Here is a 57671-nt window from a genome sequence, read left to right as displayed (position 1 = left end):
TTTTTTATTATTTATATTTCGCTTATTATTTTGGTTTTTTTGCTGTTCATCATCATTTGCTAGGACTTGTTGCAATATGTTAGTTAAGTTTGTGTCAATGCTATTATTTATACGTGCTTCCTTGAGAATTTTTATTTCTAAATATTTGTAAACACAAGCAAGATTTAATTGATCATAAGGACTTAAGAATGGATGGTAGCATAAAATATCTTTTAAATCATTTAAGGTTTGATATGTAGTTGGCAATTGTGCTTTCAAAAGAGTATTTAATTTTTCATTTTTAAGAAAGCTATCAAAATTTTGTGGATTTTTTATTATTAATTGGTTATTTTTAAAAATTTGAATTAAATCAGAAGTGTAAACAGAAACTGTTATTTCATCGTTCAATTTATTTTTTAATAATTCACAAATTTGATTAATTCCAATAAGAAAATTATTTGTTTCAAAGCAACAATACAGCATTATTTTTTCATCATCGGGATTAATAGATGCTTGCATTTGTGACAAAAAATTAGGATTATAATATTCTGCGACATTAAAATTAATATAATTAATAAAAATATTTGTTCAATCTTCAAAAAATTTTAAATGTTTATGATTAATTGTTTTCATAAAATCATCAGCATGGTTAATTAATTGACCTTGATATGTTTTAAATAAATCTATTTTATTAATAACGTCTTTATTTATATATGCGCTTTGAAACTGATTATTAAAATTAAAAGAACTTAATGTTTTTTCATAACGCTTTCAGAAAATAGTGTTAATAAACTTAAATACTATATATTCGGAAGAGGACGAATTATTTATATTTTTAAAATAATTTTCAAATTGAAGTTGAATACTAATAAGGAAATTATTTTTTACTTCTAACGGAGCGGAACTAGAAATAATTCTTGTCATTATTTCGTCAAGTTTCAAACTAAATTCATAAAATTTATCAAAAATAACAAAAAGATTCTGATAGTTATGAAAGATTTCTTCTTGTAATTCAGCCAATTTATTTGTTTGAAAGATGGGAGTTTGTTTTTTATTTTTTTGTATCTGATATTGTTTCAAGCTACTTTCAATAACCTTAATAGTTTTTTTCAATTTATCTCAAGTTTCTTGCTCAGTTGCTTTAATATCTTTTTCCATAGTTGTTGTTAAGCAAATCTGAAATTTTTTCATAATTTGTAAATAATGGTAGATTAATTGTTTAGGATTAATGTTAGAATCTTCTTTGATTAATCCGTGGACTTTATTAATTAAATTATATGTATAGGCGATAATAATATTAGCAAATTGATTAAAAAGTCAGAGTCAGAGTTCTTTATTATGTTCTTTATTTGGTGAGTTAAGAATTTCTTTTATTGTGTTAATTTTTTGATTAAAAAAAGCATTAATTTTTGATAAATTCATAAAAATCACGTTCCTTTATCATTATAGTTTTTCTAAATAAAAACCTGATTATTGTATTTTTAACAAATTAGTTAAAAATAAAATCAGGTATTATATATACTCTTAAATATCTAAATGGATCTTGAATAATTTCTTATCCACTTTAATTATAATAAGAATTCTTTATTAAAAATTAGAAAAGTAAACTTCTTTTAATACAAATAATTAGTTTATAATTACTAAAATTTTATTTTTTTTAAAAAAATATTTTCTTTTGCTCCAATTTTAATTTACAATTAATAATATAAGAGGAGTAAACCATGGAAACAAATAATAATATGGAACTAACCAAAGAAATGTTAGGTTTTAAAATGCTAGCATTAATTAATGAAATAATCTTATCCGGAGCGATTGTTAAAATGCGAGAAGATCCCCGCATTAAAGACGAGATTGTTAATTTTTATGAAAAATTAACTTTTGGTAGTTATAATGATAAATTATTTAAAACAACAATGACTATTATTTTATTATATTTACAAGAAAACAAAAAACATTTTTTAGCTGAACATAGTTCCGAGCAAAATCTATTATTAGATATTTCGTTCTTTCAAAATTTATTAATGAATAAAGAATATGAAACATTAACAATTCCCGAAGCTCAGAAGGTTATTAACTTATTAACAATAGCCAATACTTTCCAATAAAATTATTAGGGTTAATAAATTTAATTATTTAAACATCTTTCCTATTTGAGAATGTTAATGTCATTTGCAGATAACTATTTGGAAACTTGGTATAATATTATTGTCTAGCATATGATAAATATGTTAGGCAAAAATTAGAATGTATATAGAGTATTTAAAATACCATTAAATAAATAATTATTTGATGGTATTTTTTGCTTTTTTTATCTAGAAAGGAGCCAGTACAATGGGAAATGATGTCAATAAAGATTCCCTAGAGGATAACATTCTTGATGATGAAGATAATAGTCAATCATTTAAATGACTTTTTGGTGATTTAGATGATGATTTGGATGAAAATGAACCAGTTAGTTTTAATGAGTCATCACTAGCAGCTGCTATTCCACCTACTGAATTAGGAATTAATTTACCAACATTATATACTTTATCAAAAGATGAAACTGAAAAAGTTGTGTCCATAAAATTTGATAGTAAAAATTTGACCGCGTTTTTACAAAAATGTGATCCCGTTAATTTAAAGCCGTTAGATTCCAAAACAAAGGAATTAAAAACCAAATATGTCAAAGAATTAGATGATTATTTTAAAGATAATAATGAAAATATGGTCTTATCGTTGTATATTAAACTTCAACCTGAACAAGAATTAAAAAAAATTGGTGAAATTAATTTAGCGGAAAAAGAGAAATATGAAACAATTGGGGATTTTATTTTACGGAAAACAGCTAAATTATTTCAGGCTTATAAAAATAGCATTGATAAAATTATGGATAAAAAAATCCAAAATGAAGCTCGCTTAACACAGAATCTTGCGCAACAACAGAAAATTAAGGCTTTACAAGAAAAACAATATCACCAAGAATTAGAAAACTCAGCAGGCCGTGGGCACTAATATAACCTAATAAATAAAAATAAATTATATAATCTATTTTGTTATTTTCGATAATTGAAAATAATTTAACTAATCAAAAGAACTAGGATAACCTAGTTCTTTTTTAGGATTAATAATTCTAACATTTTTAATTTATTTAATATCTCGTTTTTTAAAAACTAAATAACTGCCTAGTGTAAAGCTAACTCCAATCAAAATTCAAACAATATTGGAAAGGGCAAAGTTAATTAACGGTTTTGTTTTGTTTCAAGAGATTTGATAAACACCATTGCTATTTTTTTGATAAGTAAATTTATATAATAAACTTGGGAAACCTTGGATTTGGTTTAAATTATCTGTGATGCCACTAAATTCATGGTATCACAATGATCATTGTTTAAACGGATTTAAGTAACTGTTTAAAGTTAACACTAAGTTATACTGATTCATTGCTGTATTTAGTTGCTCATCACTTAAAATATTTTGATTTAACGGACTTTGCAAGAACATTACCTGTTGGTAGTTATTTAATAAGTTAATAATACTTGCTAACAAGCTAGCACTATTGTTTTTTTGGTTAGTATTTTTAATTTTGTAAGTAAATGAATTACCATAAGCAAAACTTAGTTTTACAAAATCTAGTTGGGCAGGGGAATTTTTTAAGGAATTATACAGCGGGGTTAAATCACTTTGACATCCAACTAATGAATTATCAAAATCAATTTCATTGTTAGGAGTGTAAACTATTGTTCCACAAACTCCTAGTAATTTTGGTAATTCAGTTTGATAGTAGTTGTCAAAATTACCTTGTTGTTCACCTTGTTCAATAATATTCATAATATAGGCGTTATTTTTATAATACTTTTCATACATTGCATAATTAAACTGTAAGTTCATATTTTGGTTAGCAACCACCTGGGTCGCAACCGCTGTACTTGATTGTAAAATCATGTCCATCATTGATAACGGGATGAATAGGGCAACTAAAATACCAACGATTGCTAAGATTGATTTTGCTGATCAAAAAAAGCTGATAAAAGTAAAGATGGCAATTAGGATAAAAGCAATAATTATCGTAGTTAAAACCATTGCTAACCATTTTAAAAAAGCAAATTTACTAGCTGGTAAATTATAAAGTTGATAATTAATAAAACCAAAAATTAACGGTAAGATTGTCATGATGATAATAAAATAAAATGTTATTAAATATAATGCTAACATTTTTTCCCTAAAAATTCGTCAACGCGAATATGGTTTTGAAACTAAGATTAGCATTGTCCCATCATCAATTTCATCCCGAAAGGTTTGGACGGTTTTAATAGCAGTAAATAATAGAATTAACCCGGTGCTGACTATAAATCAAATTCCATAGAAGTTACTAAAACCCAGGGTATTTACTCCGTTTGTTAATTTTGGCATTAGCATCATACTACAACTAATTGCAATACTGGCCGCTGCTCCTAAACTATAATAAACAATTGTTGAAATTGATTTGATTAATTTGTTATAGGTATAAAAGAAAAATGGAATTCGACATTTTTTCTCATTTATTTTTTGCTTATGAGGCTGATAGTATTTAATTTCCATAGATACCTCCGACAACTGAATGATTTTGGTGATTACTAGTATTCTTTAACACATTTTCAGTATAAATCTTATTAAGATCGTGCCCATTTGTAGGTCCCGAAAAAACAATTTTACTAAAGTTTAGAATCGTTACTTCCTCAACTAAGTGCTGAATTTCCGAGAGGATATGGGTACAAATAACAATTGTTTTTCCCAACTGTTGTAGTTTTTTTAAATCAGCATAGACTTCTAAGCGCGCCGTTGGGTCTAAATTAGCAGTTGGTTCATCAAGAATTAATATTTGGGGATCATTTAGCAATGCTTGTGCTAATAAAACTTTTTTCTGCATACCCGATGAAAACTGCAAGGGTGATTTTTTTTGAAATTTTTGTAAATCTAATGCTGTTAAGATTTTTGTAATTAATTTTTTAGTGGCAATTTTACTATTGCCATTTAAATATGACATTGAAGTTAAATAAGTAGCTAATGATACCCCCTTGGGAAATCGTGCTGATTCAGGGATATATCCAATTAATTTTTTGGCTTGTGGATCAGTATTTACAAAACCATTAATACTAATTTTTCCGGCCGTGGGATTAATCGCCCCAATAATACTTTTAATTGTTGTGGTTTTCCCACTCCCATTGGGTCCAATAAAACCATGAATGGTACCACTTTTAACAGTAAATGAAATATCATCTACGGCAATAAATTTTTTAAATTTTTTGGTCAGGTGACTGACTTCGATTATATTTTGTCTCATTGATGAGCACCTCCTCGTGTTAATTGTATTAAACTGGCAATAAAAAAGTTGTTATTCCTTGTTATTCTTAAGGAATGACAACTTTTAATAATTTATTTCTTTTTTAGTTTTAAAATTTTTTGTTTAGCTAAATTATATTCATCCTGAGTTATTAAATTTTGTTCATATAATTCTTTATAATATATTAGTTTTTTGATTTTTCGTTCTGGGGTTTGATTTTTTACTGTTTTTAATTTTAACTTAGTTTTTACTCCCCAGTGATTTTCAATTCCTAAGAAAGTAATTAAAATGATTAATAACACTCCATCAAAACATCCTAAGAAGATACTAATTCCTAACATACTATATAAAAGGGCGCTAATATTTAAAGAATTAATTAGGGGAGATAAACCTAGAATAATAAATAGTATTATAATAGTAGAAAAAAATCATCAGAAAATAGTCCGCACTTTTTGGCTAAAATGAAGACCAGTAATAAGCGAAAGATAGTCAGAATCAGAAACATTAAATTCAGATAATTCGGCAATTTTAATAGTTAATTTTTTCAATTCTTCATTATCATTAATTGTATTAACAGTAGGGTTAATAAATTTTTCTTTTAAAATATTTTGTAAGTTACTAATACTAATTTTTTTATCGGGGTTTAATTTTCGAAGCAGATAATAATTAGAAGGAACTAGTTTATTAATTTCACTTTCTTTATTAATAATTAGAGTTGTGAAAGGATATTTAGCATAAATTAATAAATCCCCAGTTTGGGTTAGAAGTTCGGGATCAATTTTTCGGCAAAAGTCCCGCTGATAATTTGGTCAAATTTGATAAGAAGTTGTTGGGGCCTTCCCATCACAATTTGGACATTTAACAGCAAAATGTTCAAAGCGGTTAATCACAACCCCGCGGTTAATTTTCATTAAATCTTTTAATAGCATTTCATGTCCTCCCATAAAGTTTAATCTTAATAAAATTATTAAAATTTAATCTATTATTTCTAATTATTATACTATGAAATTAAATGTTTCCTCAGTAATGATAGGCAATTAATTTTGGAAACTTTTATAATATTATTTAATAATTATTGCTTTTTTTTTTTTTTTTTATTAAAATGATAAATGTCAATAAGATAAGATGAGAGAGAAATTTTAGGACAAATGTTATTTTGCTCAGGAAACAAAACAATTTTTATAATGTTTTAATTTTTTGATATTCTTAAATCATCATTTTTTTGATTGTTTTTTTAGTGGGTTATCATTTTTAAAGAATAAGGAGAATATTAAAAATGAAAAAATTACTATCAATTTTGGGAACAACAAGTTTAATTGCCACTTCAACTGTGAGTTTAGTTGCTTGTCATAGTAAGTTAACAACTAATTCGCAATATTTTGATTCGGAAGTTAATAATATTGACCCGGTTATTAGAAACCAGGTTAAGTATACTAGCAGTATTGCTAAAATGTTAATTGCGGCGCGCCATGAAAATATGAATACTTATGGCTTTCCAACAATCCAATATTTTTTAAATAATATGGCAAATAATTTACAGGGAACTTTTAAAACAAAAAATGGTCAAGAAGTAAAAGTTGGGGATTATATTAATGGATATAAACAATTAAATAATATTCTAATAAATCCGCGCTTGATTTTAGAAAATCAAGCTGAATGTCAACTACAAAATAATCCATATAATATTATGAATAATTTAGTTGAAATGTTTGATTTTAATAAGTGAAACAAATTACCATCAACAAAAGCGGATTTTGTCATGAATCCCAAATTAGGCTGAGCCGAATATGACACGGGGGCGTTCGCTAATACATTATCGCAAACTGCTCGTGGTGTTGTTGAATATGTTAAGAATACAGAAAGTTGATGAGATTATTATAATGATGCTCAATTTCCAGGCGTATCAAATATCATTTTGGATAGTTCAATCAGTTCACCACCAACTCCTAGTGAGTTATCTTATACTTCGACCTTAACTGATAGTAGAGTAACTTATGGTCATGCGATTGCTGGCCAAACATCAGCGCTTTATGATTTATTTGGAACTCAATATTTTAATTTAGCTTTAAGTCAATTAACTAATTTCGGTCCGGGGTTTGAATTATCAGCAATTTATGCGCTAACCCAAATTTTTCCGGTGGCAAAAACTAGTTATTCTGGCGAAAATGCGCTCGGATTTTTATTAGTAGCTCCTTTAGCAGTAATGCAATTGCAAATAGCAGGTGAGTGGTTTGATAAAACTAATAAAGTAAAAGATGACAGCCCGTTACTTCAAATTTTTAGCAGGGATACAATTGATAATTTACATATTAAATTCCAAGAAGATAACAGTTCCTTACAAGATCTTAATTTATATAGTATTATTAAAAAACCAAATGTTTTAGGTTATTTTCTTCCCGGATCGAGTGTTGCCAAAGAACAGTATTTAGACTTAACAAATCCTGATCATAAGAATGATTTTCTAAAATGGTATGCAATTTTGAACGCGTGATTGAAAGCAGCTATAGAAAAAGATAATGTGGTTGATTTTAATAAATTTAATACCATAATGTCCCTAGCTATTAAGCAAGGTTTAGAGAATTTTCAAAAAAGTCCGTATTTTAAAGTGGCACAATTATCAAGTGAATCAGCAGCATTAATCCGAACAGTTGGAGAAATGTTGATTAGCCCAGGGTTTGATTTGTTTAATTTTTTAAGGGGAATTGGTGGAATTGCGAATTGATTTTATACTTTGGAAGCAGATACCAACCGGTTTCATCTTAATCTTGACCATGTTGAACATATTACAAAGGTATATAATGATGGTCCAAAAATGGCTGATTTTAGTACAAATTTAAAGAATTTAGATCCGAAAAAAAATAAATATGCCCAATTTGTATTAGAAGAATTTGGGTTGTTACCTAACCAAACTACTTATCAAGAAGGTTCATTATTTGATATGATTAATACTTGAGCCCATGGTAAAAATAATGCTAATCCAGAGCAAGAAGCAATGCATAATTTTATTTTGAATGTATTAGATTTAAAAAATGGTTATTTAGGAAAACTATTTGAAAATATTAACCAAGCAATGGCAAGAGATTGGTTTGATAATATCTTTTTAGATGAAAAATGAAATATTTTAGCATCCGGAAGGGGAGTTGATGGTAGTCAATTAGGGAAAGTAATGAAAGATGGGCAACTGGTTGGAGTCCGTTACCAATTAGATTATTACGGTCCTAAAGATAGTTCAACTGATTTAAATCATCATACCAAACCGATCGGATATACCAATACTGTCACAGGTGCCCAGTGGGGAAAAGAACCGAGCGGGGAAGCTAATGTTCCTAATCTTGCGCCGGATGGTGAAAATTGAAGTCCAGAAGATTGAGCAGCTTATGATGGCAATGGGAATGCTTATTTACCACATAGTGAACAAGTTAAATATAGTTATGTGGTAGAGTTTGATAATGAAGCCCAATTATTAGTTAATTTTAAAGATATTTGAACCCAAAATCAAAATGCTTTTAAAATGATTGATTTTAATTGATTCTATGATAATAAACAATACTATTAGTTAATTTTAGAATAGTCAACAGAATTTTTATTATTTTGTTGACTTTTTATTTTTTTAAAATTATTTCTTAAAATATAGTATAATTATATTTACAGTAAGTAATTACCAGTGGGGATTACCGACTAAAGTACAGGACACAAACCTTTACGTTTATAAATGATCAATAGCAATATTAATTATTTATGATTTTTTTTATTTAATTAAATGGGGTGAAAAAACATGGCAGTTAATGTTAAAGGTAACATTAAAACAGATACAACAATTAAAAACCGTGTTAAATTATTAGATAAAAGAGTTAATTCTTTTACTGTTGAAAAATTATTAAGACATAGTAATAGTGGCAAAGTTAAACCAGCGAATAAGATGATTGAACAATATTATTTACGTCGTGAACAAGAGGCATTAGAAGCTCGTAAAAAACGGGAAAAAGCCGCAAAGGGTGGGATTTATAACCTTAGTTTAGCAAAATATGATAATATTTTTGCCGAAACAAAGCGAAAATTAGAAGACCACCAAAAAGTGATGCGGATTAATCCTCGTTTAAACCCGGGGAAAAAGATTACTTATGATCGCTTTGCCAAGGAAAACTTGGAAAAATTAACCCTGAAAAAATCACCAAGTAAAAGTCTTAATCAACAAGATGTGATTGATATTCATGATTTAAATGCAAATATGGAAAAACCAACCATTACTTATGATTCACAAAAGGGAATTTATGTAATGCAAGATTCCCAAGCAGCAAAAAAAACAGTTGCATCTTCACCAGTTGTTGAAGCTAATGATAACCAACCAGTCAGTGTGAGGGTCCAACAACCATCAGCGACAGTTACAACTAAAGCTTCTCGCTATGCGCCTCGCCGAACATACAGTAGTACTGTTATTGTTGATCCGGCAAAACGACCAAGTTTTTTAGCCGAAATTCCAACACCAGATGATCGGCCAGTCAAGGTGCAAGCCAGCACCACTCCGAAATCATCCTCAACTGGGAAAGAAAATAAAACTGCGAAGCCAGCACCAGAACGTTTTAGTAAAACAAAATTTTTACAAGAGTTAAATAATAATAACAAAGATAATTCAACCTTAACAACTACTAATAGTTTTGATTATGAATATCATCGTTCGCGAAAAACCGCGCGGGATTTCTTTTACAACATCTTTGATAAAATTGGTTTTACCAAACTAGTTAATTATTCAAAAAAATGAAATAAATAAATGTTAAATTAAGTTATTTTTAATTAAATAACTTAATTTTTTATATTCCTAATTAACCGGCAATTGCCATTGTGAGAGTAACCTAATTTATGATATAATATATTCATATTGCAGACCAGTATGTGATGACAGGAAATGGAAATATTGCGGCTAATGGGGGGCTTATAGATATGAAAAAAGATATGATTACTTTAACAGTTCAAGAATTTATTGATTTGGTACCAGATGATAATATTCGAGAAGTGCGGAATGATGCGGAATATCAATTTGACTATGAAAGTTGAAAAACAATTATTTATTCATCCGGGAAATTAAAATTTATTTTACGTTATATTCAAGGAATTTTTCGGTGAATGGAAACGGTAGCAGATTTATCCGATTTAAAAATTAGTATTAGTGCAATTGTGGTAGATAAATTTAATTTTTCGATTTTTAAAAATGATTTACACATTTTTAATTGTAGTTTATCAACTAATTTTTATTTAATTTCCGAAGATGAATGAGCTGAAAAAATTACCGAAGCCCATTATTCAAACTTTGATATTGTGGATGGGGATTTAACTTATAATGCGTTAGAACTAGGACAATGAAAAGGCGAAGAAGGGTTTGGAAAATTTATTAACCTGTTATTAATGTTAATTCGCGAAACTGATAAATTTAAGACGAGTTCCTTACCAATTCAGTGAATTGTTGAATTTAAAGACCGCAAATTATCAATGTCGAGAATTAGAATGCAAATTGAATCATTACAAAATCGTAAAAAACCAGATAATGTTTTCTTAACAACTAATAGTGATGATGAAACTCCCAAAGTAGATCTTGAACAATCTAAACGTCCATCATTAGGAACCATTAACCCCGAAGAAACAACTTCTTCGTGAAATAAATATTATAAAACTGATAAATAAGAAAAAATATTTAACATCGATGAAGATTGTTAAATATTTTTTAATTAATTGGCTTATTTAAATATTATGACTATTGGTTTCATCATCTAATGCTTCATCAGAAAGATAAAGTTGATCAATTGACGAGGCTCTTGATGAAGATTTTCTTCGATTTGGTGATAAAGAATCATTTGGTTCATATAAGAATTCTAGAGATCTAGATTTTGATAAGTTTAATTGCTCGTTTTTTATTATTTCTAATTTTTTTTGGACTGCTATCATTCTTTTATTAATATTCTGTTTTTCATCTGGAAAAATGTTAGAATGGTTTGCTGCTTTTTCCTCATCAGAAGAATTAGAATCTTCTAAAATTGTTTCAATTTCCCGCTGATGTGGATAATAGGATGCTCCCATATTTGATGGAGAACAATTGTTTTCAATATCAGTATCTATTTCATCATCTTCTGAACTAGTTTCGGGTTCTGAATCAACAGTTACTGCCATTAAACCATCAGGATGATCATCGGAATTATTAATAGCACAATTTTCAATACTTTGGGGTTGGTCACTTATACTATGATAAGCATTAATTGGGAATTTTATAGCTGGTCAGATAATTTCATTTACTACTGCTAGATAAGCCCCAGCTGCTGAAGGAATGGATGAGAATAGTAATTCTGTTAAATTATTTAATCCTTTTTCTGGTTTCATTCAAAATTTATAGGTTACTTTTCCTCAAGCTCATGATGCAAACCCCGCTCCGCCTCAATTCGCAAGAATTTTGACTGGGGTAATTAATCATTTTGCTCAGGTATTATTTAACATTTGGCTTTCTTTAATTCGCCATCAATTTAATGAACAACTTATAACATCACAAGCACTAGCTGCTGTGAATCATATTGCATAGGAACCAGTTAATATTTCATAAATTGATTGGTTTGGATTTTCATAACAACAATATGTTTGTCACATGTCAAAGAAAATAGTTGTTAATCATAATAAAGCCATAATTGAGTTAATTCATTTTTTACTATCATCGGAAATTAATTTTTCAGAATTATTATTTTCTGTCTCCCGGAGATTTTCATCCCGAATTAAATAATCATTCACAGCGGAGTTAATTAAATTACTTAATAATTCTGCGCCTCTTAATTTAAGGGTATTCTCAGGAACTATCCGGTAGTGAAATTTTTTGGCGGTAGCGGTAGCAGAAATTCATAAGAGAGTTTTCACATATGCACAAAACATATTATAAGTTGGATATTTAAAACTAGCGAGAATATTTTTAGAATGTTTTTTAATTTCTTTTCAATTAATTAAAGGTAATTGCGAACTTTGAATTAAGAGAGTTCTTTCATCTATTTGTTGACGTGGCATAATTATCAGCCTCCTTTGGTCTATATATAATGGTTGCCTGTCTGGCATTTTTATTTTACTCTGATTGGAAAATAACAGGGGTTTAATAACTTACTCTTTTTTAAACATTATTATTATTTAAAGTTATTTTTCTTAATATTTTGGATTTTTTCGGTATAATTTATTTATAAAAGTAAATAAAGGGTAATAACTAATTGATTTTTAGAGAGATAGTGGGTGGTGCAAACTATTAATAATTGTTATTATTTGACAAATTTATTTTCCACAATAAAATATTAACGAGAGCGCATAAACTAAAAGTTATGAATTAGGATGGCACCGCGAATTTAATAATTCGTTCCTAACGCATCTTTTAGTTTTTTTAAATGTAAAGGAAAGAAGGAAAAAAATGTTAATTCAAAAACCACGGGGAACTGAAGACTTATATTATGAAGCAGCCAAAGAATTGAGTGCTTTAGAATTAGTTTTGCGAAGTATTGTGAGTCAGTATAATTATCATGAAATTAGAACACCTATTTTTGAAGGGAAAGATTTATTTACTCGCACAGTTGGCGAAGAAACTGATATTGTCAGTAAGGAAATGTTTGAGTTATTAGATAAAAAAGAACGGGAATTTGTGTTACGACCAGAAGGAACAGTGCCTACAATTCGTAGTATTATTGAAAACAAATTATATGGTAAATATGAAATGCCCTTAAAATTATTTTATATTGGTAGTATGTTTCGTTATGAGCGCCCCCAACACGGTCGTCTTCGTCAGTTTAACCAATTTGGGGTGGAAGTTGTCGGTGCCAAAACATACTTATTAGATGTTGAAACAATTTTATTAGCTTATAACATTTTAAAAGCAGTTGGCTTAAATAACTTAACTCTAAAATTAAATTGTTTAACCACGGGTGAGAATAAAGAAAAATATATTAATGACTTAAAAGAGTTTTTAAGTGGTCAGGATTTATGTGCCGACTGTCAAACCCGAATTAAAAAGAATCCCTTACGGGTGTTAGATTGTAAAATTGATAATGCTAAATTTGATAATGCACCCAAAATTTATCAGTATTTAACGGACCAAGAAGCAAAATATTTTGATAACATTCAGAAAGTGCTAGCTAAATTAGAAGTTAGTTTTGAATTAGACCATAAATTAGTGCGGGGATTAGATTACTACACAGCGTTAGTATTTGAAATTAATTTTAGTGACGATCAGGCAAAAGACTTAACCTTAATTGGGGGAGGGCGTTATGATAATTTAATTCATGAGTTAGATAATAGTTTAGATTATCCAGCGGTTGGTTTTGCGATGGGATTAGAACGATTATTATTAGCATTAAAAAATAATAATCTTAAAATTAGTGAAGAAGATTATTTAGATGCTTACATTATTTGTTTGTCCGACCATGCTCGTTATTTTGCCAGTTCTTTAATGTTAATGTTGCGAACAAGTGGTTTTAAAGTGGACACTGATTATTTAGAACGGGGAGTTAAAGCCCAATTTAAGTCAATTGAACGATTAAATGCACAGAATGCTATCATTATTGGTGATGAAGAATTGAAAAAAAATGTTGTTAAGATTAAAAATCAAAAAACTGGGAAAGAACAAGAAGTTAAGTTTGAAAAAATTATTAATGTCTTAGGAAAGGAAAAGTAACATGAAAAGAACACATACTTGTGGAGAGCTACGATTAAAACATGTTAATCAAGAAGTTATTTTAACCGGCTGAGTAGCAAAAAGTCGTCGGATGGGTGGTTTAATTTTTATTGATATCCGTGATCGCAGCGGAATTAGTCAAATTATTTTTGAACCAACTCAAGCGGATTATGAACTAGCAAATAGTCTACGGAATGAATATGTGGTTGCTGTCCGGGGAGTAGTTGTTGAACGGAAAAGTAAAAATCCCCAGCTTCCGACCGGAGATATTGAAATAAAGGCAAATAAGTTAGAAATTTTTTCAAAAGCCCAAACTACTCCGCTAATTATTGCGGATGAAACAGATGCTTTAGAAGATGTTCGGATGACTTACCGTTATTTAGATTTGCGCAGACCAGTTATGCAACAAAAAATTTTCTTACGTAATAAACTAGTGCATACTATTCGGAATTATTTACAAGACCATGGGTTTATTGATGTGGAAACCCCAATCTTAAATAAATCAACTCCCGAAGGAGCTCGCGATTTTTTGGTACCTTCCCGTCAAAATAAACATAATTTTTATGCCTTACCGCAGTCACCCCAATTGTTCAAACAATTATTAATGCTAAGTGGTTTTGATAAATATTTTCAAATTGCCAAATGTTTTCGGGATGAAGATCTACGAAGTGATCGCCAGCCAGAATTTACCCAGTTAGATTTAGAAATGAGTTTTATTGAAAAAGAAGATATTATTACTTTAATTGAAGGATTACTAAAAAAAGTAATGCACGATACCCTTCAATGTGACATTACAACTCCTTTTATTCGGATGGAATATGATATGGCAATTGACTTATATGGAAGTGATAAACCTGACACTCGCTATGATCTAAAATTACATTCGATGAATGAAACTTTCCAAAATAGTACTTTTAAAATTTTCCAAGATGTTTTACAAAACAACGGAACCATTAAAGCAATTTTTATTCCGCACCAAGTTAGTAAAAAAGAAATTGAAGAATTAACTAGAATTGCCCAACAAAATAAAGCGAAAGGCTTAGCATGGGTTCGTTATAATTTAAATTCGGAATGAGAAGGTTCACTTGCCAAATTTTTAAGTGAGACTGAGCAAGAAGCTCTTTTAAACATGGCAAACCATTCGCAAGGGACATTTTTCTTAGTTAGTGGGGAATATCTATCAACTTGCCAAGCGCTAGGGGCTGTGCGGGTAATGCTAGCAAAATGATATAACTTAGCGGATCCTCACCACTATAACTTCTTATGAATTGTTAACTGACCACTTTATGAATGATCAGAAGAAACGAATTCTTATACAGCAGCGCACCATCCATTCACTTCACCAACAAAAGAATTCATTGATAATTTTGATAAAGAACAAGCAATAGCCCGGGCTGATGCTTATGATATTGTTTTAAATGGTTATGAAATTGGGGGTGGAAGTATTCGCATTCATGATAATAATGTCCAAGAGCGAATGTTTAAATCATTGCAATTAACCCCAGCTGAAATTGCCGGAAAATTTGGTTGGTTTTTAAATGCATTTAACTATGGGGTCCCTCCGCACGGAGGAATTGCCTTAGGGTTAGACCGGATTGCAATGCTATTAACAAATAGTGAATCAATTCGTGATGTAATTGCCTTTCCTAAAAATGCTTCTGGGGTCGACCCGATGACTAGTTCCCCAAGTGCGGTCACAGCAGAACAATTAACGGAATTAGGAATTAAATTAGTTGATGAAGATTAGTGATTTATTAAAAAAGATTAATGAACTAGCTCAGAAGCAAAAAGAAGGTACCTTAACTGAGGATGAAAAACAATTGCAACATCAACTTCGCCAACAATACTTAGAAGAATTTCGAAAGAACTTTTTAAATGAATTAAAAACCATTAAGGTAGTTAATGAAAAGGGCGAAGATGTTACTCCGGAAAAATTAAAAAAAATTAAACCATCAAAATCCAAAAATTAAATTATTAAAAAAAGATGATATATTTTATCATCTTTTTTAGTTTGCTAATTGGTAATCATTTTTTCTTTGTTCAAAATGGTCATTATTCATTAACCAAACTCCACTCATAATCTCAAATGGCATAAAAATAATAAAGACTGTAAAAATTGATAATATTAAAACAGCAACTCCTTCACTATTTGTTGGCCGGTTACTTTTGATTTTTCTTTTAACAGATACGGTTAACGGGATTCACCACGCAAAGCCAATAAAACATGTGAAAAGTCCACCCAGGATACAAACAATAACTAAAAACTATAAGCAACCCATAGTTTTGTTGTTGGGTGGGGATTTAGTTGTAGTGGTTCTCGTTCAATTAATAAGTTATTTGCATAATTTTTTTCCATTATATTTTCCTCCGTTTTTAATTATACAAAAAAAAAAAAAAAACGAGTTTTTTTCAATAATTTATTTAAATATTTTTACAAAATTAATAATTATTAGTTAGTTAAAATTGTAAAGAAAAATTAAGATTTTCTTGATTTTTGCTTGTAAATTATGAAAAAAATGTAAAATATAAGTATAAAGTTCGCTAGATATTTGATGAGGAGGAACAATATAGATGAACAAATCAATTAATACTGTGAGAATGTTAGGAATTGAAGCAGTGAACAAAGCAAACTCGGGTCATCCCGGGATTGTTTTGGGTGCTGCCCCAATGGCCTACACTTTATTTACTAAACATTTAAGAGTTAATCCCGAAGTTGATAAATGAATTAATCGTGATCGTTTTATTTTATCAGCTGGACATGGAAGTGCCTTATTATATTCATTATTACATTTATCAGGATTTAATATTACAATTGATGATTTAAAAAATTTCCGTCAGTTAGGCTCAATTACCCCTGGTCATCCCGAATCATACTTAACTCCCGGCGTGGATGTGACAACCGGCCCATTAGGGCAAGGGATTGCAATGGCGGTTGGTCAAGCAGTTGCGGAAACTCACTTAAGGGCACGCTATAATAAACCTAATTATAATTTATTTGACCATTATACTTATGTGATTTGTGGGGATGGTGATTTACAAGAAGGGGTAGCCCAAGAAGCAATTTCGCTAGCTGGTCATTGAAAATTAAATAAATTAATTGTCTTATTTGATTCAAATGATGTTCAATTAGATAATATGGTTAGTGTTGCCCAAAGTGAAAATATTGCTGAGCGTTTTCAAGCAGCCCAATGAAACTATTTATTAGTTAAAGATGGGAATGATACCGAGGCTATCAATAAGGCTATTGAACAAGCGAAAACAAGTGATAAGCCAACTTTAATTGAAGTTAAAACAGTGATTGGTTTTGGGGCAACTAAACAAGGAACACCAGCGGTGCATGGAGCCCCATTAGGAACTGATATTGAAACAGTTAAAAAAGTATTATCATGAACAGAAAAAGATTTCTATGTACCTGGAGAAGTTTATGAAGACTTTGAAACCAATGTTAAAGAACGGGGAATTAAAGAATATGACCGTTGAATTACTTTGTATGAAAAATACTTGCAAGAGTTTCCTGACTTAGGAAAAGAATTAGAACGTGCTATCCATGGTAATTTTACGATTAAAGTTGAAGACTTTTTAGATTTAGCACCAAGCAAACCCCAAGCAACCCGTGTTAGCAGTGGTAAAATCGTTGATCGCATTTCAGAATTACTACCAAATTGAATGGGGGGCAGTGCCGATTTAACTGGAAGTACTAAAGCAAAAGGAGCTGATGGTAATTACCAATTTGATAATCGGTTAGGAAGAAACATTGCCTATGGGGTTCGTGAATTTGCGATGGGAGCTATTAATAATGGAATCTATACCCATGGGGGAATTTTACCATTCGCTGGTGGTTTCTTTGTCTTTGCTGATTATATGAAGCCAGCCATTCGTTTAAGTTCGCTAATGGAAATCCCAGTGGTGTATGTGTTATCCCATGATTCAATTGCAGTTGGGGAAGATGGACCAACCCACCAACCAATTGAACAATTAGCAATGCTTCGTAGTCAACCAAACTTAAATGTTTTCCGTCCTTGTGATTTTAAAGAAACCTTAGGAAGTTATTGCGAAGCATTACAACAAAAACATACTCCAAGTGCAATCTTAATTACCCGCCAAGATTTACCAGAGTTAGAAACAACTACTATCCAAGATGTTAGCAAGGGCGCTTATAAAGTTTTTGGAGCTGATCATAATAATGCTGTTAATATTCTAGCTACGGGTAGTGAAGTTAGTTTAGCAATTAATGTGGCAAAAAAATTAGCCGAAAAAAATATTTCTGCCAAAGTTATTTCAATGCCTTGTTGAGAATTATTTGCTAAACAACCAGCAGATTATCAAGCATCGTTACTAGAAAAAAATGCTTTAAAAGTTTCGCTAGAATTAGGAACCACTTTTGGGTGAGAAAGATATACTGGTAACGAAGGAATTAATATTGGAATTGATACTTTTGGTCAATCGGGAAACTTCCATTCGGTGTTAGAATACTTTAACTTTAATGTTGAACATATTAGTAATAAAATTATTAAAAAATTAGGAAAATAAGAATAAAATCTGGGCGAAACCCAGATTTTATTTATTTTTGACAAAAAAAATGTTTAAAAATAGCAAGGATGGCTTTTCCCAGGTAACGATACCAAAAATATTTTATGATATACTAAAAGTGTAAATAAATAGTTAACAGAGTACTTAAAGTACCTAACAAAGTGTAAATTGTTGGGTACTTTTTGTTTTATTCTCTAACTTTTATTTTATTTAATTTACCAGAAGGGATCAAATGAAATGATATCGAATAATAACTTAAATCAACTGTGTAAAAATTGTCAAAGTAATTTACAAGAATTATTTCAAAAAATTAAACAAAAAAAACCGACGTTATTAAAACAATTACAATTATTAAATGTGCACATTGGGGAAAATAATAGTGTGCAAACTGATTATGAAATTAAACCCTTTGTTATTTTTCATTGTGAAAAAAATTACTTTGGGTTATTTTATAAAAAAAATTTGATTAATAATAACCACCTTAAACCAAATATTAAAAATCATACGGTTTATTTATCCCTAGCCACCGTTAAGCAAAGTGCTAATTTAAATACTATTAAAGAACAAATTGCCACTTCAAACTTACCCCTGGTAACTGCACGCCAACAACCATTAACAACCCGTCCGCAAACAGACCTTGTTGAACATCGCCAGCGGGTGGTGGGAGAAGTTGTTGACCCGCCGTTAAATAATCGGAATTTTGATCCGAATGCAGAAGCTCGGCAAGCGGCAGGATTAATCTATGTAATGCGTAATATTAACCGAAAATTAGTCCTTTTATTTGTCATTATTATTTTAATTCTGACCGGAATTGGGGTGGGAGGCTGACAACTATTTAATTATTTAAATAAACCCCACACTACGAGTGTTGTCAAAACTGATATTACCAATGATGGGGGAACTTATAGTCAGTATCAAGCTATTATTGATGATACGACAAATAGTCAGCTAAAAACTGCTGTGCAACAAATTTCGGTGTTAAATCCAGATCTCCTAAGTGCAATTGCTGATTCAGCAACAGTTTTAACAACCCAAGATGTGCTCCAGTATGACCACCAACCCCATTTAATGACAATTGATATTAATGCGGATAATGCCAAAATGTTTAAGGGTCATACGAAAGTAACGATGAATATTGAAGCAAAAAAATTTGATATTTCCTTTTTAAGTGGGGATTTTACAAATACAACACCCCCCAAAATAACAACATTAAACCAAATTAGTATTATTAAAGTTTTGGAAGCAATTCCTAATCTTAACCAAGATTTACTAACAGCATTGCAAGATCCCCAAATTAAGATTGAGAATATTAGTGGTCAAATTCCCGAAGATGGGAAAAAACATTTAGTAACCTTTACGATTAATGCCAATGATACTACTAACTACTTAGGTAAAATTAATGCCAAAATTAATTTAATTAACCAAAAATTTGATATTGGCAATTTAAAAAATGATTATACAGCTGATCCCGTAAATTCTGTTAATGACTTAGAGCGCCAAAGTTTAATTCAGTTAATTTTATTATTACCTGATTCGCCCCAAGAGTTAAAAAATGTTGTTCAAGAAGCAAATGTTGTCTTAACCCCATCGCAAGCAAAAATTCCTCGGGATGGTAAAACTTATGATCTTAATATTACCATTGATGCTAATAAAACTGTTGATTATAGTGGTACTTTAACTATTAAAGTTAAAGTCAAAAATAGTGTTCTTGATTTAGGCACTTTAAGTCAAGACTTAACTTCCCAACCAGTTGTTACTGAACCAGATGCCAAAGCTAATGAATTAATTGATGCCTTACACCAAGTTGGTAATGTTAACCCAATTTTATTAGGTTTATTAAACCAACCAGGAATTAATGTTTCAACCTTATCTGATTTTCCTCATGATGGTGTTGCGCATAAAATTGGGATTGATATTCAAGCCGAAGGAGTTCCCCAATACACTGGGCAGGCCCGAGTATGAATTATGATGAAATCAAGCAAAATTGATATTACCAGTGATGGGGGAAGTTTTATTCAATTTGGACCAGTTAATGGGAATGATACTAATATGGCTACTTTAATAAATGCGTTGGAACAATTAAACAAGTTAACTCCTTTAAATGCTAATTTATTATCCGCTCTTAACGATAAAAATATTATGGTCACTACTGATAGTCAGTTTGTAGCTGATAAAAAACCGCATGAGATAAATATTACAATTAATGCTATTAATACCAGTCAATATGAAGGAGTGGCAAAAATCTTATTAAATATGCAATCAACATAACCTAGAAAGGAGGATATCCCATGAATAATGCTGATCAACAACCCCATGTTATTATTTGTAATAATTGTAAGAAACGCTTACAGGGTTTATTAAAAACTATTAAAAAAGAAAATCCCTTGTTGATTAAAAAACTACAGTTATTACCAATTAAAACTGAAACTAATTTTGATTCAACAATGGATAATGATATTCAACCATTTTTAGTATTTCGTTGTCGGGATGTTTATTATGGGCTATTTAATAAAAAAAATTTATATTGTAACAATAAAATTAAACCTAATGTCATTAATAAAATTGTTCATTTATCAGCCCAGACCTTTACCAAAAGCTTTCATATTCCTGATGTTCAACCAACCCTTAGCCTGGCTGTTGCTGAAAACCATTTACCAACCATTATTCCACCTTCCCAACACCAACTAGTTACCACTATTAAAAATAATGTTGATCTTCGCGACCCCGATGTTTTTTACCCAGAAATTGATGATGAATATCATAGTCAGTTGCAAGAATTATTAAAAAATTACCATTATAAATTTATTATTCTAATTGTTGTTTTACTGGTTATTTTAGCAGGAATTGGGGTGGGGGGCTGACAAATATATCAGTATCTTAACCGGCCTACCACAAATGCAATAAATCGCATTGATATTTCGCAGGATGGAGGTTACTTTCCGAATGTGCGGGTCACTATTAATAACACTTCTTCGGACCAACTAACAACTGCCGTTCAGCAAATTAGTGAGTTGAATTCTGATTTATTAACTGCTCTGAATGACCCAGCCACGGTGTTAACAACTAGTGATCATTTACCCTATGATGGGGGATATCATTTAATGAATATTCGGGTTAATGCGACCCATGCCAAAGAATTTCAGGGGATTACAAATGTTACTTTAGCACTCCGTGCGGCAAAATTTGATATTACGAATTTAGATGGTAACTTTAGTAACTTAGCGCCCTTAAAAATTGCAAGTTTAACCAATCAGAATATTATTAATGCCTTACAAACAATTCCTAATTTAAATCCTAACCTAGCGAGTGTTCTTACTGATGACCAACTAAAAATTAGCGACCTAACTCCGTCAACATTAATTTCTGATGGTCACCCGCATTTAATTAATTTTACCTTGGATGCTAATCAAACAAAACAATTTCAGGGCACATTACCAATTAGTGTTTATTTTATCGCTACGAAAATTAATATTAGTAATATTAATGGTAATTATTTAACTAGTCCCCCCGTTATAGTTGGTGATTTAACTCATCATAATCTAATTTATTTAATTCAAAATGTTAAGGATATTGATCCAACCTTAGCATCAGCGGTTAATGATCCAAATATACTTGTTTCCACATCTTCAACGCTACTTCCTAATAACCAACCAAGTGAAATTGATATTAACGTTGATGCTAATGCCACAAAAAATTATACGGGAACGTTACTAGTTAAACTACAAGCAAAAAACGGAACCATTGATATTTCTCATTTAAACCAAGATTTAACTGCCCAACCACCAGTTAGTGAACCAGATACCAAACCAAATGAACTAATTGCAGCGTTAAAGCAAGTTACTGGTCTTAATCCTACTTTACGGTATCTGCTTGACCAGTCGGGAATTAAAGTAACAACTGATTCAGTCCTTAACCATGATGGTTTGGCTCATAAAATTGAGATCAAGATTATTGTCCTAGCAATTCCAAATTATACGGGTCAAGCTGTTGTCACAATAATGATGAAGTCGACTAAAATTGATATTACCAAGGATAAGGATTATACTAACCAAAATGTTACGATTGGAAATGATTTGAATCAAAGTACATTAATTGCTGCTTTAAACCAGTTGGGACCAACAATTGTCGACAAGGATATCTTAGCTGCCATTAAAGATCCCCAAGCGATTGTTACTTCCGATTCGCCATTCCAAGTTGATAACAAACCACATCCAATTAACATTACTATTAATGCCCAATATACCAAACAATATGAAGGAACTGCTCATGTGAAAATTTTAATGCAATCCAATAAAACAGATATTTCCAATGCTGGTGGTGATTATTCACAATATCAAAATGTTATTTTTTTGCAAGATACTAGTCAGAGCCAATTAGTGGCAGGATTAGAACAGTTAAAAAATTTTGGAATTAAACAAAGCTTATTAACTGCCATCAAAGATCCCCACATTCAAATCTCTTCTCCCGATAATCCCACTAATTTTACTGGTAAAAAAATTACCATTAATATTAATGCAGATAGTACTGCCCAGTTTTATGGGAAAACCACTGTTACCATTTGGGCTAATTTCAATGGACAGCAACGAGCAAAATTTAGCAGTGCTGTTGAAACAATTACTAACTTTAATAAAATTACCTATGTTGGAACTGGCAATGGTGATCTTTATCAACAACAAGATCAAAACTGAACAAAACTTACTAATTTAAAAAATTCAATTAGTAAAATTTTAGTTAATAACAACAAAATTTATGTTGGAACTGTCCAGAGAACAATCTATTGTTCAGATGATTGAACAAAACCACTTGCTAATTATCAAGCAGCGACTAATATTCTAGGTAATATGTATTTTGATCAAAATAATATTTTACATGTTGTAATAATTAACACCGGATATGGAATTTCACGAGTTCAAGAGTTTTTATCATCCGACTGGAAAACTGATATTTTTGATAATAATTTATATTGTTCACGATTATTATATGCTGGCATTATTAATAATGATGATGTCATTGTTACTAGTGTTGGAATTTATAATACCACAAAGCATACCCAAACAAAATTTCCCCCTGATGCTGGGATTGGCGTTGGTTTTTTAGCTGGAACTGACAATCATTGATATGTTCTTATGAGTCAAGGTAGTTTGTTCCAATATAATCCGGAAAACTTTGGCTATCAACAAATTTATAATTTTAAAAAAGTGATTGCATCAGCACTACTCGTTAATTATCAAGATAGTTTTTTAATTTGAACTGATGATGGCAATCTCTATAACTTTAAACAAATTAACCAGCCAATTGTTAAAGTTGGATTACCAATTAACCAAATTTTAGTTAATAACACTGCTATTTATTTACGTTGTCAAAATAAAATTTATAGTTCGCAAAATAATTGAAAATCCCAAGTTGAAAGTATTAACGCTACAACAATTTCATTTATTAATGGCAACTTATGGGTTGGGTACCAAGAAGGTTATTTATTTGAACAAACTTATTAAAATGAGAAAGAAGGAATAATATGAAAAAAGCAATTCAATACCAAACCACACCAATCACACCGAACAAAAAAAGCAAGAAGAAAATAATTCTCTGATCTATTATTGGAACAGTTTTATTAGCGGGGGCTAGTATTGGGAGTTGGCAAATCTATGAATATTGAGTAAAAACTCATCAGCATGTTGACCACCGCATTAATATTTCCCAAGATGGGGGTGATTATACTAGCACCAAAGCTAAAGTCACAAATACTTCCCAAGATCAGTTATTATCCGCTTTAAAAACAATTGCTACCTTAAAACCTGATCTTTTGCAAGCCCTAAATGATAATCAGGTGGTAGTAAAAACTAATGACCATTTAATTTATAATGGTCAATATCAATCTTTAAAAATTATTATTGATGCTAGTGATACCACAAATTATCAAGGGACAGCAGTAGTAACAATGTCTCTTGCATCAAGTATTATTGATATTTCCCAAGATGGGGGTGAATTTTTAGATAGTAAAGCTGAAATTAGTGATACTAATTCCCCAACCTTAGTTAATGCAATTATAAGTGCCATACCTAATTTAAATCCTGATTTAAAAGCAGCTTTGCAAGACCCTGATATTTATTTAACTACAACCGATAAATTACAATATGATGGTCAATACCATCCAATGAAAATTGATATTAATGCTAATAATACTAAAAATTATTTTGGTGAAGCATTGATTACCATTAGTGTAAAAGCAAAAACAAATTAATTAAAAATTAGGCTTTGGAATAATAACTAGGATGATTAATTTACTGAAAAAGTTAGCAGAAGTTACGAATTTTTTTCAATAAAATTCTTAATTATGTTAAAATATTGTAGATAACTAATATTCTTGTTAATAATTATTAGTTTTATTGATAAATTGACATAAATTACGACTAGAGGAGGTAAATTAATCAGATGATACCATGATGAGCAGGCTTAATAATTGGGATTGGTTGTTTAATCATTGGTGGGGTATTAGGATTTATTATTACAAAAAAAATTGTTCAAAAACAATTACGTGATAATCCCCCAATTACAGAAAAACAAATTCGTGCCATGTATATGCAAATGGGAAGAAAACCTTCAGAAGCTGATATTAAAAAAGTTATGAACTCAATGAAAAGGGCAAAATAATGCAATAGAATTAAAAAAATGTTAATAAAGTTAACATTTTTTTAATTTTTTTTCGGTTTGTTTTTTGCTGCTTTTAAATCATTAATTTCTTCTGTTAATTCCGCTTGTTTTAACTTACTATTTTCAATTTTGCGATTAATTTTGTCACTTTTAGCAGTTATTTCTAGTTTTTTTAGTTTATTAATATCAGCTTTTTTATGGATATCATATTTTTTTTCTTGCCCTGTTCATAATCGTTTAATATTTTCATGGTGGCGAAAGACTAGTAAAATAACTCCTAGTGAAACCATAATATTAATTAACGCCAGACTATCATAATAATTATCATAATTAAGATTGTGAAATTGGTTAAACCAAACTAAGGTACTATCCTTTAATAACTGCCCATCAAAGTTAATTACATTGATCCCACTTAGTTGGGGGATTCAGCATAATGCCCCGACCATAATTGCACTTAGGATTGATGATAATGATACTCGTCTTCAAATGAAGAAAACTACTCATCAGACTACTGCGGCAATTAAGAAGTAATAGGGGTTTGTCATTCATAATAATCCTAAAAACGAAGAAACTGTTTTTCCACCTTTAAATTTATAATAAATTGGATAACAATGACCTAATAAAACAAAAAAAGTTGGAACATAATAACTAGTTGAACCAAAATTAACATCGCCAACGGCAATACAACTAATACCAAGCGTAATAAACATGACAATTGTTATTTTTAACATGTCTAAAAACATGATTGCAAATCCTAATTTTTTACCTAACACCCGACTAGTATTAGTGGCCCCGGCATTTTTCGAATGATATTCGCGAACATCAACTTTAAAAAAGAACTTACCAATAAAAATTGATCAACTAAAAGAACCAATTAGATAAGCTAAAATACATGCAATGATTGTGCCAATATAACCATATAGATTCATTAATTTAAACACCTCTTAAATTATTATAACCTAAATGAAAGTATTTTTAATTAATATCCTGGATAAATCTTAACTAGCAATATTTTTTTTGCAAAAAATTAATATTGTCGCAATTTTATCAATAATTGCGAATAATGAATAATAATTTTTTTAATCAAGAGAAATAATTTTTTTTATATAGAATACAAATATGGAAAAGGCATATGAAATAGGTAATTATTCAATTGCAATTTATCAAACCAAAAATAGTTGTTTATTTTGTATATTTTCCTAATTGATTAATTAAACTAAAGTGAGAAAAGTGCTAAAGCAACAGGGGAAACACCTAAATTTAAAGTAAATGTTACAAAAAAATAAGTAAATTATTTTAAAAAAACATCTAAGATAAAGTTTACTAGTTAATGAATTTATGACTAACTTTATTACAGGTGTTTTTTCTTTATAAAAATAAATTATTTTAATCTTTATTTGTAAAACAGTGGATATTATTGTATGATATTAAGGATTATCAAATACTTAATAAAGGTGGGATAAACAATGGACAATAATAACAAAACGTTACATTATGATGAATCTTCAATTCAAGTTCTAGAAGGATTAGATGCTGTTCGCAAACGACCAGGAATGTATATTGGTTCAACTGATATTCGGGGATTACATCATTTAGTTTGAGAAATTGTTGATAACTCAATTGATGAAGCATTAGCTGGATTTGCTAGTGAAATTAATATTATAATACATAAAAATAATGGTATTACGGTGAAAGATAATGGTCGGGGAGTTCCCATTGGTAAGCATGCGAGTGGGAAATCAACTCCGGAGGTTATTTTTTCGGTTTTACATGCCGGGGGAAAATTCGGTGGTGATGGTTATAAAACATCAGGAGGTCTCCATGGGGTTGGTTCTTCGGTTGTTAATGCCTTATCCAGTGAATTTGATGTCACAATTTATCGGGACAAAAAAATTAGTAACATTAAATTTAATAACGGGGGAAAATTAGCCCAAAAATTAACTACCATTGGTTCAACTACAACAACGGGAACAACCGTTTATTTTGTCCCTGATCCCGAAATTTTTAAAGTGATTGATTTTTCATTTTCAACAATCTCAGAACGAATTCGCGAATCAGCATTTTTAAATAGTGGATTAAAAATAACGCTCCAGGATGAACGAACTGATAAGCATGTTGAGTATTTATTTAATAATGGGTTAGAAGAGTTCATTACTTATATGAATGAGGGGAAAAAACCAATTACACCCATTATTACCTTTAAAGGAATTGAAAAAGACATTGATGTTGAAATTGCTTTGCAATATTCAACTGAATTTAATGAAAACTTATTAAGTTTTGCTAATAATGTTAAAACTAGTGACGGGGGAAGTCATGTGGTTGGTTTTCGGGCTGGATTAACAAAAGTTATTAATGAGTATGCGCGCAAAGAAGGATTATTAAAAGAAAAAGATAAGAACTTAGATTCCACCGATACTCGCGAAGGGTTAACAGCAATTATTTCTGTAAAAATCCCGGAAAGTTTAATTCAATATGAAGGTCAGACAAAAGGGAAATTAGGGACTAGTGATGCTAAAACAGCAGTTGAAAATATTGTTGCTAAACAAATGCAATTTTGAATGTTAGAAAATAAAACAAATGCTTATGCAATTATTGAAAAAGCGTTATTGGCTCGTACCGCCAAAGAAGAAGCGCGAAAAGCACGCGAAGCAGCACGGGGTAATAAACGAAAATCTAATAGTGAACGGTTATTAACGGGAAAATTAACTCCGGCCCAAAATAAAAATAAAAAGGTCAATGAATTATTTTTAGTGGAAGGTGATTCAGCTGGGGGTAGTGCGAAATCAGGACGTGACCGGAAATTTCAAGCCATTCTTTCCTTACGGGGAAAAGTTATTAATGCGGAAAAAGCAAAATTACAAGATTTGATGAATAATGAAGAAATTAATTTAATGATCCATGCCATTGGCGCTGGCTTTGGGAATAGTTTTGATTTAGCAGATGCTAATTATGGCAAAATTATTATTATGACTGACGCTGATACTGATGGGGCCCATATCCAAACTTTATTATTAACATTTTTCTACCGTTTTATGCGTCCGCTAATTGAAGACAAGCGAGTTTATATTGCCTTGCCCCCTTTATTTAAAATTACTAATTTAAAAACTAAAAAAGTTAGTTATGCCTGAGATGAAAACGAGTTAAAAACCAAACTAAAACATCTTAAAGATAAGTTTGAACTCCAACGGTATAAAGGGTTAGGAGAAATGAACGCTGAACAGTTATGAGAAACAACAATGGATCCCGAAACTCGTCAGTTAATTGCCGTAACAATTGATGATGCGGCAATTGCCGAAAAACGAATTGTAACCTTAATGGGGGATGATGCTAAAAAACGGAAAGATTGAATTGATGAAAATGTTAAGTTTACTTTGGAAGATGATTTTCAACCGGTGGTGGGACAATAATGATGGAAAATATAGTTTTTGATATTAAAATTAATCTTGATAATGTTAACAAAGTTAATGCAATTACTAGTCAGTATGAAAATTTTGTGTGAAATTTTTTGCGTTATGAAGAAACAACTACGGAGTTAAAAATTTTTGTTTACCGCAAATTTGATTTAAGTAGTAGTGAACAAGATAAAATTATTGCCCAAACCACAGTTGCTAAAGATAACCCCCAAGCTTTAAACACGATGCTTTATATTAGTCAACTATTATTAGAAAAAACCTTGGCAAAAAATAATTTTATTCAAACAAGTATTAATGAGCATCCGGACTTGTATCGCTTAGAAACTAGCACCAATCTTTATTTATTAACAAAAGCAGGTAAAAAGTTTTTTAGTCAAGATGTGCATGCTCTGCAACTAAAATATTTTAACTGGGATTTAGCGGGGTTATTATTTAATTTAAAAGCAGCCGGAGAAGTAGTGTTGCCCGATAATTTATTAAATGATGATCCCCATCAGTTAGCTACGAAAATTAAAGATTACGGTGGCAAAGCACAAAATCTTAGTGCAAAACTACATAATATTGCGTGGTTTAAACATTACTATGTGGAATTAACAGAAACTACTGATGATTTAATTTTGACATATTGTTTCAAAAATGCTGAAGATAATATTCCTGGTCACCAAATTGTAATTAATAAAAATGATATTCACGCTTTACAAGATAATTTAAAATTAGTCTATGAATTTTATTATACTAATGACAAAATTTTACAATTTGTTCGTACATTAATTTTAGATGTTAAAAATCCAATTTTAAATTATTATCGTCAAGAGGATCAATGAAAATTAACCGCCTTTGGATTTGAAATTTTTTCAAAAATAACAATTGAAAAAATTATTAATCCCCATTTATAAATCAGAAAGGAACAGCAAGATGAGTAATCAAAAACAACCAGATAATGAATTAGTTTATACTTTAAATGATATTATGGAAGATCGTTTTGCCCGTTATGCCAAATATATTATTCAAGAACGGGCATTACCCGATGTTCGGGATGGTTTAAAACCGGTGCAACGAAGAATCCTTTTTGCGATGAATGAACTGCGCCTAACTTTTAATTCAAGTTATAAAAAATCAGCGCGGATTGTGGGGGAAGTAATTGGGAAGTATCATCCCCATGGTGATACTTCTGTTTACGATGCGATGGTGCGGTTAAGCCAAAGCTGAAAAGTACGTTATCCGTTAATTGATATGCACGGAAATAATGGATCAATTGACGGTGATCCCGCCGCGGCGATGCGTTATACTGAAACACGGTTAAGTGAAATTGCCGGGTTTTTATTACAAGATCTTGATAAAGAAACAGTCTTATTTGCGCCTAACTTTGATGACTCCGAAACAGAGCCAACTATTTTACCAGCAATGTTTCCCAACTTATTAATTAACGGGGCTACCGGAATTGCGGCTGGATATGCGACAAATATTCCACCCCATAATTTACAAGAGGTTATTAATGCAACTATCCACCGGATTAAAAATCCCGATAGTAAGTTGAATGTATTACCAAAATATATTAAGGGTCCTGATTTTCCAACGGGGGGAATCATTCAGGGAAAAACGGGTATTCTTGATGCATACCGTACCGGTCGGGGCAAAATTATTATTCGTAGTAAAATTGAAAATGAAGATAATAATATTGTTATTACTGAAATACCTTATGAAGTTGTTAAACAGGATTTAGTTAAAAAAATTGATGATATTAAATATAATGAACCAGGGTTAAATATTAAAGAAGTACGCGATGAAACGGACCGTACCGGTTTACGAATTGTTGTAGAGTTAGCTAAACAAGCCAATTATGATACTGTTCGCAAGTATTTACTAAAAAATACTAATTTACAAGTATCTTATAATTTTAATGTGGTTGCCATTGCTAATAAACAACCAAAATTATTAGGGTTAAAAGAATTAATTGATTATTATATTACCCACCAAAAAGAAGTTATTACCAACCGTAGTAAATTTGAACTAGCCAAAGCCCAAAAACGAGCAGAAATAGTTGAAGGACTTATTAAGGCGGTTAGTATTTTAGATGAAATCATTGCTATTATTCGTCATTCAAAAGACCGCACAGATGCCATTAATAATTTATGTGCGAAATTTAAATTTACCCAAGTCCAAGCTGAAGCAATTGTTCAATTAAGATTGTACCGGTTAACTTCAACTGATATTTTACAATTACAAAAAGAACAACAAGAGTTAGCTAATTTGATTAAGAATTTACAAGCAATTTTAGCCGAGGAAACGAAATTATTAGCTGTTATTGTTGAACAATTAGAATTAATCAAAAATAAATTTCCTTCCCCTCGCAAAAGTGTGATTGAAAATGATATTGAATTAATTGAAATTGAAAAAACAGAAACTATTATTGAAAAAGATGTTAATATCTGAGTTTCCCGTGATGGTTATTTAAAAGCATTAGATAATAGCCAATTAGCAAAAATCACGGCAGATGAATTTAACCGCAAACCACTAGATTTATGGGTTGCTAATTTTTCGGCAAACACATTAGATAAAATATTATTAATCACCTCGAAGGGAAATTATGTCATTATCCCAGTTTATAAAATAAAAATGTCAAAAATTAAAGATATTGGCGAACATGTCAATACCATTTCGGAATTACCAGGAGAAGAAAAAATTATTGCCAGTTATTTATTAGATAGTTTTAATAAACCTAATGCTGCAATTATGATTGCCACTAAAAATGGGATGATTAAAAAAGTTCCCGTGTTAGATTTTGAAGCAACTAGAATTAGTAAAGCGATGAAAGCAATAAACCTGAAAGCTGATGATGAAGTCGTTGCCAGTCAACTAGTTAAAGATGAACCATATGTTAGTATTTTTACCAAAAATGGTTTTGCAGTTAAATATAAGCAACAAGAAATTCCAAGTCTGGGGTTACGTACCAGTGGGGTAAAATCAATTAACCTAAAAGATGATGAAGTAGTTGGCGCTGGTTATGGTCAAAAAGAAAATCTTGTCTTTATTACTGACCACAATATGGTTAAAAAAATTGCCTTAAAAGAACTTCCAGTTTCAACCCGCCCGATTAAGGGAACACGATTATTTAAACCAAATAAAAAAATAGAGCAGTTAATTAAATGAGGATTTATTATTAATAAAAAAGAAACATTAAATATTTTACATCCCAATGATGAAATTGAAATGTTTAATGTTGACAAGATTACATTACAAGAGTTAGAAGCTCCGTTGGAAACTTTAGGAATTGAAAATATTGATGATATTGCAATTCCAAAATATTATAATTTAAAAGATGTTCCAACTAGTGAAACACCATCAACTAATGATAATTCTAATTCATCGACCAAGGATGCAGTGACTATTAAAGAACCAACAAAACCAAAAGTAGTTTCCCCAACAAAAGCAGGGACTAAATCAACAAAGAGTAAGAAAAAACAACAAAAACGAAAACCATCTGTAAAAGCAAAGCCACCAGTAGTTTCACAACCATCCTCTGCTGTCGTTAAACAACCAGCAGAAAAAATAGCAAATAACAAAACTATCACCACCCAGTCAAATTCAATAACTACTCAACCACAGGCGGATAGCAAAATCAATAATGATGTTTCAAAATCAGTTTCAACTAATAATGATAAAACATCAAAAGAAGGAATGCCAGTTATAACCCCAGCCACCGCTTTAGAAGTAATTAATAAAAAAAGTGTGGTGGAAAAAAAGACCCCAGTGGAAGGAAAAAATATAAAACCCCAACAACCTAACAAAGATGCTGGTTCTCCCACCAAAGTAGATATTCGCCAAGCAAAAACAACAGTTGAATTATTGATTGAACAAAAACAACAAAAAGTTAGTTCGGGGGGATCAACATCCAAAATAACTGCTGGCGAAGGCCAACCTCAAACCCATGATAAAGTTGATAAAAATAAGTTTAAACATGATTTAGCGGTGGAAGAAACAAAGGAATTACAAATTAATATTAATGATATTTTAAAAAATAATGAAGATTAATAAAAGCAGGGAAAACATAATTTCCGTGCTTTTTTATTTAATATAATGATAAAATGTAATTAAATTATAATAAGGAGGACCAATATGGCAGATATTGATAACCAGCAATTAACAGATGATATTTTAGTGCAAGCAGTTGACTTAACGAAATCATATCGTCATCAAGAAGTACTCCACCATCTTAATTTAACCGTTAAACGTGGTGATCGCATTGGTATTGTTGGTCCCAATGGTACCGGGAAAACAACACTCTGTGAAATTTTAGCGCAATTACGGAAACCAACAAGTGGTGTGGTGAATAAACCCTTTGGAGTCCGCATTGGAATGCAACTACAAGAATCTCGTTATCCAAAGGGAATCACGGGGTTTGATCTCATGAATCTTTATTTAAAAGCTTATAAAATCCCAATTAAACCAAAAGAAATTTACCAAATGTTAGTAGCGTTGCAAATTGAAAAAATTATTAATAAAGATATTACGAAGTTATCTGGGGGACAACAACAAAAAATTAATATTTTGTTAGCGCTGATTGTTAATCCAGATTTAATTATTTTAGATGAGTTAGCAACTGGCTTAGATTTAGAAATTAAAGAAACAATTTATAATTTAATTAATGATTTCCTGAGCGTCCCGCAGAAGGGGTTGTTGTTAATTTCCCATAACATGGAAGAGATTGAACAATTTTGTAAAACATTAATTTTTATGGTTAATGGAAAAATAATTAATACCATTGATGTTGCCACGGTCGTCGCGGAATATGGTAGTGTGGAAAAATATGTAAAAGCAAAATTTAAAGAATACCAAATTGGCGCTTATAATCAGAATTATGCGAACCACCAGGAAGGACTTCACAATGAAAAATGAGCAAAAAGTTGAGCAAAGTACATTGATAAAGAAAAAGATAAATAAGGCCCTTGTAACAGAAAATGTTAATATTTTTGCCCTTTATTTTTTCTTTCTAAATTATCTAAAACGTCAAAAAATAGTTTTTGTAATTGCGGTAATTTTAATTCCGATTGGAATTACCCTGGATGCCATTTTAAATAACCCCCGGATTTCAGCGGGATCAATTAGTTTAGGAATTGGAATTTCCTTTATTGCAACGGCGGCGAGTTGCTCAATGTATATGATGCTCGGATTTTTAATTGATTTAAAAGTTTCGATTGTCTACAAACGAATTGGGTTGTTAGGAATTAAACCCCTTGGTTTTATTCTGATGGCAAGTTTATATTGTGTAACTCTAGTGGCAGTTTCGGACATTCTTGTTTTAATAACTAGTTTAATCACGGTAGGGGCCCTTGGTTTTGATTTTAGCTTAATTTATGATCTTACTTTATTATTGTTCTTTATTATTTCGATTTTTACAGTGTTTTGTGTAATGGGAATCTTACTATTCACCGTAGTTTTAATTAATTCCCGCACCATTCAATCCTTAGTAACGGGAATTCTAAGTGTTATTTTTATTGGAGGTTCTTTTGCGATTGCCTCATGAATCCCACTCTTATTTGGGCATAATTACCAACAAATCTTTACAAGTTCATTAGGAATTGGGATCTTTTTTATCATTATTATTAGTTTAACAATTATAGGGTTTATCTTTTACTATTTAACCCTGTGACTATTTAAATGAGATAATTAATTGGCCCAGTATTTACGAAAAAACTTAAAATTACTATGTTATTTTTTAAATATTTTTGTTATTATATATATGTTGTAAAATGACAAGTAAATTATTATATTCAGAAATGAGGTTAAATTAAAAATGCGTGAAGGAATAATTTTACGTTGCGATCAATGTAAAGAAGAAAACTACATTGCGAAACGTGATAAGAAAAAACACCAAGAAAAACTAGAACTTAAAAAATATTGTTCGCGTTGTAATGCTCATACATTACATAAAGAAAAAAAATAGACCTTTCCTTTATGGTCTTTTTTTATATAATTAAAAAGAACAGATGTTAGAGAGGGTAACGATATGATTAGATTAGCGACTATTGCCGACCGTCAGGAAATTATTAATCTTATTACCGATTCTTGAACACATATTGACCACCAAGACTATAAAATTAAAGAACTAGACCTAATTAAGGATTATTTTTTACACCAAAATTTTGATGAGGTGTTAGAACAACAACAATGTTATTTAATTATTATTGAAAATAAATTATTAGCATTTGGTGCTTATGATAAAACCACTAACCAAATTACGCACTTATATGTTCATCACCAGTATTTAAATTGGCATTTTGCCAAGAAATTATTGACATTACTTGAACAAGCTGCGATCGCAGCGGGATTTTTAGAAATTAGTGTCAATGCTTATTTAACAAGTGTTAGTTTTTTTCAAAATAACAATTATCATGCCATTAAACGCCATTATTATGAATGAAATAATCGCAAAATTATTACTTTTTTTATGAAAAAATATTTTTAATTATATGATACAATTAATAAGTAAATTAAATAGAAGAACATACATAATGTCTAAAATATTTTATTATTTTAGACATTTTTTATTTAATTTATAAATTTAATAAAAAATTATAGTTTTTCAAAAAAGGAAGGTTCATAAGATGAAAATATCAGTTAACCTGAAAAAAATTGAAAAACTAGAAGAAGATTTTTTCTCTTTTTTAATTCAAGCATTGATTGGATTAGGGAAAGAATATGTGGAAACAACAATTGATTTTGAAGCTGTTGAGGATGGAGACATTAACCAAAGAGGTTTATATCAACAATTAGCATCAATACAAAATGATGCAGATTTTTTAAAGAATATTACTAAATATATTTTTTTAAATTTACCCCAAAAAATTGAGGCACAATTAGCCGAAATATCACCTGAAAAGCGACAAGAATATGTTGATAGATTATGCCGAGAGATTATTAATGATTGAGTACAAGATGAAAATATTTCCCTGCAGCAACGCCGAAATTTATTAAAGCAATATCGCCATATTAATGGTAATGAGATTAAAGATATTCTTGACCAAGTAGGTGACTTCTGAGATTCTGCCCCATTTTTAAATATTGATGAATATGAAATTGATAATTTATTTAATAAAATAAAAAATTACTATCATCCTGAAATTGCACCACTATTTTTAAATAAAGATGGTTTATTTGATGACTTTTTACAAGAAGAATGAGAATTTTTTAGAGAACAAATTAGTATTAATAATTTTCATTATGCAAATGATCAGGATAAAAATGCTGTTCAGTTATTATACAGAAAATTAAATGGTTTATTAGATGAAAAACAATTAACCGAGCAGGATAAACTTGATCTTGCTTATATTGAAAATTTAGCAAAAGAAGATGAACCTGTATGATATTTTATGCAACAAGATTTAGCCATTACCCAGGGGGAAAATCTGGGGGTAATTGATTCCAAAATTGATACCCGTCTTACAGCAACAACAAAAACTTCAACTGTTAAGGGTGGGGCCAATTTTTCGATTCCACTTCCTATCCCGGGCAGTTCAAAGTCAGCGGTGGAAGCATCTTATGCTGGTGCTCGTGAAAAAAAATGACAAACTGAAAATAAACAAATGACCACAACCAATTATACCCAAACCACAAATAGTGCAACTAATATAAAACAAAAAATCTTAATTCCCCAAAATGTTATCCGTGATTGGTTATGAGAATTTAAAAAAACAAGAATGAGTTCGCCCCCAGGAGATAGTTTTGACAATACTTTAACAATTGAATTAGTAAAAACATTTCTAATTATTGATCTCTTAAAATTATTAGAAAATAGTGATGATAAAGCTCAAGATGCTGTTTTTCGTGAAATTTATATGGAAATTCCAACTCTTGTTTTAAAAGTTGTTATAGAACCAGCCATTGAAAAAATTACTTATTGTTATAAGAATCCTAATATTAGTAAAAATGATTTTGAAAGTTTGTTAGAAACCTTTGATGCCATTATTAAAAAATGTCAGCATAACATTTATAAAAAATTCTATTGTGATCATCCAGCTTTAAAATTTTTTAAAACTTTTCGAAATGATGGTTTCTTCACTAAAATAGATTTACTATCAGAAAGTCTTGCTAATTATAATATTCAGGAAATTGCAATTAAAAAGAAATATCTGTTTAATATCTTGAAGTCCCTTAAGAATTCTGAGCAAGATAAAACCTCAAAAGCAGAAATTGAATCAATTTTGGCAAGAATTCAAGAGCTTAACTTTTTCCGGGAAGTTTTAACAAAACCAGTTGGACCCCATCCATTAAAAATCTTAAAAATTCCTTCACGGTTAAGGACTTATTCTTTAACATCAACTGATAACCGCCCTGACCAAGATGAAGTTGATTCTCATAAAAAAGCAACCGAGCAAAAGTTAGCAACAATTCAAGAAGAAATTGAAATTGCTGAAGAAGCTCGTGAGGAAAGTACTAATGAGCTTGAAGAAAATTTAACAAGACCATAAAGCTTATCATGAGTTACGAGATTTGATTTAAGATAAAATTTATTTATCAAAATATATAATTTAATTATTAAACTTTTAAGTTTTTGCCCTCCTAATTAATGGTGATTCGGTTATAATTATGGTAAAATAAAGACCAATAAATAAGGAGGAACTACAATGTCAACAAAAGTATTAGTAATTTACGGAACGGTTAGTCCAGATGAAAAATCATATTCAAAAGAATTGGCACATCGTTTTGTTAAACATTATCAAGAATTAAATCCAAATGATGAAATTATTCATTTAGATTTAAATAAAACACCAATGGCTTTAAAAACATTAACAGTTGATAATTTTGCAACTTATTTTAATGAAGAAGATTCTGATGTGTATATTGACCAACTAAAAGAAGTTAATAAAGTTATCATGGCTTGTCCAATGAATAACTTTAATGTCTCAGGATTAGTAAAAAACTACTTAGACCATGTCTTAGTGGCGAATAAAACTTTTTCATATAAATATTCAAAAAAAGGGGATGCAATTGGACTATTACCCCATTTATCAGTTCAAATTTTAACAACCCAAGGAGCACCATTTGGATGATACCCTTGAGGTAACCATACCGAATATTTAAAAGGAACTTGAGAATTTGTGGGGGCCAAAGTAAATGAACCAATTTTAGTGGCTGGCACAAAAGTTGCTCCAACTAGTTCCTTAACTCCCCAAGAATTAATTGATCAATATGATGAGCAAATTAAAAAAGTAGTTAAAACATTTTAAACAGATAAGTAATTATCTGTTTTTTAATGTTTATTTTGTTTAAATTTATTAATTGCTTTTTATAATAACTTTAAGAAAATAAAGATATAAATTTGAAAATTGAGTGTAAATAACACCGAAAGTAAAATTAATAATTTTATGAAGGTGTTTTTAATTTTACAAAATATTTTGAAAGGAAGATCTTAAATGACTACAGAAGAATTAAACATTATTTTAAGTTCACTATTAAAGGAGGTCAAAGTATATAAAATGGAATTAATGAATATTGAATTATTTCAAAAAAATATTCTTAATGCAATAGAATTATTTGACTTAGACCTTGAAATCTTTTTACTTAATACATCATCTTTTTATAAAAATGATAAGAAAATTAAAGAACTAGTAATTAAATTAAAAGAAGTAATTAAGTTAAAACAAGATTATGAAAAATTAATAATCTGCCAATTTAAGAAAAATAGAAATAAAAATATTATAAAAAAATTTAATGAAATATTAGAGCAATTAAAAATTGATTTGCGTAATAAAACTACACATACTTCTGAATTTACAAAGACATCTTTTTATAAATTATATTTTGATGAATGTGAACCTTTACTTAAAAAAATCCAAGCAATTAAAGTTATTAATTTATATACAGATTTCATTTCCAAATTTATCTACGAAGACTTTTTAAAGCAAGAGAAAGCCCAAGCAAATAAAAAAATTATTAAATTAATAGATGTGGAAACACGATGTAAACAAAAACTATCTAAATGAAATGAAAAATGAGTCACTAATCAAAACGCTGACCCTTGTGAACTTCAAAATTATATAACTAAAATTAATGAAATTAAAATTAAAAAAAATTTTATATATAAAAAAATTGAATTATATTCAGAAATTAGACGGTTATGCCAAGAAAGTAAACAGAATGATATTAATAAATCACATGATCAAGAAATTGCAAGGTAATATCTATTAATTTAGTTTTAAAAAAAAATTAATATAAAACTTAAATTAAAAAAAGTAGATAAAACAAAAAAATACTTATCCTTTTTAATAATTTAAGTAATTAATTTAAATTAAAACTATAATTTTTAATCTTTATTTTGTTTAAAATTATTAATTGTTTTTTTAATTATTTTTGCGAAAATAAAGATATAAAATTAAAAATTGAGTGTAGATAACACCGGATTTAAAACTATTAGTTTTGTCGGTGTTTTTTAATTTTATATACATTATAAAGGGGAAAATACTACAAAATTCTCTAATTAATGAGTAGTAATAATATTAAATAATTTAATGGTTAGTTTACCATTAATTACTTTAAAAACATGAAAAACTTAAATAAATTATTTTTATTTTAAATTTGAAAGGAAATAAAACTATGCCAAAAAATAACGATAAAATAGGAGACCTAAAAATAAGATACAAAAAAATATTGAGCTCAATTAATGGGGATATTCAAGCTTTTTTATCTAAAATTTTAATAAAAATACCAGATGAAAATAACGATCAGTTAGTTTTAAAGATCAATGAATTAACAGAAAAAAATGAAATTTCTAATTTGCAAGTTAATGACAAACCTCAGCTAGATAAAAAAGTATTAACTAATATTGCTAATTTAATTAAAAAATTAGTTTTGGTTGTAGATGAGTTTAAATTATTAAAAGAAAAAAGACCTCTTTTATCTTTTATAATTAAAAGTAAAAAAATATTTTTTTTAGATCAACATAATAAAACTATTGATGTAATTAATAAATTAATTGATGAAATTAATGATTTAAGAAATAATGCTGAAAATAATAGCCAATTGAAACAATTATCATATGAGGCTAACACGAAACAGATAGAAAGTTTAACATTTGATATTGTTAATTTAAACTCTAATATAGGAAAAGAACTAAATGATATTGATAATTTAGAGTTTATACTTGATAAAAATTTTAAAATAGCTATTGAAGATCGGTTAAAACTAATTGATGAATATTATTCTAAAATAAAAAATAAAATAATTGAAAATATGAAAGTTAATAAAGAAGAAACTGCTATCAATAGAATTAATAATTCATCCAATAATAATCCTCTTTTTAATATTTTGAATGAAAAAAGTAACTTTGATCAAACGATAAAATCATATTTTAATAGAAAGAGATATAAAAATTGATATGATGATAAACAAGGATTTTTTTCTAAATATTTCTTAAATTATGAAAATGATAAATTAATTAAAACACTGTTAGAAGAATGAATTGTTTTTTGTCAAAAATATCCTCATATTGCAATTAATGATCTTCAAAAGGTATACCTTGAAAATATAAATAAAATGAAGGAAGCACAAGTAGAAGAAATAAATAATTTATATAGTATTTTTTTAGACAAGGTCAATGATAATAATATTTTAAAATTTCTTAAAAAAATGATGAAGTTGGTTTTGAATATACTTGAATGATTTTAACAAAAAAAGAGGAAATTAAATTCTCGTTTGCGACACTTATAAATTTGATTAAAGAAAATTATTCAAAAATAATTAACTATATAAATTGTGCTTATTTACCACCAAAAGATGATTCTCATAGTCTTGTTAATCAGAATATAGAACAAAATAGTATAACTAGTGAATTAAAAGAACTAACTACCGAAGATCCTACAGAAATTAATGTTAAAATATTTTATGCTGGAAATTACCATTTTAATTTACACTATCAGCACCTGCAAGAATTACTTGTTGATTTAGATGAAATGATTAAAAATGACTCCAATTTTTCCAAAACTTATGTTTCATTGAAAGAACCATCTCTGGCAGGTAATTCAATTACATTAAGAAAAAAATTAAACATTGATAAAAATTTGAATATTCAAGAACGATTAAATTTATTAAAACAAATGGCAGTGGAAGAAAAAACTGATGAGCAAAGATAAAAAATAGTTAGTCTTTATTTTGACTCTGCTCACCGCTCATATAAAAAAATTCTTGTATTATTTAAAAAATATAGTATAATTTTTATTTATAAATAAAAATAATTAAAACTTTTACTAACATATTTTTTATTAAAATAAGGAGGAATAACTATGAGAGAAAGAACAGAACAAGCGAGGAGTCTTAAGTTTCGAGTAAAATTTAGTGCTAGTTTTGGGAAAATCGGAAATAAGACTTTAAACGGGATTGAATGGTTAGGAAATAAACTACCAAAACCATTTTATTTATTTATCTATTTAACTTTAATTATTATGGTTCTCGCGATGATCTTGCATTTTGTGTTTCCGGAAGGAATTACAATTTACAATATTTATGTCCGTGAAAATCAACAAGTTGAAAAAGTTTATCAGTTAAAGTTTTTTAATTTATTTAGTGGGGAAGGGATTATCTGATGACTTACTAATTTCATTACTAATTTTACCGGATTAGTTACTATTGGAGTGGTTTTAATTACGACCTTATGTATTACCGTGGCGGAAAAATCCGGGTTTATTGATGTGTCGTTGCGAAAAATGGCTTCCCGAGTGCCAAAATTTTTATTAACGCCAGTTTGTATTTTAATTGGTTGTATTTCTTCGGTTGCTAGTGATGCTGGTTATTTAATTTTAATTCCCTTGGCGGGGGTATTATATTATAAAGCTAACCGTCATCCGCTTGTCGGAATTGTGGCAATGTTTGCAGGAGTATCCGCGGGGTTTGCTGGTAACCTAATTCCAGCTTCAAGTGAATTCTTATTAACTTCTTCCACAAATTCATTTTTTAACAAAGAAGTGATGAATGCTTTATCAAATTGATATTTTACAATGTTATTAATACCGATTTATACTTTAGTGGGATGATTTGTAACCGATAAAATTGTTGAAAAAAGAATTATTAATCGTTATGCCCACATGACAACAATTGATGAATTTGAAATTAATGGGGTTCAACAAGAACGGTTCAAATTAACAAAAGATGAACGTCGCGGAATGTGGTTTGTACTTGGATTTACTTTAATTTATTTAACAATTATTTTAATAATGATGTTTATTCCGTACGCTCCGTTTAATGCGCCGTTCAATCCTGAATTTAGTGCTGCGTTAAATGCAAAAACACCAGGGTTAGCTAATCAGTATAGCATTTTACCCCATTTAGTATTAGTGATTGCGTTTCTATTTTTAGGAATTGGGTTAGCATATGGTTATGCGGCAAAAACTTTTAAAACTAAAGATGATTTTACGGAAACCTTAACTTTTGGTTTAAAACGATCAGCTAGTACCTTAGTAATCTTTTTGGTAATGTCACAGTTTATTGCGACCCTAAGTAAAACAAAGCTAGATATGGCAGGGGCTTACTACTTAGGACAAGGGATTCAAGGAATTAATCCAACCTTAACAATTTTTATCTTTGTGGTCTTAATTGCCTTTATTAATCTATTTATGGGTTCATTAAGTGCCAAGTGATTTGTATTAGGTCCTATCTTTGCGATTGCGTTAGAACAGGCAGGAATTCATCCCGCTGCCACAGTAATGGCATATCGAGTTGGAGATAGTGCTACTAATATTATTTCCCCAATTATGACCTATTTCCCATTAGTTTTAGTGTATGGTCAAAACTGAATTAAAAAAGAACACCATGCTGATTTCAAAATTGGTTCCTTGATGTCATTAATGGTTCCTTATTCATTCTTTTTCTTCCTTAGTTCAACCGCAATTTTCTTAATTTGGTTTGCGTTAGGAATCCCGGTGGGAGTCAATGGTCCAATCTACATTGAACAATCAGCTTTTGCCGCAACGATTGTTAAAGTGGGGGCTAGTGAATGAGTCAACATGAATCCAAAAGCATTATGACAAGTACGGGGATTACAAATTAATAATCATTTTTCCTACAATTTAAATTAAAATTTTAGACTAATTAAGGAAGGAATCGATTTCTTCCTTTTTAGTTTTTTTAAAAAAATTTAGAAAACTGAAAAATTTATTATATGATAATCATATGATAATAAGCTAAGAAAAAAATATCTTTTCAAGGAGAATTAATGAAAACTTTAAAAAATTTTTATTGAAATGCTTTTCAGCGACCACTGGCGTTATCAGGAGCGGCGTTGGGAACAGCAACAATGGGTAATGCGTGAGGAATGTTTAAGCAAACCACCATTGGTTTTTCTTTTAGTTGTGACTGGTTAAAATATCTTACCATTAGTTTTGCGATTTTAATTGTTGGATTAATTTTATTACGCTATATCTTTACGCCAAAAATTTTAGGTAAAGAATTACAGGACCCAACATTAAATAATTTTATTCCGACAATTTTTATGACTTGTTTTGTAATTAGTGGTTTTCTTGGCGATCACGGTTTACAAATGGTCCAGTTAATTATTTGGTTAATAGGAGTGATTTGTCATTTAATTTATATTGGCTTTTTTGTGGTTTTTCAAATTTACCATTTTAAGTGAGAAAATTATCTTGCTTCGTGGTTTGTACCACCAATTGGAATTGTAGTTGCCTGTGTAATGTCAAAAAATGTTGGGGCAAATATTAGTGTTAATTTTGCAGACGGGATGCACCAATTATCACAATTTTGTTGATATTTAGGTTTAGCATTTTACATTATAATGTTACCGCTAATGATATATAAATATAGTTTTACTAGTCATTTAGAACATCAGAAAATTGCGGCATATGGCATTATGGCAGCGCCCCCCAATCTCTTACTAGCTGGTTATTTTTCTACTTTCAGCACCCAAGAAATTGCTGATCAACATAACTTAGTAATTTACTTTTTAGCGCCGCTTGGGATCTTTTTTACTTGTTGTGTTTATATATCAATGTTCAAAACTTTCCGTACCAAATTTATGCCGTTATTTGCTTGTTATACCTTTCCCTTAGCAATTGGGATGGTGGCGATGGTCAAATTTAGTACTTGGTTAATAACTAATTTTCCTAGTCAATTTGACTTGGCAGTGATTATTAAAACATATGCTTTAGTAACTACGATTACGGGGACTCTAATTATTTTATTTGTTGATAGTGGACTTATTATTTATAGTATTTATCATGTTTACTATAAACATTCAAATAAAATAATTAATTCGAAATTTATTAAATACTTTATTTAAATAGGAAATATCATTATTTTGCCCTTTATTATTAAGCGTTGTTAGCTATATTAATATTTAATCCTACAACACCCTTAATAACCGATATGCAAATTAAAAACCAGTTGGATTGTCAAAATAAGTCTATTTCATTTGATGGTAACCTTAATTTTACTTAATAAAATCCTTGTTTTAAATAAGGATTTTTTCTATTTTAAAGAAATTTTTTATAAATATAATTTTTATTAATAATTTGATAATTTTTGGAATATTTGTGCTAATATAAAAGTAAAGTAATAAATATTTTTAGTTTTTGTAAAATAAAACAAAAATTTTATTATTTTATAGAGAGGACAATTTTATGAAGCTGTTAGAGTGCAACCGTGAATTGCGCAAAGAGCTCCATGAATGTCGCCGATATCATGATTATCATGGTGAAGATTGGTTATTTATGACCGTTGCGGATGGGGATTTTAAGTTAACTCCTGCGATCCGCGAAGCATTAATTAATAAAGTTGATGCTGGGAATTTAGTTTATTCTTATTTTGATGAACAATTATACCAAGCAATTAAAAATTGATATTTAAAAAGGTATAACTTGGAATTAAAATTAGAGGAGATTATCCACGGGAACGGGGTAATGCATTTAATGCAAGTAGGGATTGAAACCTTTTCCGCTCCTGGGGATGGGGTTATTATCCAAACCCCGGTGTATGAACCATTCTTAGAAGTAATTGAACATAAAAAGCGAAAAGTAATTATGAATAAATTAATTTATAATAGCAAAGCGCAACATTATGAAATAGATTTTAAAGACTTAGAGGAAAAGTTAAAAGATCCTGTCAATAAAATTTTGATTTTATGTAGTCCTCATAATCCAGTGGGCCGAGTTTGAACGGAAACAGAATTACAAAACATCTACCAATTAGTAAAAAAATATAATAAAATCATTATAAGTGATGAAATATGACAAGATATTGTCTATCAACCATATCACCATCATCCAATGTTTAGCATGGAAAAAGATAGTAATTCCAATGTTCCAATTATTACTTTAAGTTCACAAGGCAAAACATATAATTTAGGGGGCTTACAATACGGCTATGCTATTATTAAAGACCCAGAAATCAGAATTAAATTTGCTGAGATGTTACAAGCACAGATTCACTATGCTAGTCATAATGTCTTGACATCAATAGCTGTGTGCAGCGGCTATAATGATCCGGAAGCTTATGAATGGTATCAAGAATACCTAAGCGCATTATGAACGAACTATCAATATATTAAAAATGAGTTAGAAAAACATACCAAGATTAAAGTAATAAATAGTGAAGGGACATATTTAGTTTGGTTAGATTTATCTTTTTATTGTCAAGATGATAAAGATGTTACCAAGTATTTAAACCAAGCGCGGATATTGGCTAACGAAGGGATTGATTATGGACAGGAATATTGTCAATTTGTCCGAATTAATTATGCGACACATTTTATTCATATTAAAAGTTGTGTGGAAAGATTAATCCGAGTATTTTCATCATCAGAAGGAGAGATGAAGTAATGAAAGTTATTGTATTAGGTGGTAGTGCTGCGGGAATGGGGTTTGCCGCTAAATTACGTCGAAATGACCCCCAAGCTGAGATTGTTGTTTATCAAAAAAGTAGTTATCCATCATTTGGAGCCTGTGGAATTCCTTATTTTATTAGTGATCAATTCCAAGACCCTAACCAAATGATTGCCCGAACTGTTGAAAAATTTCAAGAACAGAATATTAATGTTAAATTAAACATGATGGCAACAAAAGTAGATTTTAACAAAAAAATGGTAACCATTCGTGATTTATTAACAAATAAAGAATTTAGTGATCAGTATGATAAATTATTTATTGCCACTGGTGCTCGTCCCCGTACCATTAAGAATATTGATCCAAAAATTACTAATGTTTATAATTGTTCAACCCAAGAAGATGCGATTGCCATTAAAAAAGCCGCTCAAACAGCAAAAAATGTTGTAATTGTTGGTGCTGGTTTTATTGGGATGGAACTAACTGAAACTTTTTATCATTTGCAAAAAAACACCACAATTGTGGAAAGCAGTGATTTATTAATCCATTATGCTTTTGATAAGGAAGTATCAGCTTTATTAGAACAAGAATTAGCGGATAAAAAAATTGCTTTATACAAACAAAGTAAAGTAACCACTGTGGTGGGAGATGAAAATAACCAGGTCGCAAGTGTTACATTAGACAATGGGACAGTGATTCCTTGTGATTTACTAATCATTACTATTGGTTTCCAACCAAATACCGACTTTTTAGATGAAAATGAAATTACCTTACAACCAGTTACCAAGGCAATTGTGATTGATGAACATTGTCAAACTAGTGTGCCTGATGTTTACAGTGGGGGTGATTGTGCTACTGTCTATCATTTAGTAGCTCGTCGTAATGAATATATTCCATTAGCTACGAATGCGAATAAACTAGCCAAAGTAGCAGCTAATGTTGTGAGCGGTATTCCCGATCGTTTTCCCGGTGCGTTAGGCACAAGTATTATTCAAGTAATTGATAAAGAAGCAGCCGCCACGGGGGTTAGTGAACACTTAGCCGCCAGTTTGGGGTTAGATTATGCCAGTGTCACAGTTAGTGATTTTGACCATACTAATTATGTTCATAACCAACAACCACTATTTATTAAGTTAATCTATGAAAAAACTAGCAAAAAATTGTTAGGAGCACAAATGTGCGGATCAAATAAAGCAGTTTTAAGAATTGACGCGTTAGCCGCCATTATTTGAAAAGAAGGAACTGTTTATGATCTGCAACAATTAGATTTAGCTTATGCTCCTCCCTTTGCACGGGCAGTTGATATTATTCACATTGCCAGTGCCAGAGTTAAACGTTAAGAGAGGAAGATCACCATGCAGGTTAACTTTTTAGCCGAAGACAAAATTAACCCGCTGCACGAGTTTGTTTCAATCTCAACTTGACAATCATTAGTAGCCATTCTAATTTTTGTTGGATTAGTAGCTGGGTTATGGTATTTAATTCGGAAAACTAAAATTAGATTTGTTTATCGAATCTTAATTGGGCTGGGAGTCGGATTAGTCTTTGGAATTGTAATCCAAGCGATTAATAGTTTCCGATATGATAATACTAATTCTTCAAACTCAATGATTAATCCTGTTGATAAGGATAAAAACCCGAACCCAATTTATGTGTTATGGGTCCAAGAACTATCAATTTGAGTTGATATGATTAAAAAAATCTTTATGAATGCTATTTTAATGCTAACAGTCCCCGTTGTCTTTTTAGCAATTGTGCGAACTGTTTCCAAACAAAGTGCCAACAAAAAATCAGGGCAAGCGGCCTTCATTACTGTTGTTATTTTATTAGTAAATGTCGCTGTCGCCTTTTTAATCACTTTCTTTATTGGAATGGCAATTAAAATTGGAAACGGCTTTACAGTCGAAGGTTCGGGAACACGGAGTGGGGAAGCAGTCAAACCAATTCCCCAAATTATTTGGGACTATGTTCCATCTAACTTTGTTGATACCTTTACCAAAACAGCAATCATTCCCGTGATGGTAATTGCCACTTTAATTGGTTATGCTGTTAAAAAATTATCAAAACGCCACGCTGAAGACATGGACAAAGTTCGTGCCGGGTTTGAAAGATGATGAACTATTTGTATGTCAATGCTAATGGTTGTTGTTAAAATTATGCCATATGCGGTTATGGCGATGATTACTAACGCGATTATTACAAGACCAATTGGATATTTAGCAAAAATTGGAATTGTGATTGGGGTTGCCTACTTATGTTTAGTGGTAGCGTTATGTTGACATTCGTTATCATTATTCTGCTTTGGGATCAATCCGGCCAAATGATGACGATTTGCCATTCGTCCGGTTATCCAAGGGTTTACAACCCAATCTTCAAATGCAACATTACCTTTAACAATGGAAACATTACGTGACCAAATTAAAGTTAAAGAAGATTTAGTGGGGATTGCTGCTCCCTTATCAACCTCAATGGGATTAACCGCCTGTGCGGGAGTTCAATCGGGAATTATCATTTCCTTTATTATGTCCTCGGGGGTTGTTCCCTTTGATGCTACTAATTTCTTTATGGCGTTAATTGTTACAATTATTGCGTCCTTAGGAATTGCCGGTGTCCCGGGAACGGCGGCTGTTGTTACTGCCGGAGTGCTCGGGGGAATCGGATACGGTGCTTTATACGAACCAGTTTATAGTATTATTGGAGCCTTAGATGGGTTGTTTGACATGGGGCGGACAGCGGTCAATGTTTCTGGGGGAGTCCAAGCCACAACCATTGCGGCCAAATTAACTGGCCAACTAGAAACCAATGATTTGTTACTCGTCAAAAGACGGAAAAAAGATCAAGTTGTTGAGCAATCAGAAATAACCCCTAGTGAACCTGATCCGGAATTATAGTTTTTCGGACATCTACATCAAAATAAGATAATGTCACATTATCTTATTTTATTTAAGAGGAGCGGAGCAATTAAGATGAATAACTCATGATGAACTTATGTAATATCAGTGGTGGTGGTAATTAGTTTTCTGGCACTATTTGCGGGAATTTATTGGCGAAAAAAACATCATCACCGGCAAGATTTTAATAAACAAATTACCCGGTTAGTTAAGAATTATCACCATTTTCGGTTACAAAAAAAATTTTTAAAGCCTTTGCGCCTAACAATTGCCAATAATCCTCACGAAATTCCTTTTGTTAAGACAAAAATTAATATTTATCCTTTTACCTTGGCGAAACAACCCCCCCAAGTTATGTGGCAAAGATTCCCGTGTTAGATTTAACAGATCATCAGGGGTTATTAGCAATGGAAGGGGAGGCACCATTGTGGAAGGGGAGTTGTGTGTTAACCAAAACGCATTTGTTTATGCTGGGAAAAAAACCAAATGTTATTGAACTTGCTAAAATTAAACAGTATTATTTTATTCCGTATAAATTTACCATTGCCTTAATAATTACCTTATTTAATAATGACCAGTTAATAATTGAGACTGGTGAGCAAGAACTATATTACTATCTGCTCTTTTTTGGATTAAACATTAAAAACGACTAAACTAATTAATAAGGATTTCAAACATTGAGAATGTTTAGAAAGCATTATTGACCTCCAAGTTTTTTTATATAAAATAAAAATGTAAATATAAACCCGTTGAGTGTAGATAACACCTCTTATATTTTGCAGCCATTGTTAAGATATAATAGGTGTTTTTATTTTCAAAATTTGAAAATTTAATAGCAAAATTTAACTTACACAAAAATATTTACAACGAACTTATGAGTTTTTAAGTGTTTTTATCAACTTAATTTGTGCTTAAAAATAATTAGATTTTATAAAGGAAGGTTTAGAATAATGCAATTAGAAGATAATTCAAAACAATATGTTATTGTTGAATTAAATATTCAAAATGCTAAAAAAGCAATAAAATTTTATGAAAAAGCATTAGGTGCGGAAATCATTGAAGTTTTAACTGGTGAAAAATTACCAATTAATAATCCATACTCTTTAATTCTTCGTAATAAAATTATTCATGCTAAATTAAATTTTAAAGGAACTTTAATTTTTATTTCTGATAAAATTACTCCCAGTGCAAATGAAAAATGTTCAGAAGTACGGTGCAATCGTTCAACAGTTTCTGTTTGTTTATCATTAGATAGTGAATGAGAATTTGAACGTTTATTTTATAATTTAGCAGCTGATGGTGAAATTACTATGCCAATTTCCAACCAATATTGAGGAGCAAAGTTAGGAATAGTTGAAGATAACTTTGGAGTTACTTGAACCTTGAGTTATAAACACCCTTAATTAATAAAAAAAGTAGCAGCATTTATGTGCTCCTACTTTTTAAATTAGGGATTAATAACAATTTTATTGTTGCTAACGAGGATTAAATTAATAATACTGATAATGGTAAAACAACTCAATAAGATAATAAAGATCATTAAGCTAGCATTATTAACAATAATAATTGGAAGAAAGATAATACTAAAAATTAAACTTCATATTCCCCGCCCAAAAACATGGTCAATAATCATGGCTAAGGACATGTTATCGTGACCCACAAGGCTAGTAACATTAGTTTTTTGACTCTTCGAAATCATTGCTAAACTAATCCCAATTAAGAATTGGCTAACACCAATCCCAATAATTAAATATAAGGCTGTTGCTAGCGAATTATTACTATAATATTGCATAATTAGCATTCCCAACAATAATCCCATGCTAATGACAACCAACCCACTACTAATAATATTGGCATAATAAATCTTTTGTTTATTAATGGCAAACAAACTGCCACAAAGATAACTAAGCTTGCGCAGGAAGTAAAAGACGCCAATTCATATTACTCAGTAAATTGTTTGTTGAAAAACCAACACGGGAAGGAGATAACCAATAAATTCATTAAATCCATAAGTAAAACTAGATGGGAATAAGTAGGCTAAAAATGCTTTATTTTTTCAAATCATTTTAAAGTTTCCATTATTAGTAGCAAAAGTAATTTCCTGGGTCATAATATTTTGATTGCTGTGGATTGTTATTCATAATCCGAAACCTAAACAACCAAAATAGCAAATTAACACAATATTTAAAATATTGTGTTCCAGAAAATAAAAACATAAGAAGGGGATGATAATTGGAATTATCCCAATTATGCTAAATAATAAGGGGGGGTTAACTTTAATTTTGTTGCTAACTCCATAGCTCCGGATAATCTCCATTGTAAAAGGGACCATTCCGGCTAAGAACATCCCAATTAACCATAAGTTAATGGCATATCCATAAACCAAGTCGTTATTATCAAAAAAATTAAAAATCATAATGGTTGTTAAAAAGAACATTAAGAATGTACTATTAATTTTTAAGACAAAATGGTTAGAATACTTTTTCTTAATTCGCATTCATAACGGGGTAAAAAATAACATTGTTAAAGGAACCAAGAGAAACACTCAGATGTTGTTTAATCCAAATTTGGCAAAGGTTAAAAACGGTAAAAATGAATAAACACTCCCAATAATGCAACTTTCTAAACCCAGGGATATTTTTCATCCAGTTAATTTATTCATCATTGCTTTCCACCTCTCTTGATGAAGGACAACATGGGATTGGTAATTTTCTAGGCTGCGCTTTTTTTCATAAATTAATTTTATTTGTTTGTAAAAAGTGATGATTAAAAATTCAGTCCCATTTATTCCGGTACAAAATCATTAGCTTTCAAAATAGTGGGTAAATTATAATTGGAAATAAGATGTTTAATGAAAAACGAACATCATTACTTAAAGTTGCTTTAATAAACATTGCATAAGCAACATTATTACCATATAAAACATACCATTCTAAATAGTTTAACCCAGTAACTCCTAACGCAAACAAGGGCATGATAATAATAGTTAATCATCAGTGTTTAATGATTCCGCGTCGACAGCCAAAGATAATTAATCCATAACCATTCATTAGTAAAAAATATCAAATGCTGCTAATACTAGCCCCAGTTAAAATTAACTGTAAACTACAACAAGTGTTAATGACTCCGCAGGCTAAATCATAGGTAAAAATTACACTACTAGCAACTACCATAAAAGTAATAAATTCAAAACCAGGAATAAAACGAAAAATAGTATTTAAAGCTAACGTGATGGCACTCAACATTGCAATAACTGTTAACTTAAAAATTGATTTAAATGCGATAATTTGTTGGCGATTACTAACTTTTATTTTCTTCATTAAGGTTGAGATTATTTTTGCAAACCAAAATAATACTTAAGAATATCCTAAAATAAGAAGTTATCCTGACATTTAAACCAATGGGCTGATTCTTTTTTTGATTATTATATAAAAACATTGTGATCATTCCATTCTATTTAATATTTAATTGTTCGTTAGTTTCTTAACTTCGTTATAGGACATCATCTCGACTTTTAAAAAGATATTTTAGCATTATTTAATCTCCATTTAGATAACAATAATTATATTAATAAAATTATATCTTATTTTATCCAGGAATTAAAAATAAACAATTATTTAGTTTAAAATATCAAATTATCTTTACTTATTTTTAAGGTTATAATTAAAAACGGATGGTAACATCAAAATTAACCAACCAAATATTAAGAGTATTTTAAATACCAAATCTTAACCACTAAGATTTGGTATTTTTATTTATAAAGGAGAAAATTATGAAAGAAAAAATTGATATTTCAGAATGACCTTATGATAAAAATCAAGTGTCAGTTTTACATGAATTGGAAATCAAAGATCAAAAAATAATTGTTAAATATGTCAGTGATTTTATTAAAGATCTAATCAAAAACACTAAAATGACAGAGAGATATATTAAGTTAAGTCCAAATTCATTATTATTTTCATTAATATTTTTTAATTATAATGATCCATATTATTTTTGAAAATTTATTAAATCATTTCCTACAAGTCAATTAAAAGACTGAGATTTATATGAAGAACAACTAATATTCTTAAGCACTAAAAATGAACATAATTTTATTAATGAATCAAGTAATGGTGGAAAATTAAGGCCAGAACTTGGAGAATATGATTTTGTAAATTTAATTAACCCATTAATTGAAAAAATTGATGAAATTAGGTCGGAGGTATTAAGTAAATATGAAGACATTCAGGATGAACTAAAAATACATTTTGATAATATTTGAGATATTATTAAGCACAAAGTTTTTGAACTTATAAGAGACAAATATTTTTTGTTAAATAACTTTTTAAATACGATTGATTCCACAAAATTTTTACAACTTTTATCCCCCTTACGTTGGAATAAAAATGATCTTAATTTTCAGTTTGAACTTTCAATGTTAGAATTAAAAACGAGCATTGAAAAAGAACTAGACAGTGCAAAAGATAATGCTGTAGTTTATGAAAAATTAAAAGATATAATTATTCCTAAATTAAAAGCAGTTACTACTAGTTATATTGATATTCTTAATAAACATCTGGTAGAAAAAAACTCAGAAGTTTTAGTTAATAGTAATTTATTTATTGATTGAGAGAAAAAGAATCAAGGTGCAAACATTTGACAAGAAGTAGAATATTTACCAAGCATTTCGCCTTCTAATTGTTTGGTTTTTAAAAATTTATATAACTGTTATAAAAATGAAATTAATAATATTATTAATTTTTTAGAAATATCAGCAGTTATTGCTTATAAAATTAATTTTATTAATCAAAATAAAGATTTAGACAAAATTCCTGTCAAAGTTACCAGCAAAGGGGCAGTCCGAAAATTAGAAGTTACTGCAATTGAAAAACAAATCTATAAATTGAGAGTTGATTATTTATCTCTAATAAAATCAAAAATTGGTAAGGTTATTGAGGAACAAGAAATTACTAAATTTAGAACTACTGCCGAAGCTTATTTTAATAGTTACAGTGTGATTATAAAAAACTTACAGTTAGATTCTACCTTTAAGGACAAATCAACGTTAAACGCGCATAAAAATTATTATTTATATTGAGATAATTTTATGAAAGTAATTAGTAATTTAAAAATTCCTAAGGAAATACTATTTCCAACATCCATCATAATAAAAGAAAATGATTTAATTTCTAGTTCTAGTAATTTAAATGTACAAGAAAAAATTAAAAATATTAGAAAACAATTAATTAATAATAACGAAAAAAATTATAATGTCATTAAAAAGATTCCTAAACAAGATAAAAAATCTATTATAAATCTTGAAAAAATTGTAGAAAACCCTATATTAAATGATAAATTAGATAAAGCCCAATCAAATTTACTAATAAATTCATCTTCACCTGTAACAATTGATTATTCTCAAGCAGGAGAAAACCCCATACCAAATTTAAATGAGAAAAAAGTTAAAAAAGAAGAAATTAATATTGATCATCTGACAATTAATCTAAAACATAAAAATAGAAAAAAACAAAATGGTATTGCTAATACTGAAAAACCAGAAAAACCTAAGAAAAAAAGTAGCAAGAATTTTAATAGAAATTCTAAAGTAAACAATTCTAAAAAAAATAAAAGAGATAGTTCTAAAATAGTCGATGATAAGTATAATCAGGAACAAAAAAAATTAATTGATGAAATAATTACTAAATATGATCAGAATATTTTCAAACCAACTGGTAAAAAAAGTCTAGAACAAAAAATAAATATTAGCAATGAAACATATCCTCAAGAAAAACATACAGTAGGAAAAATTATTCCGCCAAAAAATCCTGAATTAGAATTAACAAGATATGTTTCCACTTTAAAAATGGTTGTTTTAAATCGTTCCGCGGGGATAGATAAAGGTGGGCGGCCAGCCATTAAATTAGCTGAAAAGGGAAATCAAACATTAGTTTGAGCAGGAACTAGTACTGATTCCTGTTTAAAAGATGATGCAGCTATTCTAGCTCTAAATACTGAAACATTATTTTTTATTAAAAATATTGTTTGAGTAGCCAATACTGAAATAACGGGTTCTTATTTAGTTAATAATATTGAACAAACAATTAATGATGAGGATTTAAAAGTTTTATGAAAATTGTTAGTTGAAAACAAACAACAAGATAATTTAAACATTAATAATAAAAAAAATGTCACAAATGCTTATGAAGTTTTTATAAACTTAATTACTAAATCACAAAATCCAATGATTTGTTCTTTAATAGCTGACTTTAATAATCAAGAAAATGATAATTTGGATAATGATATAGATAGTCCAATGAATGAGTATTATGAAAATTGAAAAATTAATAATGTGGATCAACAAGCATTAGAAATACCTTCTTGTTCTCAAGCAAGTAGGGCAGAAAACAATGATAAACGCAAACAACTAATTAAAAGACAACAAGAAAATTATCAAAAACAAGTTTTGCCAAAAAATAGTGATGATGCAAAACTATTAAATAAGGATTAAAAATGTTTACCATCAGAGCGCTAATTTAAAGATCTTTATTAATATAATAGGTAAGCAAAAAATTATTAAAATGTAATTTTAAAAAATAAACTCTTAATTAGTTTAAAATAGAGAAATAACAGTAGAGTAAAATTGGAATATAATTAATATGAAAGGAGTTTACTACTTAAATAATACTTTTACCATACAGAAGCAAGCAGGTTACATTTTTTTAAAATATTTAAATATCAAATTCTAACTATTGGGAGTTTGATATTTTTTTATGGAGAATAATCAAATAAAAAAATGGTTAGCAATTATAGCTAACCATTTTAATATCATTTTTTTAAAATTAATTTTTTAGCAAAGAGCGCTATATGTTCCTTGCACATAAACAATAACAAATTTATAATTAATTTTAAAATTAAAAATAATTCCACAGCCACCACTGGTGCTATTAATTAAACTATCAATTTTTCATTCCCGTTCAATATAATCAAATATTCAGGCATCTGTTATATAAAATCGCGAACGGGGAGTTTCTATAAAATTATTTCATGCTGGAAATTTGGTTAAAAATATTTTTAAGTTCTCAATAAATTTATACATTGTCGTTCCACTAATAGGCAATAATTGTTTACTACTTGTTCCTGATATATTAATAGTTAGGTAGTCTCAATTAGCAGGGGCATCTGGATCTAAAACCACCGAGTCGGCTAATTTTGAAAGATTTTTTTGTTCAGATAACTGCTTGTTAATTAGATTAGGAATGGTATTAAACATTGGGATACCACTTATTAATGTACTTAAAAGAATAATTAATTTTTTCATAATGTTTCCTTCTTTCCAAAGTTAGTTATAACTTTTTAAAATAATAACGAAATGCTCCTTCAAATCTATTAATTTAATCATAACAAGTTCAAAAGATCTTTAATTTAATTTTTTTAAACATTTCACAAGTTTATTTTCAATAATTTTTCAACTAAATTGTTATTGGCGATACCACCAACTAGTAATCTTAAAATAATTTACTTCTTTTTTTAATTATGCTAATATTTAAGCAATATATATACAATAGGAAGAAACAAAATATGAAAAAAAATACTTTAGCGATTTTAAATGAGTATAAAAAACGATTATTAAATGATAAATCAGTTGGAGATATTTTTCTAACTAAACCCCATTCTAATAGTAAAAATGTTGTTAATTTTTTAGATCTTTTATTTTTATCAAATCAAAATCCCGAAATGATTTGAAAAAAAATTAATAAAAAAGAAGATTTAGTTATTGAGAAGTTAACACCAGAAATGATTAAAGAAATTTGTGGTTATGTGGGTGGGATTATTAATAAAAGTAAAAGTGATGAAGAATTTTCAATGCATTTAACTCAACATGGTTTTGCTAAATATCCAATTTTACATTATCATAAATTTTTAGCAGCTAGTTTTGAATTATTTGTTAAGAAAGAAAATAAAAAAATTAGCGAAGAAAGTTTATTGAAATTAGAAAAACTAATTACTGAAGAAATTACGAAAATGTTTACTAAATTTTATCGAATTTTACAAGATGTTAAATTATATATATTAGAAAAAAATGTTAATCCGTTATATATTGGGTGACCATACATTGAAGGTTTAACCCAAGCTCAGAAAGTATTCCGTGCGCCTTTATTATTATGACCCGTTAATGAAATCAGCCGTACCAAAAATAAAATCGTGTTAACTACTAAGCATGAGGAAATTTTATTAAACTCTGCCATTCGCCTAAGTCAAATCAAGGATGGTAATTATAATGTTGCTGAATTTAGTTTTGATTCTTTACAACTAACAAATGATCTTTTTACCAAAGCAGTAGAAGATTTACAAGCATTAGGATTTAAAATTAAAAACGAAAGTGCGTTGAATAATTTAACTAAATTAAATTATTATAAACAAAAAGATCTTATCTTATTAGATTCAACTTTTAATTATGAAAAAAATATCTCACAACTTTATGATGCTAGTCAGTTAGCAATCGTTTATGATAGCTATTTAGGAATGTATAATATTTCATCAACAACGTTATATCGGGATTATTGTGACTTAGAAAAGATTAATGATAATTCAGTTGACCATCTTTTTAAAAATGAATATCAGCTTGAAGAGGACTGAGATGAAAATCGCTTAGCATACCAAGCAGATTTATTAGAAAATTCAGTGATGGCTATTAATAATTATGATATTTCCCAAAAAGTAGCAATTAAAAAAGCCTTGGAAAAAAATACAATTATTCAAGGTCCACCAGGGACGGGAAAATCCCAAACGATTAGTAATTTAATTATAAATAACTTATGTCGTAATGAACGAGTTCTTTTTTGTGCTGAAAAACAAGATGCAATTAAAGTTGTTTACCATAATATGAAAAAAATTCAGAACTATACTTTGATGATTACTAACTTAGAAGAAAAAGAAGCATTTTATAATAAGATTTTAGATAGTCTTAATAATATTAACCAACTTCATCCACCAGTTGAAAGCGCTAGTTATTTAAGCAAAATGGATGCCTTATATAGTGATATTAAAAATTATAAAAAATTTGCTCAACAACAAAATTTTCAAGAATATTTAGAATTTTTAAATCCTGTAAAAGAAAATCCGTTAACTTTAGACTATGAATTTTTAAGTCAATTTTATTTTTTTGAATTAGAATATGAAGACTACCGCCGGCATGGGGACAAAATTTTTCATAATACAATGATCACTAAGAAATTTCTTGCTTTATTTAATGATTACCCGTTTTTAGCTGATATTTATCATAAATTATCGGGTAAAGATTTTAAAAAAATTATTAAAAAAGTTAATCACATCAAAACTGACAAGTTGTTAGCTTTAATTTTTAATTTGTTAGTTAACAATACTGCTAATTATGCAATTAGTAGTGCTGATGAAAATAAGTTT

The 57671-nt window shown here is 29.4% G+C and carries 44 protein-coding genes (2 of these 44 cut by a window edge); 35 read left to right on the top strand and 9 right to left on the bottom strand.

Annotation, left to right across the window (positions count from 1 at the left end; all coding sequences use genetic code 4):
• On the bottom strand, positions 1-1401 hold the 5' portion of the coding sequence (locus tag QPK10_RS03410) for a hypothetical protein (RefSeq protein WP_368486624.1). It extends 78 nt beyond the left edge of the window; the window shows 1401 of its 1479 coding nt (coding positions 1-1401); the start codon lies at positions 1399-1401; its stop codon lies beyond the left edge, outside the window.
• Between the two features lie 299 nt (positions 1402-1700).
• Here QPK10_RS03410 and QPK10_RS03405 point away from each other — a divergent pair, with 299 nt between their 5' ends.
• Both QPK10_RS03405 and QPK10_RS03400 read left to right on the top strand, forming a co-directional pair.
• Complete coding sequence (locus QPK10_RS03405) at positions 1701-2084, top strand: hypothetical protein (RefSeq protein WP_368486623.1); 384 nt, start codon at positions 1701-1703, stop codon at positions 2082-2084.
• A gap of 226 nt (positions 2085-2310) precedes the next feature.
• On the top strand, positions 2311-2973 hold the full coding sequence (locus tag QPK10_RS03400) for a hypothetical protein (protein WP_368486622.1): 663 nt from the start codon (positions 2311-2313) through the stop codon (positions 2971-2973).
• A gap of 132 nt (positions 2974-3105) precedes the next feature.
• Here the strand turns inward: QPK10_RS03400 and QPK10_RS03395 are convergent, their stop codons facing one another.
• The 3 genes from QPK10_RS03395 to QPK10_RS03385 form a co-directional block, all read right to left on the bottom strand.
• Positions 3106-4539: an ABC transporter permease gene (locus QPK10_RS03395; protein ID WP_368486621.1), complete on the bottom strand. Its 1434-nt coding sequence runs from the start codon at positions 4537-4539 to the stop codon at positions 3106-3108.
• Positions 4529-5281 (bottom strand): ABC transporter ATP-binding protein, encoded by a 753-nt coding sequence (locus tag QPK10_RS03390; protein WP_368486620.1) that lies wholly within the window; start codon positions 5279-5281, stop codon positions 4529-4531. The genes QPK10_RS03395 and QPK10_RS03390 overlap by 11 nt, the downstream gene beginning before the upstream one ends.
• Before the next feature lie 92 nt (positions 5282-5373).
• Positions 5374-6210, bottom strand: a complete 837-nt coding sequence (locus QPK10_RS03385; protein ID WP_368486619.1) for a hypothetical protein — start codon at positions 6208-6210, stop codon at positions 5374-5376.
• Positions 6211-6557: 347 nt separating this feature from the next.
• Here QPK10_RS03385 and QPK10_RS03380 point away from each other — a divergent pair, with 347 nt between their 5' ends.
• From QPK10_RS03380 to QPK10_RS03370, 3 genes are all read left to right on the top strand, one after another.
• The gene (locus tag QPK10_RS03380) at positions 6558-8837 is read left to right on the top strand and encodes a lipoprotein (RefSeq protein WP_368486618.1); all 2280 of its coding nucleotides are present in this window, start codon (positions 6558-6560) and stop codon (positions 8835-8837) included.
• 219 nt (positions 8838-9056) lie between these two features.
• Entirely contained in the window at positions 9057-10049 is a 993-nt protein-coding gene (locus tag QPK10_RS03375) for a hypothetical protein (RefSeq protein WP_368486617.1), read from the top strand.
• Positions 10050-10219: 170 nt separating this feature from the next.
• Positions 10220-10957, top strand: a complete 738-nt coding sequence (locus tag QPK10_RS03370) for a hypothetical protein (RefSeq protein ID WP_368486616.1) — start codon at positions 10220-10222, stop codon at positions 10955-10957.
• A 57-nt stretch (positions 10958-11014) separates the two neighbouring features.
• Here QPK10_RS03370 and QPK10_RS03365 read toward each other — a convergent pair whose 3' ends face one another.
• Positions 11015-12313, bottom strand: coding sequence for a hypothetical protein (locus tag QPK10_RS03365; protein ID WP_368486615.1), 1299 nt, complete (start codon positions 12311-12313; stop codon positions 11015-11017).
• Positions 12314-12701: 388 nt separating this feature from the next.
• On the opposite strand from QPK10_RS03365, the gene hisS reads away from it, so the two are divergent.
• The 8 genes from hisS (at position 12702) to QPK10_RS03325 (ending at position 25139) form a co-directional block, all read left to right on the top strand.
• On the top strand, positions 12702-13958 hold the full coding sequence (gene hisS / locus QPK10_RS03360; protein ID WP_368486614.1) for a histidine--tRNA ligase: 1257 nt from the start codon (positions 12702-12704) through the stop codon (positions 13956-13958).
• A gap of 1 nt (position 13959) precedes the next feature.
• Complete coding sequence (aspS, locus tag QPK10_RS03355) at positions 13960-15705, top strand: aspartate--tRNA ligase (protein WP_368486613.1); 1746 nt, start codon at positions 13960-13962, stop codon at positions 15703-15705.
• Positions 15695-15928: a DUF896 domain-containing protein gene (locus QPK10_RS03350; RefSeq protein ID WP_368486612.1), complete on the top strand. Its 234-nt coding sequence runs from the start codon at positions 15695-15697 to the stop codon at positions 15926-15928. The genes aspS and QPK10_RS03350 overlap by 11 nt, the downstream gene beginning before the upstream one ends.
• 601 nt (positions 15929-16529) lie before the next feature.
• A complete protein-coding gene (gene tkt / locus QPK10_RS03345) occupies positions 16530-18488 on the top strand; it encodes a transketolase (RefSeq protein WP_368486611.1) in 1959 nt (652 codons plus the stop codon).
• Between the two features lie 237 nt (positions 18489-18725).
• Complete coding sequence (locus tag QPK10_RS03340) at positions 18726-20756, top strand: hypothetical protein (RefSeq protein WP_368486610.1); 2031 nt, start codon at positions 18726-18728, stop codon at positions 20754-20756.
• Positions 20757-20776: 20 nt separating this feature from the next.
• Entirely contained in the window at positions 20777-23983 is a 3207-nt protein-coding gene (locus QPK10_RS03335; RefSeq protein ID WP_368486609.1) for a hypothetical protein, read from the top strand.
• Between the two features lie 20 nt (positions 23984-24003).
• The gene (locus QPK10_RS03330) at positions 24004-24729 is read left to right on the top strand and encodes a hypothetical protein (RefSeq protein ID WP_368486608.1); all 726 of its coding nucleotides are present in this window, start codon (positions 24004-24006) and stop codon (positions 24727-24729) included.
• A 191-nt stretch (positions 24730-24920) separates the two neighbouring features.
• Positions 24921-25139 carry a YneF family protein gene (locus QPK10_RS03325; RefSeq protein WP_179945757.1) on the top strand — a complete coding sequence of 73 codons (219 nt, stop codon included), beginning with the start codon at positions 24921-24923 and terminating at the stop codon, positions 25137-25139.
• Positions 25140-25180: 41 nt separating this feature from the next.
• Here QPK10_RS03325 and plsY read toward each other — a convergent pair whose 3' ends face one another.
• On the bottom strand, positions 25181-26068 hold the full coding sequence (plsY, locus tag QPK10_RS03320; RefSeq protein WP_368486607.1) for a glycerol-3-phosphate 1-O-acyltransferase PlsY: 888 nt from the start codon (positions 26066-26068) through the stop codon (positions 25181-25183).
• A 537-nt stretch (positions 26069-26605) separates the two neighbouring features.
• On the opposite strand from plsY, the gene parE reads away from it, so the two are divergent.
• The 20 genes from parE (at position 26606) to QPK10_RS03220 (ending at position 49669) form a co-directional block, all read left to right on the top strand.
• Positions 26606-28546: a DNA topoisomerase IV subunit B gene (gene parE, locus QPK10_RS03315; RefSeq protein ID WP_368486606.1), complete on the top strand. Its 1941-nt coding sequence runs from the start codon at positions 26606-26608 to the stop codon at positions 28544-28546.
• Complete coding sequence (locus QPK10_RS03310; protein ID WP_368486605.1) at positions 28546-29448, top strand: hypothetical protein; 903 nt, start codon at positions 28546-28548, stop codon at positions 29446-29448. The genes parE and QPK10_RS03310 overlap by 1 nt, the downstream gene beginning before the upstream one ends.
• A gap of 19 nt (positions 29449-29467) precedes the next feature.
• Positions 29468-32584 carry a DNA topoisomerase IV subunit A gene (gene parC, locus QPK10_RS03305; RefSeq protein WP_368486604.1) on the top strand — a complete coding sequence of 1039 codons (3117 nt, stop codon included), beginning with the start codon at positions 29468-29470 and terminating at the stop codon, positions 32582-32584.
• 84 nt (positions 32585-32668) lie between these two features.
• A complete protein-coding gene (locus tag QPK10_RS03300) occupies positions 32669-33493 on the top strand; it encodes an ATP-binding cassette domain-containing protein (protein WP_368486603.1) in 825 nt (274 codons plus the stop codon).
• A complete protein-coding gene (locus tag QPK10_RS03295) occupies positions 33438-34223 on the top strand; it encodes a hypothetical protein (protein ID WP_368486602.1) in 786 nt (261 codons plus the stop codon). Before QPK10_RS03300 ends, QPK10_RS03295 begins: the two co-directional genes overlap by 56 nt.
• A gap of 123 nt (positions 34224-34346) precedes the next feature.
• A complete protein-coding gene (gene rpmG, locus QPK10_RS03290; protein WP_047791403.1) occupies positions 34347-34496 on the top strand; it encodes a 50S ribosomal protein L33 in 150 nt (49 codons plus the stop codon).
• A gap of 63 nt (positions 34497-34559) precedes the next feature.
• Positions 34560-35018, top strand: a complete 459-nt coding sequence (locus QPK10_RS03285; RefSeq protein WP_368486601.1) for a GNAT family N-acetyltransferase — start codon at positions 34560-34562, stop codon at positions 35016-35018.
• Between the two features lie 139 nt (positions 35019-35157).
• Positions 35158-37020 carry a hypothetical protein gene (locus tag QPK10_RS03280; protein ID WP_368486600.1) on the top strand — a complete coding sequence of 621 codons (1863 nt, stop codon included), beginning with the start codon at positions 35158-35160 and terminating at the stop codon, positions 37018-37020.
• Between the two features lie 156 nt (positions 37021-37176).
• Complete coding sequence (locus QPK10_RS03275) at positions 37177-37779, top strand: FMN-dependent NADH-azoreductase (RefSeq protein ID WP_368486599.1); 603 nt, start codon at positions 37177-37179, stop codon at positions 37777-37779.
• Positions 37780-37965: 186 nt separating this feature from the next.
• Positions 37966-38730, top strand: coding sequence for a hypothetical protein (locus QPK10_RS03270; RefSeq protein WP_368486598.1), 765 nt, complete (start codon positions 37966-37968; stop codon positions 38728-38730).
• A 415-nt stretch (positions 38731-39145) separates the two neighbouring features.
• Positions 39146-40216: a hypothetical protein gene (locus QPK10_RS03265; RefSeq protein ID WP_368486597.1), complete on the top strand. Its 1071-nt coding sequence runs from the start codon at positions 39146-39148 to the stop codon at positions 40214-40216.
• A complete protein-coding gene (locus QPK10_RS03260; RefSeq protein ID WP_368486596.1) occupies positions 40207-40680 on the top strand; it encodes a hypothetical protein in 474 nt (157 codons plus the stop codon). Before QPK10_RS03265 ends, QPK10_RS03260 begins: the two co-directional genes overlap by 10 nt.
• Positions 40681-40830: 150 nt before the next feature.
• Positions 40831-42618, top strand: coding sequence for an AbgT family transporter (locus QPK10_RS03255; RefSeq protein ID WP_368486595.1), 1788 nt, complete (start codon positions 40831-40833; stop codon positions 42616-42618).
• A gap of 137 nt (positions 42619-42755) precedes the next feature.
• Entirely contained in the window at positions 42756-43835 is a 1080-nt protein-coding gene (locus QPK10_RS03250) for a TDT family transporter (protein ID WP_368486594.1), read from the top strand.
• A gap of 340 nt (positions 43836-44175) precedes the next feature.
• Positions 44176-45372, top strand: a complete 1197-nt coding sequence (locus QPK10_RS03245; RefSeq protein ID WP_368486593.1) for a MalY/PatB family protein — start codon at positions 44176-44178, stop codon at positions 45370-45372.
• A complete protein-coding gene (locus QPK10_RS03240) occupies positions 45372-46715 on the top strand; it encodes a CoA-disulfide reductase (RefSeq protein WP_368486592.1) in 1344 nt (447 codons plus the stop codon). Before QPK10_RS03245 ends, QPK10_RS03240 begins: the two co-directional genes overlap by 1 nt.
• 15 nt (positions 46716-46730) lie before the next feature.
• Positions 46731-48266 carry a dicarboxylate/amino acid:cation symporter gene (locus QPK10_RS03235; protein WP_368486591.1) on the top strand — a complete coding sequence of 512 codons (1536 nt, stop codon included), beginning with the start codon at positions 46731-46733 and terminating at the stop codon, positions 48264-48266.
• Positions 48267-48341: 75 nt separating this feature from the next.
• Positions 48342-48644 (top strand): hypothetical protein, encoded by a 303-nt coding sequence (locus QPK10_RS03230; RefSeq protein WP_368486590.1) that lies wholly within the window; start codon positions 48342-48344, stop codon positions 48642-48644.
• On the top strand, positions 48638-48919 hold the full coding sequence (locus tag QPK10_RS03225) for a hypothetical protein (RefSeq protein WP_368486589.1): 282 nt from the start codon (positions 48638-48640) through the stop codon (positions 48917-48919). Before QPK10_RS03230 ends, QPK10_RS03225 begins: the two co-directional genes overlap by 7 nt.
• Before the next feature lie 297 nt (positions 48920-49216).
• The gene (locus QPK10_RS03220; RefSeq protein ID WP_053040822.1) at positions 49217-49669 is read left to right on the top strand and encodes a glyoxalase/bleomycin resistance/extradiol dioxygenase family protein; all 453 of its coding nucleotides are present in this window, start codon (positions 49217-49219) and stop codon (positions 49667-49669) included.
• A gap of 44 nt (positions 49670-49713) precedes the next feature.
• Here the strand turns inward: QPK10_RS03220 and QPK10_RS03215 are convergent, their stop codons facing one another.
• Positions 49714-50931 carry a hypothetical protein gene (locus QPK10_RS03215; protein WP_368486588.1) on the bottom strand — a complete coding sequence of 406 codons (1218 nt, stop codon included), beginning with the start codon at positions 50929-50931 and terminating at the stop codon, positions 49714-49716.
• Positions 50921-51586, bottom strand: a complete 666-nt coding sequence (locus QPK10_RS03210) for a hypothetical protein (protein WP_368486587.1) — start codon at positions 51584-51586, stop codon at positions 50921-50923. Before QPK10_RS03210 ends, QPK10_RS03215 begins: the two co-directional genes overlap by 11 nt.
• Before the next feature lie 452 nt (positions 51587-52038).
• Between QPK10_RS03210 and QPK10_RS03205 the strand changes: the two genes are divergently transcribed.
• Positions 52039-54756 carry a hypothetical protein gene (locus QPK10_RS03205; protein ID WP_368486586.1) on the top strand — a complete coding sequence of 906 codons (2718 nt, stop codon included), beginning with the start codon at positions 52039-52041 and terminating at the stop codon, positions 54754-54756.
• A 339-nt stretch (positions 54757-55095) separates the two neighbouring features.
• On the opposite strand, the gene QPK10_RS03200 is transcribed toward QPK10_RS03205, so the two are convergent.
• Complete coding sequence (locus QPK10_RS03200) at positions 55096-55566, bottom strand: hypothetical protein (protein WP_368486585.1); 471 nt, start codon at positions 55564-55566, stop codon at positions 55096-55098.
• 260 nt (positions 55567-55826) lie between these two features.
• Between QPK10_RS03200 and QPK10_RS03195 the strand changes: the two genes are divergently transcribed.
• Positions 55827-57671, top strand: partial view of an AAA domain-containing protein gene (locus tag QPK10_RS03195; protein WP_368486584.1) — the 5' portion only. 1818 nt of this gene lie beyond the right edge of the window; 1845 of the gene's 3663 nt are visible here — the first part of the coding sequence; it begins with the start codon at positions 55827-55829; its stop codon lies off the right edge, out of view.

Source organism: Spiroplasma sp. DGKH1, from assembly GCF_040940205.1.
In the GTDB taxonomy this organism is placed as follows: domain Bacteria; phylum Bacillota_I; class Bacilli_A; order Mycoplasmatales; family Mycoplasmataceae; genus Spiroplasma.
The sequence above is the reverse complement of the archived record's forward strand: the minus strand, read 5'-3'. Positions and strand labels throughout refer to the sequence as shown.